Annotated in this window: 51 protein-coding genes, 1 other RNA gene and 1 pseudogene (2 of these 53 only partly in view); 34 read left to right on the top strand and 19 right to left on the bottom strand. The window is 62.7% G+C overall.

Going from position 1 to position 56,331, the window contains the following annotated elements; genetic code table 11:
- Positions 1–235, bottom strand: partial view of an ABC transporter transmembrane domain-containing protein gene (locus SJ05684_RS13365; protein ID WP_095694265.1) — the start only. It extends 1,577 nt beyond the left edge of the window; the window shows 235 of its 1,812 coding nt (coding positions 1–235); its start codon is at positions 233–235; the stop codon falls past the left edge of the window.
- 196 nt (positions 236–431) lie between these two features.
- On the opposite strand from SJ05684_RS13365, the gene rpmE reads away from it, so the two are divergent.
- On the top strand, positions 432–653 hold the full coding sequence (rpmE, locus tag SJ05684_RS13360; protein WP_034855060.1) for a 50S ribosomal protein L31: 222 nt from the start codon (positions 432–434) through the stop codon (positions 651–653).
- 152 nt (positions 654–805) lie between these two features.
- Here rpmE and rcdA read toward each other — a convergent pair whose 3' ends face one another.
- From rcdA to SJ05684_RS13345, 3 genes are all read right to left on the bottom strand, one after another.
- Complete coding sequence (rcdA, locus tag SJ05684_RS13355; RefSeq protein WP_034855062.1) at positions 806–1,324, bottom strand: protease adaptor protein RcdA; 519 nt, start codon at positions 1,322–1,324, stop codon at positions 806–808.
- A 438-nt stretch (positions 1,325–1,762) separates the two neighbouring features.
- On the bottom strand, positions 1,763–1,951 hold the full coding sequence (locus tag SJ05684_RS13350) for a DUF1192 domain-containing protein (protein ID WP_034855064.1): 189 nt from the start codon (positions 1,949–1,951) through the stop codon (positions 1,763–1,765).
- Positions 1,938–3,245: an MFS transporter gene (locus SJ05684_RS13345; RefSeq protein ID WP_034855066.1), complete on the bottom strand. Its 1,308-nt coding sequence runs from the start codon at positions 3,243–3,245 to the stop codon at positions 1,938–1,940. Before SJ05684_RS13345 ends, SJ05684_RS13350 begins: the two co-directional genes overlap by 14 nt.
- Before the next feature lie 180 nt (positions 3,246–3,425).
- On the opposite strand from SJ05684_RS13345, the gene SJ05684_RS13340 reads away from it, so the two are divergent.
- Both SJ05684_RS13340 and SJ05684_RS13330 read left to right on the top strand, forming a co-directional pair.
- Complete coding sequence (locus SJ05684_RS13340) at positions 3,426–3,581, top strand: hypothetical protein (protein WP_085939076.1); 156 nt, start codon at positions 3,426–3,428, stop codon at positions 3,579–3,581.
- 368 nt (positions 3,582–3,949) lie between these two features.
- Positions 3,950–5,818, top strand: a complete 1,869-nt coding sequence (locus SJ05684_RS13330; protein WP_034855070.1) for an adenylate/guanylate cyclase domain-containing protein — start codon at positions 3,950–3,952, stop codon at positions 5,816–5,818.
- A 92-nt stretch (positions 5,819–5,910) separates the two neighbouring features.
- Here SJ05684_RS13330 and SJ05684_RS13325 read toward each other — a convergent pair whose 3' ends face one another.
- From SJ05684_RS13325 to tkt, 6 genes are all read right to left on the bottom strand, one after another.
- Complete coding sequence (locus SJ05684_RS13325) at positions 5,911–6,828, bottom strand: PhzF family phenazine biosynthesis protein (protein ID WP_034855072.1); 918 nt, start codon at positions 6,826–6,828, stop codon at positions 5,911–5,913.
- A 172-nt stretch (positions 6,829–7,000) separates the two neighbouring features.
- Positions 7,001–8,026: a class I fructose-bisphosphate aldolase gene (locus SJ05684_RS13320; protein ID WP_034855073.1), complete on the bottom strand. Its 1,026-nt coding sequence runs from the start codon at positions 8,024–8,026 to the stop codon at positions 7,001–7,003.
- 221 nt (positions 8,027–8,247) lie between these two features.
- Positions 8,248–9,447 carry a phosphoglycerate kinase gene (locus SJ05684_RS13315; RefSeq protein ID WP_034855075.1) on the bottom strand — a complete coding sequence of 400 codons (1,200 nt, stop codon included), beginning with the start codon at positions 9,445–9,447 and terminating at the stop codon, positions 8,248–8,250.
- Positions 9,447–10,037 (bottom strand): putative glycolipid-binding domain-containing protein, encoded by a 591-nt coding sequence (locus SJ05684_RS13310; RefSeq protein ID WP_034855078.1) that lies wholly within the window; start codon positions 10,035–10,037, stop codon positions 9,447–9,449. Before SJ05684_RS13310 ends, SJ05684_RS13315 begins: the two co-directional genes overlap by 1 nt.
- 5 nt (positions 10,038–10,042) lie before the next feature.
- Positions 10,043–11,053 (bottom strand): type I glyceraldehyde-3-phosphate dehydrogenase, encoded by a 1,011-nt coding sequence (gene gap, locus SJ05684_RS13305; RefSeq protein ID WP_034855081.1) that lies wholly within the window; start codon positions 11,051–11,053, stop codon positions 10,043–10,045.
- A gap of 69 nt (positions 11,054–11,122) precedes the next feature.
- Positions 11,123–13,105 carry a transketolase gene (tkt, locus tag SJ05684_RS13300; RefSeq protein ID WP_034855084.1) on the bottom strand — a complete coding sequence of 661 codons (1,983 nt, stop codon included), beginning with the start codon at positions 13,103–13,105 and terminating at the stop codon, positions 11,123–11,125.
- 424 nt (positions 13,106–13,529) lie between these two features.
- Here tkt and SJ05684_RS13295 point away from each other — a divergent pair, with 424 nt between their 5' ends.
- The 3 genes from SJ05684_RS13295 (at position 13,530) to ssrS (ending at position 14,444) form a co-directional block, all read left to right on the top strand.
- On the top strand, positions 13,530–13,799 hold the full coding sequence (locus tag SJ05684_RS13295; RefSeq protein ID WP_034855087.1) for a DUF4164 domain-containing protein: 270 nt from the start codon (positions 13,530–13,532) through the stop codon (positions 13,797–13,799).
- A gap of 12 nt (positions 13,800–13,811) precedes the next feature.
- A complete protein-coding gene (locus SJ05684_RS13290; protein WP_034855089.1) occupies positions 13,812–14,186 on the top strand; it encodes a cell division protein ZapA in 375 nt (124 codons plus the stop codon).
- Between the two features lie 99 nt (positions 14,187–14,285).
- Positions 14,286–14,444: non-coding RNA, 6S RNA (gene ssrS, locus SJ05684_RS13285), on the top strand.
- Positions 14,445–14,534: 90 nt separating this feature from the next.
- Here ssrS and SJ05684_RS13280 read toward each other — a convergent pair.
- Positions 14,535–15,326 (bottom strand): annotated as a pseudogene (locus tag SJ05684_RS13280) (LysR family transcriptional regulator); the annotation flags it as partial.
- Positions 15,327–16,005: 679 nt separating this feature from the next.
- On the opposite strand from SJ05684_RS13280, the gene SJ05684_RS13275 reads away from it, so the two are divergent.
- From SJ05684_RS13275 to SJ05684_RS13260, 4 genes are all read left to right on the top strand, one after another.
- A complete protein-coding gene (locus SJ05684_RS13275) occupies positions 16,006–16,578 on the top strand; it encodes a 5-formyltetrahydrofolate cyclo-ligase (RefSeq protein WP_034855093.1) in 573 nt (190 codons plus the stop codon).
- Between the two features lie 15 nt (positions 16,579–16,593).
- A complete protein-coding gene (locus SJ05684_RS13270; protein WP_034855095.1) occupies positions 16,594–17,418 on the top strand; it encodes a TIGR00282 family metallophosphoesterase in 825 nt (274 codons plus the stop codon).
- 189 nt (positions 17,419–17,607) lie between these two features.
- The gene (locus SJ05684_RS13265; protein WP_034855097.1) at positions 17,608–18,444 is read left to right on the top strand and encodes an MBL fold metallo-hydrolase; all 837 of its coding nucleotides are present in this window, start codon (positions 17,608–17,610) and stop codon (positions 18,442–18,444) included.
- Between the two features lie 149 nt (positions 18,445–18,593).
- Complete coding sequence (locus tag SJ05684_RS13260; RefSeq protein ID WP_034855160.1) at positions 18,594–19,340, top strand: YebC/PmpR family DNA-binding transcriptional regulator; 747 nt, start codon at positions 18,594–18,596, stop codon at positions 19,338–19,340.
- A 59-nt stretch (positions 19,341–19,399) separates the two neighbouring features.
- Here SJ05684_RS13260 and SJ05684_RS13255 read toward each other — a convergent pair whose 3' ends face one another.
- Positions 19,400–20,107 (bottom strand): GntR family transcriptional regulator, encoded by a 708-nt coding sequence (locus SJ05684_RS13255; RefSeq protein ID WP_050980019.1) that lies wholly within the window; start codon positions 20,105–20,107, stop codon positions 19,400–19,402.
- Positions 20,108–20,307: 200 nt separating this feature from the next.
- Between SJ05684_RS13255 and dctP the strand changes: the two genes are divergently transcribed.
- From dctP to SJ05684_RS13235, 4 genes are all read left to right on the top strand, one after another.
- Positions 20,308–21,318 (top strand): TRAP transporter substrate-binding protein DctP, encoded by a 1,011-nt coding sequence (dctP, locus tag SJ05684_RS13250; RefSeq protein ID WP_034855098.1) that lies wholly within the window; start codon positions 20,308–20,310, stop codon positions 21,316–21,318.
- A gap of 226 nt (positions 21,319–21,544) precedes the next feature.
- A complete protein-coding gene (locus SJ05684_RS13245; RefSeq protein ID WP_034855100.1) occupies positions 21,545–22,051 on the top strand; it encodes a TRAP transporter small permease in 507 nt (168 codons plus the stop codon).
- A complete protein-coding gene (locus SJ05684_RS13240; RefSeq protein ID WP_034855102.1) occupies positions 22,048–23,343 on the top strand; it encodes a TRAP transporter large permease in 1,296 nt (431 codons plus the stop codon). The genes SJ05684_RS13245 and SJ05684_RS13240 overlap by 4 nt, the downstream gene beginning before the upstream one ends.
- A gap of 20 nt (positions 23,344–23,363) precedes the next feature.
- Complete coding sequence (locus SJ05684_RS13235; protein WP_034855104.1) at positions 23,364–24,311, top strand: dihydrodipicolinate synthase family protein; 948 nt, start codon at positions 23,364–23,366, stop codon at positions 24,309–24,311.
- 96 nt (positions 24,312–24,407) lie between these two features.
- Here SJ05684_RS13235 and SJ05684_RS13230 read toward each other — a convergent pair whose 3' ends face one another.
- A complete protein-coding gene (locus SJ05684_RS13230; protein WP_034855106.1) occupies positions 24,408–25,412 on the bottom strand; it encodes an LLM class flavin-dependent oxidoreductase in 1,005 nt (334 codons plus the stop codon).
- A 169-nt stretch (positions 25,413–25,581) separates the two neighbouring features.
- Between SJ05684_RS13230 and ruvC the strand changes: the two genes are divergently transcribed.
- The 4 genes from ruvC (at position 25,582) to SJ05684_RS13210 (ending at position 28,851) form a co-directional block, all read left to right on the top strand.
- A complete protein-coding gene (gene ruvC / locus SJ05684_RS13225) occupies positions 25,582–26,094 on the top strand; it encodes a crossover junction endodeoxyribonuclease RuvC (protein WP_034855108.1) in 513 nt (170 codons plus the stop codon).
- 52 nt (positions 26,095–26,146) lie between these two features.
- Positions 26,147–26,764, top strand: coding sequence for a Holliday junction branch migration protein RuvA (gene ruvA / locus SJ05684_RS13220; protein WP_034855110.1), 618 nt, complete (start codon positions 26,147–26,149; stop codon positions 26,762–26,764).
- A gap of 142 nt (positions 26,765–26,906) precedes the next feature.
- Positions 26,907–27,947 carry a Holliday junction branch migration DNA helicase RuvB gene (gene ruvB / locus SJ05684_RS13215; RefSeq protein WP_034855112.1) on the top strand — a complete coding sequence of 347 codons (1,041 nt, stop codon included), beginning with the start codon at positions 26,907–26,909 and terminating at the stop codon, positions 27,945–27,947.
- 1 nt (position 27,948) lies between these two features.
- Entirely contained in the window at positions 27,949–28,851 is a 903-nt protein-coding gene (locus SJ05684_RS13210) for a metallophosphoesterase (protein WP_034855114.1), read from the top strand.
- 42 nt (positions 28,852–28,893) lie between these two features.
- Here the strand turns inward: SJ05684_RS13210 and SJ05684_RS13205 are convergent, their stop codons facing one another.
- The 3 genes from SJ05684_RS13205 to SJ05684_RS13195 are packed head-to-tail and all read right to left on the bottom strand — an operon-like array spanning position 28,894 to position 31,879.
- On the bottom strand, positions 28,894–29,790 hold the full coding sequence (locus tag SJ05684_RS13205; RefSeq protein WP_034855115.1) for an NAD-dependent epimerase/dehydratase family protein: 897 nt from the start codon (positions 29,788–29,790) through the stop codon (positions 28,894–28,896).
- Positions 29,787–30,662: a glycosyltransferase gene (locus SJ05684_RS13200; RefSeq protein ID WP_034855116.1), complete on the bottom strand. Its 876-nt coding sequence runs from the start codon at positions 30,660–30,662 to the stop codon at positions 29,787–29,789. The genes SJ05684_RS13205 and SJ05684_RS13200 overlap by 4 nt, the downstream gene beginning before the upstream one ends.
- Complete coding sequence (locus SJ05684_RS13195; protein WP_034855117.1) at positions 30,659–31,879, bottom strand: NAD-dependent epimerase/dehydratase family protein; 1,221 nt, start codon at positions 31,877–31,879, stop codon at positions 30,659–30,661. The genes SJ05684_RS13200 and SJ05684_RS13195 overlap by 4 nt, the downstream gene beginning before the upstream one ends.
- 126 nt (positions 31,880–32,005) lie before the next feature.
- On the opposite strand from SJ05684_RS13195, the gene ybgC reads away from it, so the two are divergent.
- Positions 32,006–32,461: a tol-pal system-associated acyl-CoA thioesterase gene (gene ybgC, locus SJ05684_RS13190; protein ID WP_034855118.1), complete on the top strand. Its 456-nt coding sequence runs from the start codon at positions 32,006–32,008 to the stop codon at positions 32,459–32,461.
- 12 nt (positions 32,462–32,473) lie between these two features.
- Here the strand turns inward: ybgC and ligD are convergent, their stop codons facing one another.
- Entirely contained in the window at positions 32,474–35,068 is a 2,595-nt protein-coding gene (gene ligD / locus SJ05684_RS13185) for a DNA ligase D (protein WP_034855119.1), read from the bottom strand.
- Between the two features lie 9 nt (positions 35,069–35,077).
- Positions 35,078–35,398 carry a Ku family protein gene (locus SJ05684_RS30400; protein ID WP_050980020.1) on the bottom strand — a complete coding sequence of 107 codons (321 nt, stop codon included), beginning with the start codon at positions 35,396–35,398 and terminating at the stop codon, positions 35,078–35,080.
- A gap of 541 nt (positions 35,399–35,939) precedes the next feature.
- On the opposite strand from SJ05684_RS30400, the gene tolQ reads away from it, so the two are divergent.
- The 13 genes from tolQ to serA all read left to right on the top strand — a co-directional run bounded on the left by tolQ (position 35,940) and on the right by serA (position 52,232).
- Complete coding sequence (gene tolQ, locus SJ05684_RS13175) at positions 35,940–36,659, top strand: protein TolQ (RefSeq protein ID WP_034855163.1); 720 nt, start codon at positions 35,940–35,942, stop codon at positions 36,657–36,659.
- Positions 36,660–36,683: 24 nt separating this feature from the next.
- The gene (gene tolR, locus SJ05684_RS13170) at positions 36,684–37,136 is read left to right on the top strand and encodes a protein TolR (protein WP_034855120.1); all 453 of its coding nucleotides are present in this window, start codon (positions 36,684–36,686) and stop codon (positions 37,134–37,136) included.
- A gap of 9 nt (positions 37,137–37,145) precedes the next feature.
- Complete coding sequence (gene tolA / locus SJ05684_RS13165; RefSeq protein ID WP_034855121.1) at positions 37,146–38,216, top strand: cell envelope integrity protein TolA; 1,071 nt, start codon at positions 37,146–37,148, stop codon at positions 38,214–38,216.
- Positions 38,217–38,253: 37 nt separating this feature from the next.
- Complete coding sequence (tolB, locus tag SJ05684_RS13160) at positions 38,254–39,561, top strand: Tol-Pal system beta propeller repeat protein TolB (RefSeq protein WP_085939078.1); 1,308 nt, start codon at positions 38,254–38,256, stop codon at positions 39,559–39,561.
- Between the two features lie 356 nt (positions 39,562–39,917).
- Positions 39,918–40,451 (top strand): peptidoglycan-associated lipoprotein Pal, encoded by a 534-nt coding sequence (pal, locus tag SJ05684_RS13155; RefSeq protein WP_034855122.1) that lies wholly within the window; start codon positions 39,918–39,920, stop codon positions 40,449–40,451.
- Positions 40,452–40,639: 188 nt separating this feature from the next.
- Positions 40,640–41,644 carry a tol-pal system protein YbgF gene (gene ybgF / locus SJ05684_RS13150; protein ID WP_034855123.1) on the top strand — a complete coding sequence of 335 codons (1,005 nt, stop codon included), beginning with the start codon at positions 40,640–40,642 and terminating at the stop codon, positions 41,642–41,644.
- A 10-nt stretch (positions 41,645–41,654) separates the two neighbouring features.
- On the top strand, positions 41,655–42,998 hold the full coding sequence (gene tilS, locus SJ05684_RS13145; protein WP_034855124.1) for a tRNA lysidine(34) synthetase TilS: 1,344 nt from the start codon (positions 41,655–41,657) through the stop codon (positions 42,996–42,998).
- 99 nt (positions 42,999–43,097) lie between these two features.
- Positions 43,098–45,035 (top strand): ATP-dependent zinc metalloprotease FtsH, encoded by a 1,938-nt coding sequence (ftsH, locus tag SJ05684_RS13140; protein WP_034855125.1) that lies wholly within the window; start codon positions 43,098–43,100, stop codon positions 45,033–45,035.
- A 549-nt stretch (positions 45,036–45,584) separates the two neighbouring features.
- On the top strand, positions 45,585–46,937 hold the full coding sequence (gene glmM, locus SJ05684_RS13135) for a phosphoglucosamine mutase (RefSeq protein WP_034855167.1): 1,353 nt from the start codon (positions 45,585–45,587) through the stop codon (positions 46,935–46,937).
- 400 nt (positions 46,938–47,337) lie between these two features.
- Entirely contained in the window at positions 47,338–48,102 is a 765-nt protein-coding gene (locus SJ05684_RS13130) for an outer membrane protein (protein WP_034855126.1), read from the top strand.
- Between the two features lie 177 nt (positions 48,103–48,279).
- Entirely contained in the window at positions 48,280–49,107 is an 828-nt protein-coding gene (locus SJ05684_RS13125) for an outer membrane protein (protein WP_502587499.1), read from the top strand.
- Positions 49,108–49,382: 275 nt separating this feature from the next.
- Positions 49,383–50,561 (top strand): phosphoserine transaminase, encoded by a 1,179-nt coding sequence (locus SJ05684_RS13120; protein WP_034855127.1) that lies wholly within the window; start codon positions 49,383–49,385, stop codon positions 50,559–50,561.
- A gap of 75 nt (positions 50,562–50,636) precedes the next feature.
- Positions 50,637–52,232, top strand: coding sequence for a phosphoglycerate dehydrogenase (gene serA / locus SJ05684_RS13115; RefSeq protein ID WP_034855128.1), 1,596 nt, complete (start codon positions 50,637–50,639; stop codon positions 52,230–52,232).
- 82 nt (positions 52,233–52,314) lie between these two features.
- On the opposite strand, the gene SJ05684_RS13110 is transcribed toward serA, so the two are convergent.
- Positions 52,315–53,205, bottom strand: coding sequence for a DMT family transporter (locus SJ05684_RS13110; protein WP_034855171.1), 891 nt, complete (start codon positions 53,203–53,205; stop codon positions 52,315–52,317).
- A 207-nt stretch (positions 53,206–53,412) separates the two neighbouring features.
- On the opposite strand from SJ05684_RS13110, the gene SJ05684_RS13105 reads away from it, so the two are divergent.
- Both SJ05684_RS13105 and SJ05684_RS13100 read left to right on the top strand, forming a co-directional pair.
- Positions 53,413–54,711, top strand: a complete 1,299-nt coding sequence (locus SJ05684_RS13105) for an adenylosuccinate synthase (protein WP_034855129.1) — start codon at positions 53,413–53,415, stop codon at positions 54,709–54,711.
- A 63-nt stretch (positions 54,712–54,774) separates the two neighbouring features.
- Positions 54,775–56,331, top strand: partial view of a hypothetical protein gene (locus tag SJ05684_RS13100; protein ID WP_034855130.1) — the 5' portion only. 681 nt of this gene lie beyond the right edge of the window; only the first 1,557 of its 2,238 coding nucleotides appear in the window; the start codon lies at positions 54,775–54,777; its stop codon lies beyond the right edge, outside the window.

Genomic DNA, 56,331 nt, shown 5'->3' with positions numbered 1-56,331 from the left:
CCAGCACCATCAGCATCGAGAAATAGGTGTTGATGAAAGCGACATCGGAGCTTGAGAAGCCGTGGTCGATCATGCGGCGGACGGCCAATGGCAGCGTCAGCGTGGTGACTGCGGCAATCGTCAGCGAGATCGCGGCGCCGATCGCGAAGCGGCGGTACCGGCGCATGTAGGGCAGGACTGTCACCAGCGGACGGATGGACTTTTTTGCTGGCGGTTGGTTTGCTTGTCTTGCCATTTGACCCCCCTTCGCCTGTCACGGAGGGTCGATAAGTCTTCCGCGCGGCACTTGTTATCCCGCAGACCTTCATGTATAGGCACGGCATCGAATTGGGAAGCCGTGGCCAGAGCGGTCTGCGGCTTCATTTACGTGTTCGGTCCCAAAGTCGCAATGCCTTGCGACAATTGGACCCCGGAACTCTAGGAAGATTGTTATGAAGGCAGACATCCATCCCGACTACCACATCATCAAGGTGGTCATGACCGACGGCACCGAATACGAAACCCGCTCGACCTGGGGTACGGAAGGTGCGACGATGAACTTGGAAATCGACCCGAATTCCCATCCGGCCTGGACCGGCGGCAATCAGCAGCTCGTCGACCGCGGCGGCCGCGTCTCCAAGTTCAAGAAGCGCTTCGAAGGCCTCGGTCTCTAAGTCTTCACCGAGTGATTACAAAAAAGCCCGGCCTAGCGCCGGGCTTTTGTTTTGTGGGGCCGCAGCGAATGGGGAGCACGCGCTCGGCCGAGCATCGCCGCAAAGAAAAGCCCGGCAAGGCCGGGCTCAGCTCAAGCAAAAGAAAAGCGGCGTCAGTTCGTGCCGAAGGCGGTCTGCAGCAGCTTTATCTGCGCCTTGACGCCATTCTGGTTGTCCGGAACGAAGGCGGATGCTTCCTGCGGCCGGTAGATCTCGCGGTCGAGCAAGGCGACGCGGTTCTGCAGGCGCAGCGAACGTTCGATCAGATCGCGGAACGCGTCCGGAAGATCGTTCCAGCCGGGAGCGCTGCGATCGACGTTGAAGCTGTCGAGGCGAACCTTGCTCTTTTCCGACATTACCTGGTCGCGGCTCATCTCGCCATTGTTGACGGCGCGCTGCAGGAGCAGCCAGGAGGCCACCTGCATCAGCCGCGTGGTCAGCCGCATCGACTCGGCCGCATAGAGAACGGAGGCCATGCGCGGCAGAACCTTGGAGGCCGTCCGGCCCGGGCCGTCGAGATAGCCTGCGGTTTCCTCGACAAGGCCCATGCCTTCCGCGTAGAGGGCCTTGAACTGCGCCGAGGACGCAGCATGTCCCGCGAAACTGACGGTATTCAATCCTCTCTCGGACATGGCCTGTCTCTTCCCTGGTTCAAACGCATCACGACGGTCAGGTAACGACGAGGCCGTGGGAAAAGTTTCCTTGGCCCCTCTCTTGCTGGAAGAATGATCTGATACCGCATTCCGCGCAAGGGTATTCTTAAGAAAGGGTTAATCTCCACAATTCTTTGGAATTTCTCGTCGCGAAACAAAAAAAGAGCCGCGCGGAGCGGCTCTCAAGGTAAAACAGGGAGAAAAAATCAGACCCATTCGCCAGTCGGTGAAAAATGTCTGAGTCCGGCAAGGGCCGGATGCTCGGACAATCGCAGAAAATGCTTAATGTGCGGTTAAAACAGCCTCAATCCGGGGGCGCAGCCCTTGTGCTTCAATCGGCTCCGATTCGGGATAGAACCCAATCGTTCGGGGTTACCCTCATACGGCCGAAAGCCGCATGCCGGGCAGTTCACCCCGTCAACGGAAGAGGCCCTCGGCGGCCGAACGGCTTGCAGATTTGCGGGCGCGTTCCGCCTCGAGCCTGGCGATTTCCTCGCTCAGCAGCGCGATGCGCGCCGTCAGTTCATCGACCGAGAGCTGGGACAGGTCGCTGCCGATTTCGTGGACGATTTTCTTCTTCGGCTGATCATCGTCATACAGGCTCATCCTCTTTCTCCTCCTGCTCTTCCTCGACACCGTCTGCATCTTCGTGCGGCTCGTCCAGCGGTGCCGCCCGCGGCGAGAGCTGCAGGCTTTCCGGCGTCGTCGCCGTGCCGGCATTGACCGGCGAGAAGGTCTCGCGTTCGGCGACGGGCACCGGTGCGCGACGGCGGCTGCGGACGATCGCATAGACGGTGATCAGCATATGCGCTGCGGCCGTGATCATGAAGAGACCATAGGGACCCGCCGCGGTCATCACCGGTCCGCCAATCGTCGGGCCGATAATTGTACCGATACCATAGAGCAGCAAGAGGCCGCCCGAGACCTTGACGAAGTCCTCGGCCGTGGCGAAGTCGTTGGCGTGAGAAACGGCGATAGGATAGAGCGCGTTGGCGGCGGCGCCGTAGATGGCGATCATCGTCAGCACGATCCAGACCTGCCCCGGTTCGAAGAGGAAGAGCAGGAGCCCTGCCAAGGCTGCGACGCCGGCGAGGACGGCCAGCACATAACGGCGGTCGACCCGGTCGGAGATGCGGCCGGCCGGCAATTGCATGACCGCGCCCGAAAAGATCGCGACGCTCATCATCGTGGCGACTGTGCTGTCGGAGAGGCCGGCCTGGCGCCCGAACACGGCCCCGAGCGTGCCGAAGGCGCCATTGGCGGTGCCGACCAGCAGGATGCCGAGAAAGGAAACCGGTGAATTGCGATAAAGGCCGCGAAGATCGAGCCGGACCTGCTGGAGCGGCTGCGGCGTGGCGGCCTTCGACAGTAGGGTCGGCAGCATGGCGACGCAGTAGAGAATGCCGCAGATCATGAAGAAGAAGGTCGTCGACGTTTCGCCGAAGGGAATCATCATCTGACCGCCCACGACGCCGACGAGCGTGATCGCGATGTAGAGCGAAAAGATCACCCCGCGGCTTTCATTGGTGGCGCGTTCGTTCAGCCAGCTTTCGATGATCATCGACGTGCCGGCCGTGGAAAAGCCCGTAACCGCCCTCAGCACGACCCACGAAACCGGATCGATCATCACCCCGGTCATGAGCGCGATGATCGCAGTCAGCGCCGTGAAAACGCTGAAAGCGCGTACATGGCCAATGCGCTTGACCACATTCGGCGCGAAGAAGCAGCCGAGGACGAAGCCGGAGGCCCATGATGTGCCGAGTAGGCCGAGAACAATTGTGGGGTATCCTTCCGCCGTGCCGCGCACGGGTAGGAGCAGACTGTGAAGACCGTTTCCGAGGAAGAGGAACAGGGTGCCCAGCAGGAGCGCGGTGACGGGAAGAAGGAGGTTTTTTCTCATGATATATCCGAAAGTCGTTCTGCCTTCGGCAAGTCGCGGCAGGATACGACGCTTTGGCGGCCAAGTTCGATTCCGCCGGTCATTGCAAATTGGCGGCGAAAACAATAGCCCTCTATGCGACGAAAAGTGACAGCCGTATGACGCAGAGCCTGCGGCTGCAGAATTCTCCGGATCGATCGAATGTCGAAAATACTGGCGGTATTACTGCTCCTCGCCATGTGTACGCAACTCATCAGGCCGCTTGGATATCCGGGGCTCAGGCAGCGTCGGGATTTCTGGAAGATTGCCGTCTTCGCCATCGCGGTCATGATGATCACGGTGCTCGTGAGGCCCTAGCCGCCAACGGGTCGTTGACAGCCCGGCCCCGCTCCTCCTCCGCCTGCGCTACGCGTGCCGCCTCGGGCATGCGGGTCGGCGTTCCTTTTGAAAACAGCTCAGCTTTTGCGGCTACAGCGCCGCGCGTCTTTTCAGACGCGCAAAGGTGTAACGCTATTCATCTGCGCATCGAGCTTTCCGAAAATCGGGTCCGATTTTCGGCCCGATGCGCTGGGCTATCGTTGCGGCCACGCGGTGTTCGAAGCACTGCCGGTGCCTTTTGCCCTCGAAGCAGCAGCGCCGCACGGATGAAAGTCTCTGCAGGACAGGATGGCAAGAAAAGGTTAAATTACCGTGCTCCGCCAGAAGATGGACATCGAGGCTCTCTCTTGGAACGCCGCCTGACCGCAATCCTCGCAGCCGACGTCGTGGGCTACAGCCGCCTCATGGGAACCGATGAGGCGGGGACACTGGCTGCGCTGAAACGGCATCGCCGCGAATTCGTGGAACCGAAGATCGAGGAGCACAGGGGCCGCATCGTCAAGCTGACCGGCGACGGTATCCTGGTGGAGTTTTCGAGCGTCGTGAATGCGGTCGCCTGTGCCGCAGAGATCCAGCGGGGCATGCTCGACCGCAACCGCGGCCTGGCGAAAAACCGGCGCATCGAACTCAGGATCGGCGTCCATCTCGGGGACGTGATCGTCGAGGACGGAGACATATTCGGCGATGGCGTCAATGTGGCTGCGCGTCTCGAAGGACTTGCGGATCCCTCCGGTATCGCGGTTTCCGCATCGGTGCGAGACCAGATCGGCTCGCGGCTCGATTTAGACTTTATCGACAGGGGCGAGTTCAGCCTGAAGAACATCGCTCCGAATATCCGCGTCTATACTGTCGTCCTCGGCGACGGTGACGCGAGGCGACAAACGGAGTCGGCTTCGACCGTCGACCGCGGCTACGAGCTGTCGATCGCGGTCCTGCCCTTCACCAATATGAGCCATGATCCGGAGCAGGAATATTTCTCCGACGGGATTACGGAGGACATCATCACCGACCTGTCGAAGATTTCACGGCTCCATGTCGTCGCGCGCAACACCGTCTTCACCTACAAGGGCAAGGCGGTAAAAATCAAGCAGATCGCCCATGAACTCGGCGTGCGTTACATCCTGGAAGGCAGCGTGCGTAAGGCGGGCGAGCGGGTACGCATCACCGGCCAGCTCATCGACGCCCACACCGGCGGACATTTGTGGGCCGACCGCTACGATCGCGATCTGACGGATATCTTCGCCATTCAGGACGAGATCACCCACGCGATCGTCAACCAGCTCAGGATCAAGCTTCTGCCCGAAGAGAAGAAGGCGATCGAGAGTGACCCGACCACCTCGGTCGAGGCCTATACCTATTACCTGCGCGGCCGTCAGTTCTCGCATGCCTGGACGCGCGCCTATATGCTGCTGGCGCGCCGGATGTTCCTGAAGGCGGTCGAACTCGATCCGAACTATGCCCGGGCCTATGCCGGCATCGCCGATTGCGAATGCGCGATCAGGGACTGGCACGAAAAGGACTTTCCGCTCGAAAGCATTCTCGAGATGAGTGCTCGGGCGCTGGCGCTCGATCCGCATCTCGCCGAGGCGCATGCTTCTCGCGGAATGGCGCTGCACCAGGACGGGCGGACGGAGGAAGCCGGCCGCGAACTCCGTCAGGCGCTGGCGCTCGACCCGTCGCTTTACGAGGCCAATTTCCACTACGGCCGGTACCTTTACATGCAGGGCCGGTTTAGCGAGGCGGTCGAGTTCTTCACGCGCGCCGCGGAGATCCGGCCGGACGACTATCTTTCACCGATCCACCTGATGAGCTCCTATCGCGCGCTCGGCGCGGAGCCGGAGCGGCGGCATTGGGCCAGGATCGGCATCGAACGGGCGGAAAAGGCGCTGGAGGAGCACCCGGAAAATTCAGGTCCGGCCCATCGCGGCGCCCTGGCGCTCGCGCATCTCGGTGAGGTGGAGCGCGCGAAGGAATGGGCGGCACGCGCGCTCGCAATCGATCCGGACGACCTCGTCGCGCAATACAATCTCGCCTGCGTCTGTGCGATCGTCGGCGAATGCGAGCGCGCACTCGACCTGCTCGAGGCGGTCGTTCCGCAGAGCTCCGGCTATCATCTGCTCTGGTTCAAGCAGGACTCCGACCTCGATGCCATTCGCGACCATCCGCGCTTCCGCAGCCTCCTCGACTCCGTCGCCAATTGCTTGATGTCACCGTAGATCGACCTCATCAAAGACAAGGCGACCGTTGCGCATCCCGTCCGATAAGACACGCGGCGCTGCAGGGTCGGGAGCTTTGAGGGGGCGGGTCGTCAGATGTCGATCGATCCGCGCATGGCCATGACACAGTCGCCCGAGACGCTGACCTCGCCAAGAGCGCCGTTTCTCTTGCTGACGGCGACCGTGATCAGGCTGGGGCGGCGCATTTCGACGCCCTGCTCGATCGCGAGCTCAATCTCGGCATCCGCTTCCGTTAGACGCGAAACGAGGTAGGCGCCGAGCGCTGCTGAGGCGCTCCCCGTTGCCGGGTCCTCGATGACATTGTCGAGCGGCGCAAACATTCGGGCGCGAATGTGCCAGGGATTGTCGCGGGTGCGGGCGTAAAGAAACAGGCTGAACGAGTCCTCGGCCAGCGGATAGCGAGCGTTCGCCTCATGGAAGGCGCTGACATTCGGCCGCGCCTTGGAAAGCATCTCGATATCCCCGATCTCGGCGACGGTGAAAGCGAGGCCGACGGAGATGCGTACCGGTGCGTGATTGCGGTCGCTCAAGGCATCTGGATCGAGCGAAGCGCAGGCCGCAACGCTCTCCGGGTCGATCGCGGGACCGACGGCGAGCGGCTGCGGGGCAAGGATCCGCGCGCCGCTGACGATCCCGCCCTTGCGTCGCAGGGCGACTTCGACGAGCCCCGCCTTTTCCTCCAACCGCAGATGGCCGCCCGCGCTTTTGCCGAAGATTTCCTCCTGCAGTCCGAGCACGAAGCCGGTGCCGACATTCGGATGCCCGGCAAATGGGACTTCGCCCGTCGGCGTGAAGATGCGCACCCGTGCCGTATTCTCAGCGTTTTCGGGCGGCAAGACGAAGGTCGTCTCGGAATAACCGAACTCTGCCGCGATCTCCTGCATCTGGCGGTCGCTCAAGCCGCGAGCATCGGTAATCACGGCGAGCTGGTTTCCGGCGAAACGCTCGGAGGTGAAGACGTCGACGGTGACGAAGGAGATGCTTGTCATGGAGTCCCCGGATTCGGTCGGCGATGATCGAGATGTAGATTCCGGCCATGCCCGGCGAAACAGCGGAGTTGTCACCCGGACAATTTCTGTGAGCACATTTTGTTCACAGAAAAGCCCGGCGACATCGCTGTCGCCAGGCCTTTTCCTCTCTCCCCGCTAAGTAAGGTGCCGATCAAGCAGCCTTTTCGAGGTCTTTCTTCCAACTGCCCTTGGCGGCGAGGCTGCACATCTTGGCGCGATGGATAAAGGCGCGCTGGCCGGCGGCAACGTTTTCTGCCTTTCCGGTCCAGGCGTTGAGCGCCTCCTGCTGCAGGGCACGGCCGTAGGAGAAGGTCAGTTTCCAGGGCAGGTCGTGCGCCGTGTTCATGGCGGAGAGATGGGCGGTTGCCTCTTCCGTCGACTGGCCGCCGGAGAGGAAGGCGATGCCGGGGACGGCGGCGGGCACCGTGCGCTTCAGTACCTTGATCGTGCGTTCGGCGACTTCCTCGACCGAAGCCTTGCGCGCCTTCTTGCCGTCGATCACCATGCTCGGCTTCAGGATCATGCCCTCGAGCTGGACCCGTGCGTCGGCGAGTTCCTTAAAAACGGTGCGAAGTACCCATTCGGATACGTCTTCCGAGCGCTCGATCGAATGGTCGCCGGGGGCGCCGTCCATCAGCACTTCCGGCTCGACGATCGGCACGATCCTCGCTTCCTGGCAGAGTGCGGCATAACGGGCGAGCGCATGCGCGTTGGCCTTGACAGCACCCCAGGTCGGAAGCGCCTCGGAAATGGCGATGACGCCGCGCCACTTTGCGAAGCGGGCGCCGGCTTCGTAATATTTGGCAAGCCGGCCGGCGAGGCCATCCAGGCCCTCGGTGATCGTTTCGTTGGGGAAATAGGGCATCGGCTTGGCGCCGGTGTCGACCTTGATGCCCGGGATCGAGCCGGCGTTTTTGATGACCTCCACGAGCGGCGTGCCGTCGGCTGCTTTCTGGAACAGAGTTTCCTCGTAGAGGATGACGCCGGAGATATAGTTGCGCATTGCTTCGTCGGATCGCAGCAGCATTTCACGATAGTCGCGGCGCGAGGCCTCGGTGGATTCCAGTCCGATGCCGTCGAAGCGCTTCTTGATCGTCCCGGTCGACTCGTCGGCTGCAAGCAGGCCCCGGCCGTTGGCAACCATGGCAACCGCAATATCTTCCAGTCTTTCGCTCATCTTGTTCTCCTACACACAGCGCCGATCATCGGCGGAGCAGCAAATGGTCTCGGCGCGCGAAGACGGTTCCGCGCTGCCGAACGACGGCGCGTTAACAGAAGATACTGTGCGGGAAAATGGCAGTAAAACGGGATAAAACGATTTAAATAATTTTAATCGTTTGAAGTATTGGAATTTTTTGTTCCGACCCGAGCTTCGTACCCGGGTCGGAACGGTTGCTGTCACTTTTGTCGATGCAGTATATCAACGCCCGGCAGCGGCTTGCCTTCCATCCATTCAAGGAAGGCGCCGCCGGCGGTCGAGACATAGGTGAAGTCGTCGGCGACTTCGGCATGGTTGAGGGCTGCGACCGTGTCGCCGCCGCCGGCAACGGATACGAGCGAACCCTGTCGGGTGCGCGAGGCGGCATGCTTGGCTGCGGCGACCGTCGCCTTGTCGAAGGGGGGGATCTCGAAGGCGCCGAGCGGTCCGTTCCAGACGAGTGTCTCGGCGCGCGAAATCCAGTCATTGATAGCGGCGACGGATTTTGGTCCGACGTCGAGCATCATCTGATCGGCGGGGATAGCCGCGATGTCGACGATCTCGTGGTCGGCGCCCGCCTTGAACTCGCGGGCGACGACACCGTCTTCCGGCAGGACGATTGCGCAGCCGGCGGCGGATGCCGCAGCGACGATCGCCTTTGCCGTTTCGGCAAGATCGTGCTCGCAGAGCGACTTGCCGACGTTTATGCCCTGGGCTGCCAGAAAGGTATTCGCCATGCCGCCGCCGATGACCAGTGCATCGACCTTCTTCACAAGGTTCTGCAGGAGGTCGATCTTGGTGGAGACCTTGGCGCCGCCGACGATGGCTACGACCGGGCGCTTCGGATTGCCGAGCCCCTTTTCGAGCGCCTCGAGTTCGGCCTGCATGGTGCGGCCGGCATAGGCGGGAAGATGGTTTGCCAAGCCTTCGGTAGAGGCATGGGCGCGATGGGCGGCGGAGAAGGCGTCGTTGACATAGAGATCGCCATTGGCGGCGAGGGCGGCGACGAAGGTTGGATCGTTCTTTTCCTCGCCCTTGTGGAAGCGGGTGTTCTCGAGGAGCAGAACATCGCCGTCGTTCATTTCGGCGATCGCATTGGCTGCCTTGTCGCCGATGCAGTCGGCGGCGAAGGCGACGCGCTGGTCGAGGATTTCCTCGACGGCGGGCGCGATCGCCTTCAGCGACATCTCGGCAACGGGCTCGCCCTTCGGCCGGCCGAAATGGGCAAGCAGAATGACCTTCGCACCTTTTTCGGAGAGCTCGCGGATTGTCGGCGCGACGCGCTCAATGCGCGTAGTGTCGGTCACTTGACCGTCCTTGACCGGCACGTTGAGGTCAACGCGCACGAGCACGCGCTTGCCGGCGATGTCGGTGAGATCGTCGAGTGTCTTGAAAGTCATCAGGTGGTCTCCGGTGATAGTCTTCGGAAAAGAGTGGGATAGTCGATGACGAGGCCGTCCTCATCGACCGACAGATCGGCGGTGAAGCTGCCGTCATCTTCCTCGAAGCGATAGAGCTTGCCGTCCTCGAGGCAGGTATAGCGCTGAACGTCGACCGTCGGCTCGAAACTGTCGAACGGCACGTAAAGCATTTTGAGTTTCACCGCGCCCGGGTAACGGCCAAGCCCAAGCCGACGGATCGGCAGGGTGTTAGTGAAGGGCGTGCCGGCAAGGTCGACGTCGATGCAGCCGTCGAGGTGGGGGAGGGCGGCACCCTCGGCCGTTCGCCAGTGGCCGCTGCCCTCGGACAGCAGGTGAAGGCTGCGCCCGTCCGTCGTCTCGACTGCCAATGCCGTCACGCGCCAGCCGGCATCGCAATCAATCCGGTAGCGAAGCCCGTAAGCCGCGCCGTCGCGCTCGCCGATAATGACGCTTTCGGCGCGGATTGCCGCGCCGAAAGATGCATTTAAAGGTCTAAGCGTCAGATGTTCGAGCCCCGCCCCCTCGATCGGACGCCAGCGTACCGTCGTTGAGGAAAGGGGCCGGAACATCGAACTTAGAGGAGCTTGCCGAGAGCGACCGCCGTGTCGGACATGCGGTTCGAGAAGCCCCATTCGTTGTCGTACCACGTCAGGATCGACACGAAGTTGCCTTCCATGACCTTGGTCTGGTCCATGTGGAAGACCGAGGAATGAGGGTCGTGGTTGAAGTCGATCGAGACGTTCGGGGCGAGCGTATAACCGAGAACGCCCTTGAGCGGACCTTCGGCCGCGGCCTTGATCGCGGCATTGACCTCTTCCTTCGTCGTGTCGCGCTTGGCGACGAACTTCAGGTCGACGACCGAGACATTCGGGGTCGGTACGCGCATGGCGAAGCCGTCGAGCTTGCCTTTAAGTTCCGGCAGTACGAGGCCGACAGCCTTGGCGGCACCGGTAGAGGTCGGGATCATCGACAGTGCCGCGGCACGGGCACGGTAGAGATCCTTGTGCATCTGGTCGAGCGACGGCTGGTCGTTCGTATAGGAGTGAATCGTCGTCATCATGCCGTGATCGATGCCAATGGCGTCGTTCAGCACCTTGGCGACCGGTGCCAGGCAGTTGGTCGTGCAGGATGCGTTGGAGATAACGAGGTGGTCCTTCGTCAGCTTGTCATGGTTGACGCCGTAGACGACGGTGAGGTCGGCGCCGTCGGCCGGTGCCGAGACGATGACGCGCTTGGCGCCGGCTTCCAGATGGGCGGCGGCCTTATCGCGGGTGGTGAAGATGCCGGTGCATTCCATCGCGATGTCGACGCCGAGTTCCTTGTGCGGCAGTTCGGCCGGGTTGCGGACCGCCGTCACCTTGATCGGCTTGCCGTTGTTGATGATGATAGCGTCGCCTTCGACCTTTACATCGGCCGGGAACCGGCCGTGGATCGAGTCAAAGCGCAGGAGGTGGGCGTTGGTCTCGACCGGGCCGAGGTCGTTGATGGCGACGACTTCGATATCCGTGCGGCCGGATTCGACGATGGCGCGAAGCACGTTGCGGCCGATGCGGCCGAAACCATTGATGGCGACTTTCACTGTCATGTCGGGTCTCTCCCTGTCAGGGTGGCGTTGAAACATATAGAGGGCGCCGTAAGCGCGCCCACCGGTTGATCAGGACAACTTGGCTTCGGCGGCAGCCACCACCGCTTCCGGCGTGATGCCGAAATGCCTGTAGAGGTCCTTGTAGGGGCCGGAAGCGCCGAAGGTCGACATGCCGATGAAGGTGCCGTCGCTGCCGATCAGATGATCCCAGCCCTGGCGGACACCGGCTTCGACCGCGATCTTGACCGGGGAATTGCCGATGATCGCTTGCTGATAATCCTCGCTCTGCTCGGCAAAGAGCTCGACGCAGGGAACGGAAACGACGCGCGTCGCAATGCCCTTGGCCGTCAGGGTCTGACATGCCTTCACCGCGATCTCGACTTCCGAACCGGTGGCGAAGATCGTCACTTTGGCATCGCTGGCGGTGATGAGGTCATAGGCACCGCGGGCGCAGAGATTTTCCTCTTCGTATTCCGTGCGCACGGCCATCAGGTTCTGGCGCGTCAGCGCGATTGCAGACGGGCGCGCGCGGCTTTCGAGCGCGAGCTGCCAGCATTCGGCGGTCTCCGTTGCATCGGCCGGGCGGAACACCAGGAGGTTCGGGATCGCGCGCAGCGAGGCGAGGTGCTCGACAGGCTGATGCGTCGGACCGTCTTCGCCAAGGCCGATGGAATCATGCGTCAGCACATGGATGACGCGAATACCCATCAGCGCGGCAAGGCGGATCGACGGGCGGCAATAGTCGGAGAAGATCAGAAAGCCGCCGGAATAGGGGATGAGGCCGCCATGGAGCGCCATGCCGTTCATGGCGGCGGCCATGCCGTGCTCGCGCACGCCATAATGGATATAGCGGCCGGCGAAGCTGTCCGGGGTGATCGAATGGGTCTGGCTCGTCTTGGTGTTGTTGGAGCCGGTCAGGTCGGCAGAGCCGCCGACCGTCTCGGCTAGCACGCCGTTGATGACCTCGAGCGCATCCTCGGAGGCCTTGCGGGTGGCCGGCGACGGCTTGGTCTCCGCGAGCTTCTGCTTATAGGAGCCGATCGCCGAAGCGAGGCTGCCTTCCAGGTCGCCGGCGAAGCGGCGGATGAACTGCGCCTTCTTCTCGGTCTCGGCGGATTCCAGCCGCTCTTCCCACTCCTTGCGTGCCTTGGTCGAGCGCAAGCCGGCAAGCCGCCAGGCGTCGAGTACGTCGGAGGGAACGGTGAAGGCCTCGGCTTCCCAGCCGAGCGCCTTACGAGTCGCGGCGATTTCCTCGGCGCCGAGCGGCGAGCCGTGCACTTTGTGCGTGCCGGCCTTGTTCGGCGCACCGAAGCCGATGACGGTCTTGCAGGCGATCATCGTTGGCTTATCGGACTTCTGAGCCTCCTCGATCGCGGCGGCGATCGCGTCCGGATCATGACCGTCGACCGCGATCGTGTGCCAGTTGCAGGCGCGGAAGCGGGCGTGCTGGTCAGTCGAGTCGGCGATCGAGATCGGGCCGTCGATCGAAATGTTGTTGTCGTCCCAGAAGACGATCAGCTTGTTGAGCTTCAAATGACCGGCAAGCGCGATCGCCTCCTGGCTGATGCCTTCCATCAGGCAGCCGTCGCCGGCGATGACGTAGGTGTAGTGCTCCATCAGCTCGGCCCCGAACTCCTCCCGGAGCTTGCGCTCGGCGATCGCCATGCCGACGGAATTGGCAATGCCCTGGCCGAGCGGACCGGTCGTCGTCTCGATGCCTGCCGCGTGGCCATATTCCGGATGGCCGGCCGTGCGCGAGCCGAGCTGGCGGAAATTCCTGATCTCGTCGATGGTGATGTCTTCGTAGCCGGTCAAGTAGAGCAGCGAATAGAGAAGCATCGAACCGTGGCCGGCGGACAGAACGAAGCGATCGCGATTGGGCCAATGGGGCTGCTTCGGGTCGAAGCTCAGATAGCGGGTGAAGAGAACCGTTGCTATATCGGCGGCACCCATGGGAAGACCGGGGTGGCCGGAATTTGCCTTCTCGACGGCGTCCATGGAGAGGAAACGGATTGCATTCGCCATCCGGTCGTGTTTTTCGCGAGAGATCATGACTGTTCCGTTTGGGTTCGGTGGTCAGGGACGGTCTCCAATCCTCCAAAGACCGTATGAGAAGCGGCCCGACACATAGCAGGTGCGCCGCGCGAGTCAATAAATACAGGCCTTCCACGACCAAATGGCGGCGATCTTTCGCGCGCCATTCCGCAGCCCGTCGCGCCGTCGCCATCGGTGTCTTCACGAGCCGGATTCAGCCATCCACAGCTTGCCTCGAGCAATTGTTCCACCCGGCATTGTTGATAGTTGGGGAATGGGTTTAAAAAGGATGTTCCGATACGGCCGGTTGCGCCGGCGATTCGGAGTGCAGGGCCGGTCGCCGATCGTATTCCGACGGAGTTACGGAGCTCTGCCACCTAGTTAAGGGCAATGAGGAGGCCGACCGCAGTCTCCCTTCCCGCGCGCGTGAGGTTTCGGAAGGATGCCGGCAAAGACGGTCAAGGCAGCGATCGAGGAGTTGCAGAACGCGGTCCAATCCCTTGAGATCGCGCTGGACGGCCGTTTTGACAAGGAAAGGGACGTAAGCGAGTTCGAGGACGAAGTGCGGCGCGTCAATACGGACCGGTCGCGGCTGGCACAGGAGCTCGACCAGTCGCAATTCCGGGCGAACCGCCTGGAAGAGGTCAATCGCGAGGTTTCCCGCCGGCTGGTGACGGCAATGGAGACCATTCGGGCAGTCCTGGATCGCTGAGGTTCTTGAAGCATGGCACAGGTGACGGTAACGATCGACGGCAAGGCTTATCGAATGGCCTGCGAAGAGGGGCAGGAAGACCATTTGAGCGAACTCGCCACCAGGTTCGACCGTTATGTCGGTCATCTTCGGGGGCAGTTCGGCGAGATCGGCGATCTCAGGCTGACCGTCATGGCCGGCATCATGGTGATGGACGAACTGAGCGAGGTCGATCGCCGGCTGAAGATCCTCGAGGCCGAGGTCGAGAGCCTCAAGACGAGCCGCGAGACGGAGGTTTCCGACCAGATGCGCAGCGAGGAAGCGGTCGCAGCGGCTCTCGGCGAGGTGACGGCGCAGATCCACGCTGTCGTGGCCAGGCTCAACGGCCGCCCGTCGCCCGCGAACTGAGGCGCCGGCGCCATCCGCTAGCTTGATTTCTGAATCAAATTCGGTGGCATTCGCACATCCCGCTCTGGCGAAAGCAGCGAAGACGTTCTATATCTGCCGGGCGGTCTGCGCTTCCCGACAGGAACCACAATCCCCGGGGCCATACACGATCTCAAGGGAACTGTCCCTGGCCGGACTCGTGGGTCCGGACACACGGTGCCCACCTACCTAGTAGGTACCCGGGATCGTAAACTATCCATCGGTCGTCGTGGATCGCACTCCTTCTCTTTCGGTTTCGTTCGGCCCCCGAAAGGCGCGGCGGAGGGCGTCTGCCATCGCGTCGACCGCCTGCGACCGCTTGTCCGCCTTTGTCCGAAGCACGACCTTGGACAGGTCGATGATGCCGAAACCGTCAGTTTCCGTGAGTTCTCGGCAACCGGGCGGAATGACGCTGCGCGACAGCGGTGCTATGGCCAGTCCCGAAAGGACGGCCGCGATCAGGCCGCTGGTCGTGCGGCTCACGAAGGCGATGCGGCTTTCGACCTCGTGCTGTTTCAGGTTCCGCATGGCAAGATCGTCGCACCACCCGCCTTCGACGTAGGTATAGGTGGCGATCGGCAGCGGTCGGCGTTCATGGATTGCATGCTGGCTGGAGGTCACCCAGACTGTCGGATCGATCATGAGCACTTCGTTCCGGCTTTTCCCGCCCGGCTCGAACACGACGGCAATGTCGATTTCGCCGGCTTCGAGCGCCGCAAGATTGGACATCGAGGTTCCCTGGTGCACGGTTATCTCGACGTCGGGGTGGATGGCTGCAAAGGCGCCGAGCGCCCGCGGCAGCGTGGAGTTGATATATTCCTCCGATACCCCGATCCGGACCGAGCCGCCGAGGGCCGGTTGCCGCATCGCCGCCGCCGTGTCGTCGAGGAGAGCGACGATACGCCGCGCGTTGTCGACGAGGCGCCGGCCGTGTGCCGACAGCGCGACGCCGCGGGAATGGCGCTCGAACAGCGGCAGGCCGATCAGTTCCTCCAGCTTCTTGACCTGCATGCTGACGGCCGATTGCGTGCGCCGCACCGTGTTGGCAGCCCGCGTGAGATTGCCGGCGTCGGCGACCGCCAGAAAGGTCCTGAGCAGGTCGCTGTCGAGAGGGATGGACATCCGAACTACCATTAGAAAAATTGATGGCAGCCATGCTCGCAATTCGTTTGTCGCATGTCAACGCGGAGCGGAGAATGAGGGCGTCGCAATCATCGAGAGGCGATCGCCATGGGTGTCCTGGTTGCCCCGTCATTTCGCAGTGTCCGCCGTTCGTCACGCCTCACGGGCGCGCTTTCCCATTGGCGCCTCCGGCTCGCGGTTCGGGCCGAATGGACTCTCCTTCTCCAACGGCGAGACTCTCGCCTCATCGCGGACGCCGGTGTCGCCGACGCATTTCATGCGGCCGGCTGCGACCGCCGGCCGCTTCCTCAGGTCTACTGGATGCTATGACCGAGCCGGACGGCCCGGCACACGGCTTCCGCCAGATTGCGCGACTTGAGCTTCGCATCACATCCTGAAGCGCCCGGTCGACCGTTCGAGCGAAAAGCGAAATATCGGTCTCGCTCCGTCATGCCGTTGTCACCAACGGCGTGAAGCCGCCAGTCATTCGCAACTCTGGCGCATCCCGCAAAGTCCCATGGCCGCAGATTCCCAACGCGACGGCAAGGCTGTGTCGAGACGGGAAGGGGTGGAGCTTTGTCGCGAAATGTTGCAAAAGCGACGGCGACATGGTTCCAGCCCCGGGGCGGCTTTCGCTACTCGGTTGCAGGACCGGACATTGCCATGAAGGGGGCGCTTGATGTCGCCAAAGGACTTGAAGGCCGCGTTGAGGAAGGAGTGTCTCGCCCTGCGTGACGCCATGCCGGCGGAGGTTCGCATCGAAGCGAGCCTCGCGATGGCCGATCACGCCGCCGATGTCATCGCGCTCGACCCCGGCCATATCGTTTCGGGTTTCTGGCCGATCCGTTCGGAGGCGGACATCCGGCCGTTGATGGTGCGACTCAGGGACCGCGGTGCCCGTCTCTGCCTGCCGGTCATTCTAGACAAGAACACGATTGTCTTCCGTGAGCTCGTCGACGGTATCGCGGTGGTCGAAACCGGGTTTGGTACGGCCGGGCCTGGGCCGGATGCGCCGGAAATCGATCCGGACATCATGCTGGTGCCGCTTTCTGCCTTTGACGCGACCGGCCATCGTATCGGCTACGGCGCCGGGTATTACGACCGGGCGATCGATCGTTTGCGCAGCAAAGGTCACATGCCGCGGCTGATCGGCATTGCATTCGACTGCCAGGAAGTGGCATCAGTGCCGTCTGAACCGCACGACGTGGCGCTGGACGCTGTGCTCACGGAAAGCGGCTTCCGGCATTTTTGAGCGGGATTGAACGGCATGCGACTTCTGTTTCTGGGGGATATGGTGGGAAAGACGGGCCGCACGGCGGTCTGGGAGCGCCTCCCGGGGCTGGTCGGCGACTTGAAGCTCGATTTCGTCGTCGTCAATGGCGAGAACGCCGCTGGGGGCTTTGGCATCACCGAGGAGATCTTCCTGGAGACGATCAATGCGGGCGCCGATGTGGTGACGACCGGCAACCACGTCTGGGACCAGAAGGAGGCGGTGGTCTTCTGCGAGCGGCACGACCAGTTCCTGCGCCCGGCGAACTACCCGGCCGGCACGCCGGGACGCGGCTCCAATCTCTATTTCGCCCGCAACGGAGCGCGCGTCCTCGTCGCCAACGTGATGGGCCGCGTGTTCATGCATCCCGAGCTCGACGATCCGTTCAAGTCGGCCGAGGCGATCCTCGAGGCTTGCCCGCTCGGCGAGCAGGCCGATGCCGTCGTCTTCGACTTCCACGCCGAGGCGACGAGCGAGAAGCAATGTTTTGGCCATTTCGTTGACGGGCGCGCCAGCCTCGTCGTGGGCACGCACACCCATGTACCGACCGCGGACCATCAGATCCTCAATGGCGGCACCGGCTATATCAGCGATGCCGGCATGTGCGGCGATTACGATTCCTCGCTCGGCATGGAGAAGGAGGAGCCGCTCAACCGCTTCATCTCGAAGATGCCCAAGGGCCGCTTCGAGGCGGCCTCCGGCCCCGCCACCATCTGTGGCGTCGGCATCGAGATTTCCGACCGCACCGGTCTCGCCGAGAAGATCGCGCCCCTGCGGCTGGGGCCAAGGCTCGGCGAGACGATTCCCGAATTCTGGTCGTAGAACACGAGTCTGCACGCCGGGGCTGTTTGAAATTTCACCACGTTCCACGTGGCCTCGCCCTCGCGGGCAGGCGTCTGCAACGCTGCGGCCGCAATGACGCAATTGTGAGCGGCCGGGGGCCTCCAGACGCTGGACGGCGCAAGGACCATGAACGATCCTGCCTACCGCTGAAGACGTGAGAGGTGCAGGATGCTGCTGCGATACCTTGCCTATACTCTCGCCGCCATCTGGCTCGTCCACGCATTTTGGCCCGAGCGGGCTCATGCGCAACAGTCGCGAGCGCCCGTCAGCCAGTGCCAGGCGATTGCGCAGGCGACACCCGCGGCGACCTTCGTCGGCTTCACGGCGCCGCCGGCCCTGCCTGCCGCAGCGATGGAGGGGGAGGTGAGCATCACCTTTCTCGGCCACTCGACCTTTCTCATAGAGACGCCCGGCGGCATCTCGATCGCCACCGACTATAATGGCTGGTTCCGTACGGCATTGCCGCCGACCGTCGTGACGATGAACAGGGCCCATTCGAGCCACTACACGCTGACGCCGGATCCGGCGATCCGCCACGTGCTGCACGGGTGGGGCGAAAACGGCGAGCCGGCCGATCACGACCTCGTCGTCGGCGACGCCTATATCCGCAACGTGCCGACCGACATTCGCTCGGGCTTCGGCGGCATGGAGCCGAACGGAAATTCAATCTTCATCTTCGAGGTGGCGGGGCTCTGCATCGGCCATCTCGGCCACCTGCATTACGAACTCGACGACAGCCATTATCGTGCGATCGGCAGGCTCGACGTGCTGATGGTGCCGGTCGATGGCGGTCTGACGATGGGTGCCGAAAGCATGAGCCGTGTCGTGAGCCGGCTGCGGTCGGCACTGATCCTGCCGATGCACCGGCGCGGACCGATCGTCAACGATTTCCTGGCGATGTTCGGCGACGATTACGACAAGAGCTATGCCACTGGAGACAGCGTGAAGGTCTCCCTGCGCTCGCTTCCCAAGAAGCCGCTGATCTATGTCCTGCAGGGGGTATAACCTTTCCCCTCCTCGCGAAACGCAGCGAAGACATCGCGAAGGTCGCGCCATTTCGCTTCCCGAAAAGACGGCGTCCCCTGCTGGACGGGACGCGGCAATGAAACTATAAGGCGCCCCATTCCGACATATTCATGCATGCAGAGGGCGCCATGGCTGGCCATTCACAGTTCAAGAACATTATGCACCGCAAGGGCCGTCAGGATGCGGTGCGCTCGAAAATGTTTTCCAAGCTCGCGCGCGAAATCACAGTCGCAGCCAAGACCGGCCTGCCCGACCCGACCATGAATCCGCGCCTAAGGCTGGCGATCCAGAACGCCAAGGCACAGTCGATGCCCAAGGACAATATCGAGCGCGCGATCAAGAAGGCTGCCGGCGGCGATGCGGAGAACTACGAGGAAGTCCGCTATGAAGGCTACGGCCCGGGAGGCGTCGCCGTCATCGTCGAGGCGCTCACCGACAACCGCAACCGCACCGCGTCCAACGTCCGCTCGATTTTCACGAAGGCGGGCGGCGCCCTCGGCGAAACCGGCTCGGTTTCCTTCTCCTTCGATCGCGTCGGCGAAATCACCTATAAGCTGACCGCCGGCGATGCCGACAAAATGATGGAAGCCGCGATCGAGGCGGGCGCCGACGACGTCGCGACGGACGAGGAAAGCCACACGATCATCTGCGGTTTCGAGGATATCGGCGAGGTCTCCAAGGCGCTCGAAGGCACGCTTGGCGAAGCCGAAACCGTCAAGGCGATCTGGAAGCCTCAGAACACGGTGCCGGTCGACGAGGAAAAGGCGCAGTCGCTGATGAAGCTGATCGACAACCTCGAAGACGATGACGACGTCCAGAACGTCTATTCCAACTTCGAAGTCAGCGACGAGGTTCTCGCGAAGCTCTCGGCCTGATGCTCCGATCTGGCGTCGAACCGACCCGCATTGCCGCCGCAATGCGGGTCTTTTGCCTCTCAGAGGCTGCCTCCTAGGGCAAGCGTCAGCGAATTGTCGATGTGCTGCTTCAGCGCCGCAACCGCGTCGGCCTCCCTGCCGTCGCGCAGGGCTTCGAGAAACGCCAGATGCTCCCCGATCACGCGCACGGCATTGGAGGGCGTCACCCGGATGCGCGACTGCACCGCCATGCGTATCTTGATCGCTGTCACGCGATAGACATTGTCGATCAGGGCATTCCCCATGGTGGCGACCAGCCGGGCATGCATGTTCCAGTCCAGCCGCTGGAACCGGTTCGACAGATCGGGATCCGCTGCGCGGTCGAGGCTCGCACGCGCCTCCTGATGCGCCGCAATCCAGGCGTCCATCTCTTCGGGCGGCAGGAATTTGAGCGCGTGCGGAACCGCGCTCGTCTCGATCATCGCACGCAGTTGATAGGCATCGCGCACGAAGGCGACGTCTAGGCTCGGCACCATCAGGCCGCGCTTGGGAAGCGTCTGGAGCAGGCCTTCGGCCTCGAGGCGCGGGACCGCCTCACGCACGGCACCAAGGGTCGCCCCCGTCTTCTCGACGAGCTCGCGCTGCGAGACCATCTGGCCGGGCTTGAGCACACCTTCGTTCAGAAGATCCTCGATGCGGTCATAGGCTGCCTGGCGCAAGGGTGCGTGGCCGGACCGTTGTCCGCCCTGCCGATTGAAATCGTCGGCGTGAAGCCCTGCGTCGCTCATCGTTCCACCCGTTCCGAGCTTGACATACTACTAACATGTTAGTCACTTGTCATCCGCGAAATTATGGTTATCCTAAGGGTTCGTTCCGGCCGCGGGAGGAGATGCGGCTCGAGACGATCCACAGATGAATACCGGAATTTCGGCCCTCGGGTGCCGCCGGTCGAGGTGAAGACACCCGACGTTTCGAATGGGAGGAAACTATGAAGACGAAATTCACGCGCCGCTCCGTGCTTGCCATGTCGGCGGCGGCGGCCGCCTTGCCGTTGATGTCGCGGGTGGCTTTTGCCGCGGATAAACCGGTGCTCAGGCTTTCGACGCCTGCATCCGATACCGACCAGCGCTCCGTGGCGCTGATGGAGAAATTCGCGCCGAGCATTGCCGATTTCGCCACCTTCGAGCCGCACTGGAACGCGACCCTGTTCAAGCAGGGCACCGAACTCGAGGCGATTGCCCGCGGCAATCTGGAGATGGCGATCACCTCGGCGCAGGAACTCGCCGTTTTCCTGCCGGAGTTCTCGATCTTTTCGGCCGGCTACGTTCATAAGGACGCGGCGCATCAGGTGAAGGTCTTCAATGACCCGCTGATGGATCCGTTGAAGCAGAAGGTCGAGGACGAGCTCGGCGTCAAACTGCTGACGGTGATGTATCTCGGCCGTCGCCAGCTCAATCTGCGTGAGTCCAAGGACGAGCTCACCGTGATGACGCCCGCGGATCTCAAGGGCGTGACGCTGCGTATGCCCGGCACCGATGCCTGGCAGTTCCTCGGCAGGGCGCTCGGCGCCAATCCGGTGCCGATGGCCTTCACCGAAATCTATACCGGCCTGCAGACCGGCGCCATCGACGGGCAGGACAATCCGCTGCCGACAGTGGTGGACGCGAAGTTCTACGAAGTCACCAAGCAGATCTGCATGACCTCGCATCTGGTCGACCTCAATTACCTGGCGATCTCCAAGAAGACGTTCGACGGCTTCTCCGCGGAACAACAGGCCGCGCTGCAAAAGGCCGCCGACGATGCCGCGGAATTCGGCCGCCAGAACCAGCTGAAGAAGGAAGACGAACTCGTTGCCTTCCTGAAGGAGAAGGGGCTCGAGATATACGAGCCGGACATCGCAGCCTTCCGGGACCACGTGCAGAAGATGTTCCTGGAGAGCGAATTCGCCGCCGCCTGGCCTGCCGGCATGCTGGACAAGATCAACGCGCTCGCAGCCTGACGAGATCGGCGCCGCATTTGGCTTTGTGTTCACGATGCGGCGACCGCGCTATCCGTTGAATTCGCCGCATTCGTGCAGCGTCAGGTAACCCGTTTGACTATAGCGCCGCGCGTCCTATCAGGCGCGCAAAGGTCGCTGTAGCACTTTGAATTGCTGCATGTCTTTGTCCTTAAATCGAGGTCGATTTAGGAGATATGCAGTGGCAATATGGTTTGGGAGACCCCAAATGACCGGCCTTTTCAAGGGGTTGCTAAAGGGGGCGGAAGCCGTCGGCGCGCTGATGATGCTGGCCCTTTTTGCCACCTTCCTGCTGCAGATATTCTCCCGCTACGTTATGGACCAGCCTTTCGGCTGGACGCTGGAGCTTTGCCTTATCCTGTGGGTGTGGATCGTGTTCTTCGGCTGCGCATTCTTCGTGCGCAACGAGGACCACATAACCTTCGATCTCCTCTACCGTTCGACTTCGGCCGGTCCGCGCCGTGTCATGGCCGCAGTGTCGGCCCTGGCGATCGTCGCGGGCCTCTCGTGGTCGCTGTTGCCCACGTGGGACTGGATCGACTTCCTCCGCATCAAGAGAAGCCCGACGCTGCGCGTGCCCATGCGTGACGTCTATGTCATCTATGCCGTATTTCTCGTGGCCGTGATCGGCGCCTACGCCTGGAGGCTTGTCCGAATATTGAAGGACGGGGTCGCTGACGAGGATGCGCCCGAACATGATGAGGCCCGGCCGTGAGCGTCGCCCTTTCCCTTTGCCTCCTGGCGATCTTTGTGCTTGCCGCCATCGGCACGCCGGTCGCCTATTCCATTCTGGTCGGTTCCATCGTCTACCTTGCGGTGAAAGGACAGGACGTCGCCATTGCTGGCGAGCAGATGGCCTCCGGTCTCTACGACAGTTTCGTCCTGCTCGCGGTACCGCTCTTCATCGTTGCCGCCAACATCATGAATGCAGGGACGATCTCCGAGCGGCTCCTGAAATTCTGCGTGGCGACCGTCGGGCGGTTCCGCGGCGGGCTCGGTCATGTGAACGTCGTCTCGTCGATCATTTTCTCCGGCATGTCGGGCTCCGCGGTTGCCGATGCGGCGGGCGTTGGGCGCATCGTCACCGAGATGATGAGGAAAAGCGGCCACTATTCGCGCGGCTATGCGGCGGCGCTGACGGCGGCGTCCGCCACGATCGGCCCGATCATTCCCCCCTCGATCCCGATGGTTCTTTATGCGCTCGTCTCCAACACGTCCGTCGGCTACCTGTTCCTCGGCGGCGTTACGCCCGGGCTAACGATGGGCGCCGTGCTGATGGGCATGAACATCCTCTACGCACACCGGCGCGGTATCGCTGCCGACGCGGCGGTGCCCTTGCGCGAAGTTCCGCGCCTCACCCTCCAGGCCTTTCCGGTCCTGCTGATGCCGGCGATCCTGCTTTACGGCATCTATGGCGGTATCGCCACGCCCACGGAAGCTGCGGCAATAGCTGCAGCCTATGCGCTGTTCCTGGCGACCGTGTTTTACCGATCGCTGACGCTGAAGGCCTTCTACGAGGTCCTCGTGGACAGCGCCCGCCCATCTGCCGCCGTGGGCCTCGTGATCGGCGGCGCCCTGGTGCTGAACTACATCGTGGCCTCGGAGAATATCGGCACGACGATCGCTCAGACGCTCGCCGGCATCGACGTGTCGCCGCTTGCCTTCATGCTCGGCATCAACCTGCTTCTGCTTGCTCTCGGCTGCGTGCTCGACGCCTCGACGATCATTCTCGTCATCATTCCGCTGTTCATTCCGGCCTGCCGGGAACTCGGCATCGACCTCGTCTATTTCGGCGTCGTCGCCGTGGTGAATACGATGATCGGCCTCGTCACGCCGCCCTATGGAATCCTGCTCTTCGTCATCAATGCAACGACAAGAATTCCGCTTGCCGAAATCATCCGCGAAATCTGGGCCTTCGTTGCGGCGCTCATCCTCGCGCTCATCATGATGATCCTGTTCCCCGAGATCATTCTCTGGCTGCCTCGGCTTTTTGGCTATGCCGGCTGATCCCACCCACGGAGCCTCAAGTGACCAAACGCGTCGCCGGAATCATTCCCGTCATGATCACGCCCTTCGGCCCTGACGGAAAAATCGACTGGGACGGCTATGAAGCCCTGATCGAATGGTACATCGCCAATGGCTCGGAGGCGCTTTTCGCCGCCTGCCAGTCCTCCGAAATGCGGTTTCTGTCGCTCGAGGAGCGCGTGGATCTCTCGCGCTTCGCCGTCGAAAAGGTTGCTGGCCGCATACCGGTGGTTTCCTCCGGACATATTTCCGACGGTCTCGACGATCAGATCACGGAACTCACGGCCATTGCCGACAGCGGGGCGGATGCGGTCATCCTCGTCTCGAACCGGCTGGCGCCGGAGACCGGCGGCGCGGCGGAGATGCGCGCATCGTTCGATGCCCTGCTCCAAGCCCTGCCGAAGGACGTGCCGCTTGGCCTCTATGAATGCCCGGCGCCCTATCGCCGGCTTCTCAGCGATGACGAGATCGATTTCTGCGCGCAGTCGGGCCGCTTCATCCTCTTGAAGGATGTTTCCTGCGATCTCGACATCGTCAGGCGCAGGGCGAAGATCACCGAAGATACGCCATTCCTCATCTGCAACGCCAATGCGGCGATCGCCTATCCGGCCATGCAGGCGACCGGTGCCGGCTTCTGCGGTGTGATGAACAATTTCCACCCGGATCTTTACCGCTGGCTGCAGGATCATGGGTCGAAATATCCCGAATTCGCCGAGGAACTAGCGGTCTTCCTAGTGCTTTCGGCACAGACGGAACCGATGGGCTATCCGAAACTTGCCAAGCTCTACCACAAGAGGCTCGGCACCTTTGCGGATACGTCCAGCCGCGCCGTGCCCTATGACATCCACGAGAAATATTGGGCGCTCGAGGCCGTCATCGACCGGATCGTCCAGGGAACGGACATGTTCCGCGCCAGGATCAAGGCGTTACAGCACCGCGCGTCTTTTTAGACGCGCAAAGGTTCGCTGTAACTCCTGGAAGCTGCGCACCGAGCTTTCCGAAAATCGTTGCGATCTCTGGGCCGATGCTCTTGGCGGCGCCGCGGTTTAACTGGTCATTGCGGCAAGGCTCCGCTGCGCCTCGCCGAAGAGCCCGACCGAATGGAGCCGTGCCTCCATGTCGAAGATCGGCATGGAGATGATCAGTTCGTCGGCCTTGGTGAGGTCGAGGAAGGACGCGATCTTCCGGCGGACCGTGTCGGGACTGCCGACCACCGCATGGGCGATTGCGTGGTCGACGAAGATCTTCTCATCAGCGCTCCATAGGCCGTCCATCGACTTAACCGGCGGCGGAAAGCGGCCCCGGGCATTGCGGCGGAGCGCTGCGAAGGACTGCTGCATCGAGGTGAAGAGATAGTTGGCCTCCTCATCCGTTTCGGCGGCAACGCCCATGACGCCGACCATCACATGCGGCCTGTCGAGCTCAGGCGAGGGCGTGAAGCGCTCGCGGTAGATCTCGAGCGCGGAGAGCAGCATGTCCGGGGCGAAATGCGAGGCGAAGGCGAAGGGAAGCCCCAGCATGCCGGCGAGGTGGGCGCTGAAATGGCTGGAGCCGAGCAGCCAAATCGGCACGTTGGAATCGGCACCGGGTACGGCGATGATTTTCTGGTCCTCGGTGACCGGACCGAGCAATGCCCGAAGCTCGACGACATCGTTCGGGAAATTGTTGGCGCTCGCCTCCATGTTGCGCCGCAGCGCCTGCGCGGTGCGCGTGTCCGTGCCGGGCGCGCGGCCAAGGCCGAGATCGATGCGGCCGGGATAAAGCGCTGCCAGGGTGCCGAATTGTTCGGCGATCACCAGCGGCGAGTGGTTGGGCAGCATGATGCCGCCCGATCCGACGCGGACCGTCCGCGTCGCCGAAGCGACATGCGAAATGACGAGCGACGTTGCCGCACTGGCAATACCTTTCATGCCGTGATGCTCGGCCAACCAGAAGCGTTTGTACCCGTTCTCTTCGGCCGCGATTGCCAGCTGGCGGGAGTTCTCGAGCGATTGCGCGACGCTGCCGCCTTCGGTGATCGGCGACAGGTCGAGAATGGAGAAGGGGACCATGGCAATGCCTTTTTCTCTAAGGGAAATTGATCGATGGCAATGTAGGTTCAAGTTTCCTCAATCCAAGGTTTGTCCGGCCGTTTCCGCCGGTGCCAGATCTTTCTGTGCAATGTTTTTGTTTTGTTCACTTTTTACTGGCAGCGTCTCATCGACCGACATAGGGTGAGATATGCAGACTACGATTCGCATCATCGGCATCGATCCGGGCCTGAGGCGCACCGGTTGGGGGATTATCGAAACGCTCGGCAATTCGTTGCGCTTCGTCGCTTCCGGGACGGTGACCTCGGACGGCGAGATGGACCTCGCTTCCCGCCTCTGCCAGCTGCATGACGGGCTTGCCGACGTAGTGCACAGCTTCCAGCCGCACGAGGCGGCCGTCGAGCAGACCTTCGTCAACAAGGACGCGACCGCAACCTTGAAGCTCGGTCAAGCGCGCGGCATTGCCATGCTGGTTCCCGCGCGAGCGGGCTTGCGGGTTGCAGAATACGCGCCAAACGCTGTCAAGAAGGCGGTGATCGGCGTCGGGCACGGCGAGAAGCAGCAGATCCATATGATGCTGAAGGTGCTGATGCCGAAGGCCGAGTTCAAGGGCAACGACGCTGCCGACGCGCTTGCCATCGCCATTTGCCACGCCCATAACCGCCAGGCGATCACCAGCCGCCTGGCGGCGCTTGCAGGGTAGGGCAATGGGGCCTCAGATTGGAATGATGGCGCAATAGGATAACGAGAGCCAGATGATCGGTAAACTGAAGGGCACCATCGACGAAATCGGCGAGGATTTCGTCGTGCTCGACGTGCATGGCGTCGGCTATGTCGCCCATTGTTCGGCGCGCACCCTTGGCAAGCTTGGATCGGCAGGGGAGGCGGCGGTGCTCTTCATCGAGACCTATGTGCGCGAGGACCAGCTGAAGCTTTTCGGTTTCCTGACGGCGCTTGAGCGCGAATGGTTCCGCCTGTTGCAAACAGTCCAGGGGGTGGGATCGAAGGTGGCGCTGGCGCTGCTTTCGACGCTGACGCCGAGCGAGCTTGCCAATGCCGTCGCGCTACAGGACAAAACGTCGGTTGCACGCGCCCCCGGCGTGGGCCCGAAGGTGGCGGTGCGCATCGTGACCGAGCTCAAGAACAAGGCGCCGGCCTTTGTCGGCGAGATGTCGGCCCCGATCGGCTTCAAGCAGGAACTCAGCGAGGGGGCCGCCTCCGCACCGGTTGCGGATGCGGTCTCCGCCCTGACCAATCTCGGCTATTCGCGCGACCAGGCGGCAAATGCCGTTGCCGCGGCTCTGAAGAATGGTGGGGAAGGCGGCGACAGCGCCAAGCTGATCCGGCTCGGCTTGAAGGAGCTGGCTCGATGAGCCTTTCTGCGGCCGCAATCGCATCGGAATGAGCCTCGCGGGAGCGATCGGACTGGATCGGCGGCGGCGCTCGCATTATGGTTGAGAGCTGCACCGTGCCTGCGGATGGCCGTGCGACCCAGCCCGCAAATGGAAGATTGAAATGAATGAAGCCCCACGCCTGATAGCGCCGGAAAAGCGTGGTGAAGACATCGATGCGACCTTGCGTCCGCAGTCCCTCGATGAATTCACCGGCCAGGCTGAGGCCCGCGCCAATCTCAAGATATTCATCGAGGCGGCGCGCAATCGCGGCGAGGCGCTCGACCACGTGCTCTTCGTCGGTCCCCCCGGTCTCGGCAAGACGACGCTGGCGCAGATTATGGCGAAGGAACTGGGCGTCAATTTCCGCTCGACCTCCGGTCCGGTGATCGCCAAGGCCGGCGACCTCGCAGCACTCCTCACCAATCTCGAGGAGCGCGACGTGCTCTTCATCGACGAGATCCATCGCCTGAACCCGGCGGTCGAGGAAATTCTCTATCCGGCGATGGAGGATTTTCAGCTCGATCTCATCATAGGCGAAGGGCCGGCGGCGCGTTCCGTGAAGATCGACCTCTCCAAGTTCACCCTGGTCGCCGCGACGACCCGCCTCGGGCTCCTGACGACGCCCTTGCGCGACCGCTTCGGCATTCCCGTTCGGCTCAATTTTTACACCGTCGACGAGCTGGAACTGATCGTGCGGCGCGGTGCGCGGCTGATGGGCCTCGGCATGACGGATGCGGGCGCGCGCGAAATCGCCCGTCGGGCGCGTGGCACGCCGCGAATAGCCGGGCGCCTTCTGCGGCGCGTGCGCGATTTCGCGGAGGTTGCCCGCGTCGAAGCCGTGACGCGGGAGCTTGCCGACGAGGCCCTTACACGGCTGCTCGTCGACAATATGGGCCTCGACCAGCTCGACCGCCGCTACCTGACAATGATCGCTCAGAATTTCGGTGGCGGGCCCGTCGGCATCGATACGATTGCAGCAGGGCTTTCTGAGCCGCGCGACGCGATCGAGGACATCATCGAGCCCTACCTAATCCAGCAGGGCTTCATCCAGCGCACCCCGCGCGGCCGCGTGCTGACGGCCAATGCATGGAAGCATCTCGGCCTCAGTCCGCCCAAGGAGATCGAGGCGGCGCAATTCCGGCTGACGCTCAAGGACGACTGAGATGATCACCCGTCGCGGCTTCATGACGTTGGTCGGCGGCGGGTTCGCAAGCTTCGCTGCGCTTGGCGGCTATGCCTTTGCCGTCGAGCCGCTCGCGCGGCTCTCAATTGCGCGCTATCGTGTGATCCCGCCCGGCTGGACGCCGGGCCTAAAGCTCCGTCTCGTCGCACTCGCCGATCTGCATGCCTGCGAGCCCTGGATGCCGGCCGACCGTATCATTTCGATCTGCAAGCGCGCCAACAGCCTCGGCGGCGATGCAATCCTGCTCCTCGGCGACTATGCCTCCGGCATGAATTTCGTCACGCGTCACGTCCATTCGAGCGAATGGTCGAAGGCGCTCTCGACACTGCAAGCGCCACTGGGCGTACACGCGGTGATGGGCAATCACGACTGGTGGGAAGACAGGACCGCCCAGAAGAGCGGCGGTGGCGAGACTTTTGCGCACCGGGCGCTGATGGGCGTCGGGATCGAGGTCCACAGCAATCGCGCCATCCGCCTCGAGAAGGACGGCTTCGGCTTCTGGATTGCGGGGCTCGAGGACCAGCTCGCGCTTCGCCCGGGCAAGATCTGGAACCGGCGGCGCATGGCCGGCCTCGACGATCTCGACGGCACGCTCGCGCAGGTGACGGATGAGGCACCAGTCATCCTGCTGGCGCACGAACCCGACATCTTTCCAAAAGTGCCGCCGCGCGTCTCGCTGACGCTTTCCGGGCACACCCATGGCGGACAGGTGCGGCTTGCCGGCTATTCGCCCGTCGTCCCGTCCCGTTTCGGCGATCGCTATGCCTATGGACATATCGTCGAGGAGGATCGCAATCTGATCGTCTCGGGCGGTCTCGGCTGCTCCATCGCCCCGGTCCGCCTCGGGGTGCCGCCGGAGATCGTGGTGGTCGATCTAGGGTAAGGGGAAAATCGCCGGCGGCTGCGACGTTGCCAGCCTCCCTTTTTACCGGACATTCCGCGCTAATTCCCGAACCGTGGCCGCCAGGCGTTCCTGCCCGCCCGAAGTCCACCCAAGCGCGCGCAGTCTGTCCGTGGCCATGATCTTGAAACCGCTTGGCTCCGCCGCCGGCGGCAAGGTATGGGGACAGCCGGTTGCAGATTGAAGCACAGCGAGAATCTCACGGTTTCCGGTCAGCACGTCGGAGACATTGAAGACCTTGCCGGAGACTTTTGCCGCATCCGTTTCGAGCATCAGGCGCACGGCCTGCGCGACCTCGTCGCCGTGGACTTCGGTGCCGATGCGCGACGGCACGGGTTTTCCCGCGAGGTAGTCGGCAAAGAGTCCGCTCCATTTGTGTTTACGGCCCGGCCCGGCTGGCCCGTAGACGCCGGTCACGCGCAGGTTCGCGGTGACGAATCCGGGGCCGGCGAGCGATTTCAACGCCTCTTCCGCCGCAAGCTTGACCGCGCCGTAGAGGGTGTCCGGTTCAGTGGGCGTGTCTTCATCGAGGACAGGCGACGAGGTTTCGCCATAGACGGCGCGGCTGGAAAGAAAGACTGTGCGGCGCACGCCGGCGGCGCGTGCCTCCTCGAAGAGGCGCACCGAGCCGTCGAGATTGGCGCGGCGGAACCCCTTCGGGTCTCCGCCTTCGCCGCCCCGGTACTTGCCCTCGACATGCTCGAAGGCCGCGTGGACGAAATAATAGACGTCGTCGAAAGCGGCGGTCTGGTCGCGGTCCGGATCGAGGTGAAGAGACACGTATGCCACGGCTCGCGAGAAGAAGCCTTCCGGCGGCCGCGAACGGCCACCAACGGTCACCTTATAACCGCATGCAAGCAACTGCTCGACGACGAAGCGGCCCACGAACCCGGTGCCGCCGGAGACGAGGACGCGGGTCATGACGACGCGCCGGCGCGTGCCGGATTCTCGAGCGCGGCAGGATCGGGAATGTTCTTGCCGGTCAGGTAGGCATGCCAAAGCTCGATCAGCGGGCGCAGGCTGTCCGCGCGCGGATGATCCTTTTCCCACGGCTTTTCGTACTGGTAGTGAAGGATGGCGATCGAGCGCCAATCCCAGAGGCCGGGCAGGTTGAACCAGACATATTGCAACATGTTCATCGTTACCGGCAGGCCGTGCCAATCGGGGAAGAAATCTTGCAGGAAGGTCTGGTCTGTGCGCGGCCAGAAGGCGCCCGGCGCATCGAGGGCCGTCAGCATCCTTTCGAATGTCGCAGGCGAGGGCTCTGCGACGAATACGCCGGAGTTCAGCCGATGGAAATCGGCAAGGCTCTCATAGACGTTCGGTGCCGCCGAAAATTGCGGATAGAGGAACAGCTTGTCGATATTGCGCAGAACGAGCGCGTCGGCGTCTATGAAGACGCAGCGCTCGTAATCGGTGAGCTGCCAGAGCCGCAGCTTGCAGAAATTGTCGAGCGGCGAGTGGAAGGCGGGCTTGCGGCCTTTCGTGAAGGGTGCCTGGTCGTGCACGTTCCGGCGCGCATGGCGGGCGTTGAATTCGTCGGAAAGCGGCAGGAGTTCCGTTTCGATCAGCCGGCAGTCGAATTCCGCGAGCGGCTTGAGCGCGGAGATATCCACTCCGCCCGTGTGCAGCACCACGATATCTGCCGTCGTCTCCGTGCGGCGGATCGAGCGGGCGAGCGCGCGCGCGCCCAGTGCATAGTCGGCATTGGTGACGAGCGTCACGAAGGCCTGGCTGGCCGCGGGCGGCGAGGACGGGTGGAGCCCTTCCGAAGCGGTCGTCTGTGCGATCATGAAACGGATTTCAGCCGCTTGCCCTCCGGATCGTGATTGATCAGCGGAGCGATGTCCCTGGTCCAGGCAGACACGGCCGGCACGCGCGAGCGGTCGACGCGATAGGCGAATTTCTTCGCGACGTCGACGATCTCCGAGAGCAGCCCGTCCGCAAGGCGAATGGGCTCGAGCCCGAGCGCGAGGAACTTCTCGTTGTGCACGACGAGATCGTTCTCCGCCGCCTCCTTGCGCGGATTGGGCAGCCAGGCGATCTCGGAGCCGGTCGTTTTGGCGACCATCTCGGCAAGGTCGCGGACGCGATGCGTCTCGGTCATCTGATTGAAGATCTCGACGCGGCTGCCGCGTGCCGGCGGTTTCCGCAGCGCGAGTTCGATGCAGCGCACCGAATCCTGGATATGGATGAAGGCGCGGGTCTGGCCGCCAGTGCCGTGCACCGTCAGCGGATAGCCGATCGCCGCCTGGATCAGGAAGCGGTTCAGGACCGTACCATAGTCGCCGTCATAGTCGAAGCGGTTGATGAGCTGCGGATGGCGCCGGGTCTGTGCCGTATGCGTGCCCCAGACGATGCCCTGGTGCAGGTCGGTAATCCTGAGCCCGTCGTTCTTGGCATAGAACTGGAAGAGCAACTGATCGAGGCACTTGGTCATGTGATAGATCGAGCCGGGATTTGACGGGTAGAGGATCTCCTGGCTTACTGTCTCGCCACCCAGGGTCTCGATCCCGACGGGCAGGTAGCCTTCGGGAATGGCCGCGCCGATCGTCGAATAGCCGTAGACGCCCATGGTGCCGAGATGCACGAGATGGGCATCGAGATCGATTTCCACCAGCGCGTTCAGCAGGTTATGGGTGGCATTGACGTTGTTGTTGACCGTGTAATTCTTGTGCCGGTCACTCTTCATCGAATAGGGAGCGGCCCGCTGCTCGGCAAAGTGCACGATCGCGTCGGGGCGATGTTCCTGCAGCCATTTCTTCAGGAGTTCGTAGTCGCGGGCGAGGTCGATCAGGTTGAAGTGGATGCGCCGACCGGTCTCCGCGTGCCAGATGCGGGTGCGTTCCTGGATGGAATCCATCGGGGTCAAGGATTGCACGCCAAGCTCGGTGTCTATCCAGCGGCGGGAGAGATTGTCGAGAATGTGGATGTCGTGGCCCGCATCGGACAGATGGAGCGCGGTGGGCCAGCCGACGAAACCGTCACCGCCGAGGACTGCAATTTTCATGCACGATTCTCCTGATCGGGAGGAAGGGACGGATCATCAGATAGGACAGGATTGTGACAAAGCTACAAATACTTGCAATTGCCTTTTCGATCCTGCACAGGAAAGCAAATCCTCCCGGAGAACGCCATGTCACTGATTTCGCTTGCCGGCGAGTTGACCGAAACCGGCCATCGACTGATCCAGCGGGTTTATTACGCGGACACCGATTTTTCCGGCCTCGTCTATCACGCCCGCTATCTTCACTTCATGGAAAGGGCCCGGACCGATTATCTCAGGCTGCTCGGGGTCGAACAGGCATCGCTCGCGATCGAGGGCGATTCGGAGGGGCTCGTCTTCGTCGTTCATCGGATGGAAATCGACTTCAAGACACCCGCGCGGATGGATGACGTGCTGACGATCGAAACCGTGACCGATAAGGCCGGCGGCGCCAAGATGGTGCTGCACCAACAAATCCGGCGCGGCGATGCGCTGCTGATTGCGGCAAAGGTCATTATTGCGGTGATAAACGGTCAGGGCCGGCCTCGCCGGCTGCCGGAGGCGCTGGCCGCGAAGTTTCTGGCTGCCCAGACTGCGGCGGCCTGAGCCGGAACGCCCTCAGCCCCCGACCGCCTCCAGCACCTTCTTCGTCAACGATTGCCTGGCCTTGCCGAACTCCCGCCAGGGATCCGTGTCGCTTTCGATCCGCTTGAGGATGTCGGCCATCTGGAAAGTATTGGCCGCATCCAGGGCTTCGAGTTCGCCCCATCCGACCGGCGTGGCGATCGGCCCGCCCTCCCGCGCACGGGTGGAATAGGGGGCGATCGCCGTGGCGCCGCGTTCGTTTCTCAGCCAATCGATGAAGATCCGGCCCTTTCGTTTGGCCTTCGACATGGTGGCCACGAATTGGTCGGGATCGCGATCGGCGAAACGCTGCGCGATCGCCTTGGCAAAGCGCTTCACCTCGTCCCAGGCGGCGCGGCGAACAAGCGGCACGACCACATGCAGGCCCTTGCCGCCGGTCACCAGGGCGAAGGAGGTCAGGCCGATCCCGCCGAGCTCGTCTCGCAGCGCCGCGGCCGCGTGCTTCACAATGGCGAAGGCGACGCTAGGGTCGGGATCGAGGTCGAAGACCAGGCGGTCCGGCTGATCCAGCTTGTCGATGGTTGAACCCCAGATGTGAAACTCGAGGGTCCCCATCTGAACGGCGGCGACCAGCCCCTCGGCACCGTGCAGATACATGTAGTTCTTGGTCTCGCCGGATGCTTCCTCGATCGGAACCTCCCGTATGTCGTTCGGAAAGCCGTCGCTCGCATGCTTCTGGTAGAAGCACTTCCGCTGCCGCCCTTGCGGGCAGCGCACCAGGGAGAGGGGATGATCGGCCGCGAGCGGCAGCATCCGCTCGGCGACGACGGCATAGTAGCGGGCAAGATCGATCTTGCTGATGCCTTGGCCCTGGAAGAGGATCCGGTCGGGGTTGGAGATGCGGATGCCGAGCACCTCGTCCTCGCCCTTCGGCGTGCGCCTGGCGCTCTTCGTTGCCGGGAATTTGTTCGTGCCGGTCTTGGCCTTGGCGGTTGTGGGATTCGGCGTTTCCAGTTTCACGGCCCTGGCCTCCTTGTCCTCTCGCAGTCCCTGGAACGAGCCGTGGCGGATATGGCCGTCATCGGTGAACTCGGCGAAATCAACTTCCGCCACCAGGTCCGGCTTCAGCCACACGCCATCGCGGCTTCGTTCCCGCGGCACCGCATCGAAGGGCGGCGTCGCGCGTCTGCGCCCGGCGAAAAGCGCAGCGAGTTCCTCGAGCGCCTTGCCGGTGAAACCGGTACCGACACCGCCGCGATAGACGAGCTTGCCGCTCTCGAAGGTCCCGACCAAGAGGGACGCGAAGGGTCGGCCCTTTTTCGACGAGGGTGTATAGCCGCCGATCACGAATTCCTGGCGTTTCGTGCATTTGACCTTCAGCCAGCTCCGCGTTCGACCGCTGCGATAGGCAGCGTTCGCCTCCTTGGCGAGGATGCCTTCCTGCCCGGCCCTGCACATGGCGGCAAGCACATGCGCGCTGTTGCCGCGCACATGCTCGCTGTACTGGACCGTTGCCGTCACGCCGAGTGTGTCGAGCAGCGCCTTCAGCTTCGCCTTTCTTTCGACGAGCGGTTTACGACTCAGGTCCTTGCCGTCGAGTTCGATCAGGTCGAAGGCGTATAGACGGGTGCTGGCACCGGTCTTGAGTGCCTTCTGGAGCGCCGAAAAATTGGAGCCTTCCTGCGACAGCGCCACCACTTCGCCGTCGATCAGCGCCGACTTGCAGTCGAGTTCGGCAAGCGCGGAGGCGATCGCGGGGAATTTCCCGGTCCAGTCGAGGCCGTTGCGCGTGTAGCAGCGCGCTCCATCGCCGCCGACAGCGCAAATCAGCCGGTAGCCGTCGAACTTCACCTCGCTCAGCCAATCGTCTCCGGCGGGTGCCTTTGTCACCAGCGTCGCAAGCTGAGGCGGCCGGAAGCTCGGTGCCTTCGCGGAGGTTCGCGACCGGCGCCTCTGCCGATCGACGCTCTCGGCAATCGCACCGGCCTTGAGATTGGCCGCCGTGCTCCTGTTCGAATGCCAGACGCGCGCTTGTCCTTCGCCCTTGCCGGCGGCAATCTCTTCCATCGTGCGGCCGGTGCGGATGCTCGTCACCTGGTCTTCGACGAGCGTATCGCCGTCCTCGCGGGCGTGGCCGTCGCTCTGCTTGACGAGCAGCCAGTTTTCGCGTTTCTCGCCTCTCTGCGGCCGCATGCGGACAAGCGCCCAACCGCCCTGCATACGACTGCCGTAGAGGCGGAAGGAGAGCTTGCCCTTCTTCAGCCCCTCGGTCGGGTCTCCTTCCGGCTCCCACCAGCCGGTGTCCCAGAGCATCACCGTGCCGCCGCCATACTCACCCTCGGGGATCGTGCCCTCGAAATCGCCATAGGCGAGCGGGTGATCCTCCGTGCGCACGGCAAGGCGCTTGTCTTCAGGGTCGAGGCTCGGCCCCCGCGTGACGGCCCAGCTCTTCAGCACGCCCTCCCATTCGAGGCGGAAGTCGAAATGTAGCCGGGTCGCGTCGTGCTTCTGGACGAGAAAGCGCTTTCTGCCCTGATGCCCTCGCGCGACGGTTCCCCTCGGTTCACGCGTCCGGGTGAAATCGCGACGTCGATTATATTCGGAAAGCGGTTCGCTGCGCGCGGCCATGGACGCTCCTCACGCCGACTTCCGCCGGCTGCGACCGGACGACGAGGATTGCGCCTTGGTCTTCTTGCCTTCGCTGCCCTCCAGGCTCTTCTTCAACGCGGTCACCAGGTCGACGACATTCTCGCCGCGCCGCTGCACGCGCTCCTCCTTCTCGATCTCGACGCGCCCCGATTTGCCCTTCACCTTCCGCTTCACCAGATCCTGGAGTGCGGCCGCGTAGTTGTCCTTGAAGGCCCCCACATCGAAGGGTGCGGACTTGCGGTCGATGAGCGCGGTCGCGACCTCCAGGAGTTCCTTCTCCGCCTTCTTCCCGGAGATCTCCGAGAACATCGGATCGGCTTTGCGCGACTCGACGTCGACCGGCCCTATGCCTCCGCCAACTTCTGATAGCGGATCGGCTTGCCGGACGGCTTGTGGATCTGGCGAAACGAGATTCGAGCCCCCGTCCGCATCGCGCTGAAGAGCTCGACGGGGACCAGGGAGAGGCGAAGCTGACCTTTCCACAATGCGCGCGCTACCATCGCCACACCTCATTCTTCGCGGCGGCCGGATTGCGGCGCTGGCGGTTCCCGAGTCTGTCTCGGCGGCCTAAAAACATGGAACCGAAACGTTCAAATCGCGGTGAAGTTCCGCCTGTGGCGACGTTCGGTAATACTCCTTTAACTATAACGGTGTCTTAATCTGTGTATCAGGATTTGTGCAGTGCACGTCATCCTTTGACCAAAATTGACGGCAAGAAGGCAGGCTAAAGCAAAAGATCGCAATGCCGCGATGGTTGGCAATGCCGGGGCATACTTGCAAAAGACGTTTGGGCAACCCGGTCATGAGCATGAGCCGCTCTGCCGGGTATTTGGATTCGGGGACTGAATCGATGGAACAGGTAGGATTGGCCGCGACGAGCGATGTGACCCTCTGGTCGCTGTTCATGCAGGCGGGCCTTGTCGTGAAGCTGGTCATGCTGGGTCTGATCGGAGCCTCGGTCTGGACCTGGGCGATCGTCGTCGACAAGTCGCTGAATTACGGGCGCGTCCGGCGCCAGCTCGACAGTTTCGAGCAGGTCTTCTGGTCTGGACAGTCGCTGGAGGAGCTCTATCGCACGCTTTCGGATCGGAACACGACGGGCATGGGCGCGATCTTCGTCTCGGCGATGCGCGAGTGGAAGAAGAGCTTCGAGCGCGGCGCTCGTTCGCCGATCGGCCTGCAGATGCGCATCGACCGCGCGATGGACGTGACGCTCGCCCGCGAATCCGAAAGCCTCGAAGCGCGGCTCGGCTCGCTGGCGACCATCGGCTCGGCGGCTCCCTTTATCGGCCTCTTCGGTACCGTCGTCGGCATCATGACCTCGTTCCAGGCGATCGCCGGTTCGAAGTCGACCAACCTCGCCGTCGTTGCGCCCGGGATCGCCGAGGCGCTGCTGGCGACCGCGATCGGCCTGCTTGCCGCTATCCCGGCCGTCATCGCCTACAACAAGTTCACCGCGGACGCAGGCAAGCTGGCGGCGCGCATGGAAGCTTTTGCCGACGAGTTCTCCGCCATCCTGTCGCGGCAGATCGACGAGAAGCTGCAGCCTTCGCGCCAGGCTGCGCAGTAATCGCCGGGAACGGAGACCACGCTTATGGGTATGGCAGTTGGCGGAGCCAAGGGGTCGGGCGGCGGGCGCCGCCGGCGCAGCGGCCGGAGAGCCACGATCAGCGAAATCAACGTGACGCCGCTCGTCGACGTCATGCTGGTGCTCTTGATCATCTTCATGGTGGCGGCGCCAATGATGACGGTCGGCGTGCCGATCGACCTGCCGGAAACGCAGGCGAAGGCGATGAACGCGGACACCCAGCCGATCACCGTTTCGGTCAATCCGGCCGGCGAGATCTTCCTGCAGGAAACGCCGATCGGCATCGACGAGGTCGTGCCGAAGCTCGAGGCGATCGCCACCACCGGCTATAACGAGCGCATTTATGTGCGCGGCGACACCAATGCCGATTACGGCACGGTGATGAAGGTCATGGCGCGCATCTCGGCCGCCGGCTTCAAGAATCTCGGACTCGTAACGCTCCAAGAACAGGAAAAGTGATCCCAGGCCATGAAGGGCAGTCTTGCTACATCTGCTGTCCTCCACGTCCTGGTCCTGACCTGGGCGCTGGTGTCGCTCGGCAGCCCGGCCGAATTCGAGGTCGCCGATGTCGAGGCGCTGCCGGTCGACATCGTGCCGGTCGAATCGATCACCCAGATCCAGCAGGGCGACAAACAAGCGCCGGCCAAGGAAAAGGCCTCGCCCGTTCCGACCAAGAAGCCGACGCCCGTCGAGAACGCCGAGAATGTCGGCGACAACGATGTGGACATCAAGTCGCCGCCGAAGCCCGACGCCAAGCCGGTGCCGAACGAAGCGGCCGCCGCCCCGGAAAAGACCGAGAAGGCTCCCCCGACCCCCGATCCGGTCCGGGAGGAGATCGAGCAAGTCGAAGAGACGAAGCCGGCTTCCGAGCCTGCGACGGAAGTTGCTGCGCTGCCTGAGCCGAAGCAGGAGGTGATGTCGGACGTGAAGCCGGAAGCGGCGCCGGTCGAGGAGAAGCCGGCGGAAAGCCCCGAGGCCGAGGCTCTGCCCGACAAGGTGCCGACGCCAATGGCGAAGCCCAAGGTCGAAAAACCGGCACAGACCGCCAAGACGCCCGAGCGCAAGAAGGAAGAGGCGAAGAAGGAGCAGAAGAAAGCGAGCTCGCAGAAGGAGAGCGACTTCAACGCCGACGAAATCGCCGCGCTGCTCAACAAGCAAGAATCCTCCGGCGGCGGCGCGAAGCGCTCGACCGAGGAGGCTGCGCTCGGCGGCAAGAAGACGACTTCGGGTGAAAAGCTTTCTCAGAGCGAGATCGACGCACTGCGTGGGCAGATCCAGAACAATTGGTCCATTATCCCCGGCATGGCCGACGCAGCGGATGTGCGCATCACGGTGCGGATGAGACTTGATCCCAACGGCGAATTGATTGGGGAGCCGGAAGTCGAGGCGACCGGCGGCTCCGATGCGGCGCGCCGCGCCCTGATGGGCGGTGCTCGCCGCGCCATTCTCAAATCCGCACCCTTCCAGGGTTTGCCGGCCGACAAATACGACACGTGGAGCGAGGTCGTGGTCAACTTCGATCCGAGCTCGATGCTCTAACTCGATGCTCTAAAAGGATGCAACGCTGAAAGGCTTCATGGAAATGCTGAGACGCAATCTTTTCCGTCTTCTCATGTTGATGTTTGCCGGGGCGCTTTTTGCCGCACCGGCCAATGCGATTGTGGAGATCGACATCAACAAGGGCAATGTCGAGCCGCTGCCGATCGCGGTCACCGACTTCCTGCAGGGCGAACTCGGTCAGAAGATCTCCGATGTGATTGCCGCCGACCTCAAACGCTCCGGACTCTTCGCGCCGGTCGACAAGGGCGCCTTCATCGAGAAGATCTCCAATCCGGATGCCGCCCCACGCTTCGAAGACTGGAAGGTGATCAACGCCCAGGCGCTCGTCATCGGCCGCGTCACCCAGGAGGGCGACGGAAGGCTGAAGGCGGAGTTCCGCCTGTGGGACACTTTCGCCGGACAGCAGATGCTGGGCCAGCAGTTCTATACGCAGCCGGAAAACTGGCGCCGCGTCGCCCATATCATCGCTGACGCGATCTATGAGCGGATTACCGGCGAAAAGGGCTATTTCGACACCCGTATCGTCTATGTCGCCGAAAGCGGCCCGAAGAATGCGCGCAAGCGCCAGCTCGCCATCATGGACCAGGACGGCGCCAATGCTCGCGCGCTGACCAATACGAACGACATCGTGCTGACGCCGCGCTTCTCGCCGAACCGGCAGGAAATCACCTATATGTCGTTCGAGGATCAGCAGCCGCGCGTCTACCTGCTGCAGCTCGAAACCGGACAGCGCGAAGTCGTCGGCAACTTCCCCGGCATGACTTTCGCTCCGCGCTTCTCGCCGGATGGGCAGCGGGTGATCATGAGCCTGCAGCAGGACGGCAACGCCAATATCTACACGATGGACCTGCGCTCGCGCACGACGACGCGGCTGACCAACACCGCCGCGATCGACACGTCGCCGTCCTATTCACCCGACGGAAGCCGGATCGTCTTCGAAAGCGACCGCGGCGGCAAGCAGCAGCTCTACGTCATGGCTGCCGACGGCTCCGGGCAGACGCGTATCTCCTTCGGCGACGGCTCCTATTCCACCCCCGTCTGGTCCCCGCGCGGCGATCTCATCGCCTTCACCAAGCAGTCGGGCGGCAAGTTCTCGATCGGCGTGATGAAGCCGGACGGTTCGGGTGAGCGCATCCTTACCACCGGTTTCCACAACGAGGGGCCGACCTGGGCGCCGAACGGCCGCGTGCTGATGTTCTTCCGCCAGAATGCCGGCGCCGGTGGCCCGCAGCTCTATTCCATCGACCTCACGGGCTATAACGAGCAGCTTGTCCAGACCCAGGGCTTTGCCTCCGACCCGGCCTGGTCGCCGCTGATGGAGTAAAGCGCGTTCAGCTATGCCGGTTTGAATTCCGCCGGCCCCGGAACTTGACGCATCGGCCCGAGATCGGACCCGATTTTCGGAAACCACGATGCGCAAATTCAAAGACGTGCAGTGTCCTTGGCGTGTCCTGAAGAGCGCAAGGCGCAGTAAAGGGGCGGGATATCCACAGCTGCGGCGTGGAATGCGGTCGATGTGCCGCTTTCTCGCCGCAAAGTGCTGGTGTAGCGGGCTTCCCACACATATTTCCGTTTCGTTAACCATATCCGTTGAAGAGCAATTAACCGCTTCCGGTTACAGTCTGGCAACCGTGAATTCAGACACCTCTCTTATGACACTTCTCAAGGAGACCCGGCCCCATGAGCCGAATTGACACCCCGGCCGCAAGCCGCCTGCAGACCGTTGCCCGCAATCCGGTCATGATCGCCCTCGTGATGACGCTTGCCCTTGCCGGCTGCGCCTCGAAGAAGAACCTGCCGAACGACGCTGCCGGCCTCGGCCTCGGCGGTGCCGGAGCGTCAACGCCGGGTTCGCAGCAGGACTTCACCGTCAATGTGGGCGACCGTATCTTCTTCGACACGGATTCGAGCTCGATCCGCGCCGATGCCCAGGCAACGCTCGACCGTCAGGCGCAATGGCTGGCGAAATATCCGAACTACGCGATCACCGTCGAGGGCCATGCCGACGAGCGCGGCACCCGCGAATACAACCTTGCGCTTGGCGCCCGCCGCGCCGCCGCAACCCGCGACTATCTCGTCAGCCGCGGCGTTCCCGCCAACCGCATGCGTACGATCTCCTACGGCAAGGAAAAGCCTGTGGCCGTGTGCGACGACATTTCCTGCTGGTCGCAAAACCGCCGCGCCGTCACTGTTCTCGGCGGAGCCGGAAGCTGATCTTCAGTCCTTATGGAAGCAGAGGGCGGCCCTGGGGCCGCCCTTTTGCTTTTTTACCACACTTTGGCCGAACTCCGTTGCTTTTTCACGGCAATTGGAAAACTGTGCGGCGCTCACCCCAAGGAATCGGCGAATGTACTGCGGCGCGATCGGGGTGGGAGTAATCGGATTCGAACAGGACAAATGATATGAAGAAATTTGTCGTGGCAGGACTGATTGGTCTGACGGCCCTTTCGAGCCTCGGCCCAATGGCGAATGCCATGCCGCTCTCCGGGTTCTTTGCCCGCGTGACCGGAGCCGGCAAAGGCGACGTGCCGGTGGTGCAAGTGCAATCGGCCGACGTCGGTCGGATCGGCCAGCTCGAGGAACAGATCCGCTCTCTCAACGGGCGTATCGAGGAAATGAGCTTCCAACTCCTGCAGATGCAGGAACAGATCCGGAAGTTCCAGGAGGATAACGAGTTCCGCTTCCAGGATCTCGAAAACGGCAGGTCCTCCGGCCAGAAAAGTGGCGCGCTTGAGGCGCCGAAGACGAACGACCAGGCATCCGTCACCCCCGAGGTGACGGAAAGTCCTGCACCGGCCGCTCCGGCCAATGGCGATCTGGCCGCTAGAGATCCAGGCGCCGCGCCGCCGCCGACGTCGCTCGGCCAGATCATTTTCGACGAGAACGGCAATCCGGTCTCGGCCACCACGGATATCGAGCCCGGTGCAAACGCCACGCTGCCGGGCGTTGATACCGGCCCGGCCGCCCAGGTTACGCCCGGTATCGGCGGCAATGCGGCAGGGGGCCAGCAGACGGCTGCGCTCGGCAATGCGGGCGATCTCTATCAGGCTGCCTATGGCCATGTGCTTTCTGGCGATTACGGTTTGGCCGAACAGGAGTTTCGACAATACCTCGAGGCTTTTCCCGAGGGTGAAAACGCGGCTGATGCCAGCTTCTGGATGGGTGAAGCACAATATTCGCAGGGCAAGTTCAGCGATGCGGCGAAGACCTTCCTGAACGCTCACCAGACCTACGGCAAATCGCCCAAGGCACCCGAAATGCTTCTGAAGCTCGGCATGTCACTCGGGGCTCTCGACAACAAGGAAACGGCTTGCGCGACATTGCGCGAGGTGAACAAGCGCTATCCCCAGGCATCGGCCGCCGTGAAGGCGAAGGTGACCAGTGAGCAAAGCCGCTTCGGCTGCTGAGGCCCATTTGATGCCCGACGCCGTCCTCGATGCGGCCCGACGTTTTCTCACATCCTTCGTAAAACCCGGCCGGATACTCGTCGCCGTTTCCGGCGGCAGCGATTCCATGGGCCTGCTCTTCGCCCTGCATTCGGCAATCGCGGAAGTGAAGAACGGCTTCTCCCTTGCCGCCTGCACCGTTGACCACGCGTTACGCCCAGGGTCTGCGGCTGAGGCCGAAGCGGTCGGCAGGTTCTGCGCCGAGCTCGGCATTCCTCATCACATTCTTCGCTGGGAGGGCAACAAGCCCCGGACCGGCATCCAGGCGGCGGCGCGCAACAAGCGCTACGAACTGCTTTCCGTGGCGGCCAGCGCGCTTGACGCCGATTGCATCGCCACCGGCCATACGGCCGACGATCAGCGCGAGACCATCGCCATGCGCGGCGCACGCCACCCGGTCGAAGGCGAAATGGGCGAGGGACAGGGCGCCGCAGGCATGGCGCCAACCATGCTGTATGCCCGGAAGATTTGGGTTCTAAGGCCGTTCCTCCGCATCCACCGCGCAGAGATCCGCGCCTTCCTCAACGCGCGGGGCATCGGGTGGTCCGACGATCCGAGCAATGTCAATCCTCAATTCGAGCGCGCTCGCCTGCGGGCGGATCTGGATGCGTCGGATAGCGCGTCGGCGACCGTTTGGAGCGGGGCGCAACGGGCGACCTCCTCGGCAAGAGCGGCGGCGCTGATCGAGGAACGTGTCAAGGTATACGGGGCGCTGGTGGCGGAGATTGCGACAGCCGAGGCGGGGAAGATGGACGACCCGGATTGGCGCCGCGCGCTGATGTCGGTTGCTGCGGTCCTCGGGGGGCGCGACCACCTGCCGGCGCGCGGAACGATCCAGAGGCTCTCAGGTTTTCTGCAATCGGGCGCGCCGGGCCGCATGACGGCCGGACGGGTGGTCTTCGACCGGCGTCGCCGCGGTCTCTATCTCTTCCGGGAGCCCCGCAATCTTCCCGTCCTTAGCATCGAACCGGGCGGCGAGGGCCTCTGGGACGGGCGCTTCAGCATCACGAGCCGGGGACCCGCCCTGACGGTCAGCGCGGGCGCGGACGGCGCCGCGCTGCGGCAGAGGCTTATTGACGCAGGACTGCCGAAGGGGGCTGCAAAAAAGGTCTCGGAAGTGGCACCTCGCATCGTGCCTGCGGAGGCCGGAACCTCAGGGGGCGAGGCAGCGGTGATCGAGTGCCGTATCGGGCTTTATGACACCTTTTTGCCCGGTTTCGACAGGATCATGGCTGATGCCATTGCCGTACTGTTCGGGCGCGATCGATACCCGGCTCCGCCGGTTCATGATGTTTTGACGGAAAAGGAAGGGTAGCCAGCGGTTTGCCTTGGCAAGGCACTGCGGGAACCCTATGTTAGGGAACACGAGTATGGTCCGGCGAAAGCCGGGCTGCGGCAGGTTCCGGGGAGTTCGATGAACCCTAATTTTCGAAATTTTGCCCTCTGGGCAATCATAGCGCTTCTCCTGATAGCGCTATTCAGCATGTTCCAGCAGCCGACCGAGCGCGCGGGGTCGCGTGAAATTCCCTTCTCGCAGTTCCTGAAGGACGTCGATGCCAATCGCGTCAAAGAAGTGGTGATCACCGGTTCCAAGGTGATCGGCAGCTACTCCGAGAGCGGCTCGACCTTCCAGACCTATGCGCCTGCCGTAGACACTGCGTTTACCGAGCGGCTGGAGGCGAAGGACGTGACGGTGACGGTGCGTCCGGAAGCCGACGGCTCCTCCGGTTTCCTGAGCTATATCGGCACTCTCCTGCCGATGCTTTTGATCCTCGGCGTCTGGCTGTTCTTCATGCGTCAGATGCAGGGCGGCTCGCGTGGCGCCATGGGATTCGGCAAGTCGAAGGCGAAGCTTCTGACCGAGGCGCATGGCCGCGTGACCTTTGACGATGTCGCGGGCGTTGACGAAGCCAAGCAGGACCTCGAGGAAATCGTCGAATTCTTGCGCGATCCGCAGAAGTTCCAGCGTCTTGGTGGACGCATCCCGCGCGGCGTGTTGCTCGTCGGCCCCCCCGGAACCGGCAAGACGCTGCTTGCCCGCTCCGTTGCGGGTGAGGCGAATGTTCCCTTCTTCACCATCTCCGGTTCGGATTTCGTCGAGATGTTCGTCGGCGTCGGTGCCTCGCGCGTCCGCGACATGTTCGAGCAGGCGAAGAAGAACGCCCCTTGCATCATCTTCATCGACGAGATCGACGCTGTCGGTCGTCACCGCGGTGCGGGCCTCGGCGGCGGCAATGACGAGCGCGAGCAGACGCTGAACCAGCTGCTGGTCGAAATGGATGGCTTCGAGGCGAATGAGGGAATCATCCTGATCGCCGCGACCAACCGTCCCGACGTGCTCGACCCCGCGCTCCTGCGCCCCGGTCGGTTCGACCGGCAGGTCGTGGTGCCGAACCCGGACATCAACGGTCGCGAGCGTATCCTCAAGGTGCACGTCCGCAACGTGCCGCTCGCACCCAATGTCGATCTCAAGGTGCTTGCCCGCGGCACGCCCGGCTTCTCCGGCGCGGACCTCATGAACCTCGTCAACGAGGCGGCGCTGATGGCGGCGCGGCGCAACAAGCGTCTCGTCACCATGCAGGAGTTCGAGGACGCCAAGGACAAGATCATGATGGGCGCGGAGCGTCGCTCCTCCGCCATGACCGAGGCCGAGAAGAAGCTGACGGCCTATCACGAGGCCGGCCACGCGATCGTCGCGCTCAATGTCCCCTCGGCGGATCCGCTGCACAAAGCGACGATCATCCCGCGCGGGCGCGCACTCGGCATGGTTATGCAATTGCCCGAGGGCGACCGCTACTCCATGAGTTACAAGTGGATGATCTCGCGGCTTGCCATCATGATGGGTGGACGCGTCGCCGAGGAATTGACCTTCGGCAAGGAGAACATCACCTCCGGCGCCTCCTCCGACATCGAGCAGGCGACGAAGCTCGCACGCGCGATGGTGACGCAATGGGGCTTCTCCGACCAGCTCGGCCAGGTCGCCTATGGCGAGAACCAGCAGGAGGTCTTCCTCGGTCATTCCGTCGCGCAGCAGAAGAATGTCTCCGAAGCGACCGCGCAGAAGATCGACAACGAGATCCGTCGCCTGATCGACGACGCCTACGAGGCGGCGCGCAGCATTCTGACCAACAACCACAGTGAGTTCGTTGCGCTCGCGGAAGGACTGCTCGAATACGAAACATTGACCGGCGACGAGATCAAGGCGCTGATCCGCGGCGAGAAGCCGGCCCGCGATCTCGGCGACGACACGCCGCCGCATCGCGGATCGGCCGTGCCTTCGGCCGGCACGAAGAAGGAAGTCGGCACCAAGGGCGAAGAGCCCGAAGGCGGCTTCGAGCCTCAGCCGCAATAAAAGGCCCGCCAGAACCACCATCAAGGCCGCCGCTCCGGAAGGGGCGGCGGCCTTTTCTCGCATGATCTTTGGTTCTATACATCGGCGCCCAAAGGTTCGCGCGCCTATCATAAGCGCACGCTGTTGCACTTTGAGTCTACTGCATGTCTCCGTAAATCGAGATCAGTTTTACGGAGACATGCAGTAGGTAACGCGCTGTAATGATTTCTGATGATAGGTTTGCTGCCGTTGGTCGCGCTTTTGTGCCAAAGATGGCACAAGGCGACCCGTTGTCCGAATGTTCCGGGCAGCGCGTTATTTGAGAATTGGGGCGGCGGCGCATTTGCTTGCCGGTCCTTGGATGGAAGGTCCGCTACAGTGCCGCGCGTCCTATTCGGAGCGCAGAGGTCACCGTAGCATTTTGAACTGCTGCATGTCTTTGCCCTTGGCTCGAGGTCGATTAAGGAACATGCAGTGGCGAGGTCCCGGAAGATGAAAACCGGTCGTGGAACAGCAAAGAAGACGCGGCCGGCAAAAGGGATCCTGGCGATGCGGGACGATGGAGTACAGATGAAGCGCAAATATTTCGGCACCGATGGCATTCGCGGCCAATCCAATATTTTTCCGATGACGGCGGATCTCGCGATGCGTGTCGGTGTCGCCGTCGGGACCATTTTCCGCAACGGCGCACACCGCCATCGCGTGGTGATCGGAAAGGACACCCGCCTTTCCGGTTACATGCTCGAAAACGCGATGGTCGCTGGTTTCACGGCGGCCGGCCTCGATGTCTTCCTGCTCGGGCCGATCCCCACGCCCGGGGTGGCGATGCTGACGCGGTCCCTGCGCGCCGACGTCGGCGTGATGATCTCCGCCTCGCACAATCCTTTCCGCGACAACGGGATCAAGCTCTTTGGGCCCGACGGCTACAAGCTTTCCGATGAGATCGAGGAAAAAATCGAGGAGCTTCTCGATCAGGACATGACCGCTCAGCTGGCGAAGCCCGAGGATATCGGCCGCGCCAAGCGCGTCGACGGAGACATCTATCGCTACATCGAACAGGCGAAGCGGACGCTGCCGCGCGATGTCACGCTGCAAGGCCTGCGAATCGCCATAGATTGCGCCAACGGCGCCGCCTACAAGGTTGCGCCATCCGCGCTTTGGGAACTCGGCGCCGAGGTGGTGACGATCGGCACGGAGCCGAACGGCGTCAATATCAACCTCGAGTGCGGCTCGACCCATCCGGCAGCCCTGCAGAAGAAGGTGCACGAAGTCCGTGCGGATATCGGCATTGCGCTGGACGGCGATGCCGACCGGGTGGTGATCGTCGACGAGACCGGATCGGTCATCGACGGCGACCAGTTGATGGCGGTGATTGCCGACAGCTGGGCCTCCGACGGCATGCTGCAGGGTGGCGGCATTGCTGCGACGGTGATGTCGAACTTGGGGCTCGAGCGTTACTTGAAGTCGCGTGGACTGAAGCTCCATCGCACCAAGGTTGGCGACCGCTATGTGGTCGAGCAGATGCGTCAGGACGGGCTGAATGTCGGCGGCGAACAGTCCGGACATATCGTGCTCTCCGATTTCGGCACGACCGGCGACGGGCTGGTGGCCGCGCTGCAGGTGCTTGCTGTTGTCAAGCGGCAGGGCAAGTCCGTGAGTGAGGTTTGCCAGCGTTTCGAACCGGTGCCGCAGGTGTTGAAGAATGTACGCATCTCGGCGGGCAAGCCGCTGGAGGACGAGACGGTGCGCCAGGCGATTGCCGACGCTGAAGCGGAGCTTGCGAAGAGCGGACGTCTCTTGATCCGCCCCTCCGGCACCGAGCCGCTGATCCGCGTGATGGCCGAAGGCGACGACCGCGGAAAGGTCGAGCGGATCGTCGACGAGCTGGTCAATGTGATCGGCAGTGTTCGCAGCGCCGCCTGACCTGCGGCTCTTTCGCGGCCTCCGCGTCTCTACTTCTAATGGTTTGATCCCGAGCGGGCTGGATCACGGCCCGCTCGGACGCCTCCTATAAAGAGGTGATTTTTGCGGGACGGGCGCGCTGCAGCTCATTCTGTCCCGGTGTAAGTTATTTAATTCGAATGGGTTTTATCCCAAGGCGACAGTTCGCCTTGAAAGGTGCGGTCGAAGGGGTCGCCCTCGATTGCCGGTCCTTTCATCTATCGTCGGAGGCATGGTGCACAACATCAGCGTTGGTTAAAAAACAAAGTGAATTTCTATGCTTAATCCGAAATTAACCGTCGCATGCGAATTCTGATGCAACCGAAGTTGCATGACCGCTCCGGCGAGACGCCGTGGGCCCCAGAATATCGCGGAGCATGTTATGAACAAGTTCTTGATTGCGACCATTGCTGCATTGTTGGGCGGCACACCCGCAGCGGCCGCTGATCTCTATATCGCGGATCCCGGCGACCCGCCGGTCGTCCTGTCCGGCGGATGGTATCTGCGCGGCCATCTTGGTATGAGCAATCAGCGGCTCGGTCATCTCGAGAACGGGGCGTTCGACGACGTCGCCGTGCACCAGTTCCTCGATAGCGGTAGCTTCGACAGCGCGCCGCTGGGGGGAGTGGGCATCGGTTATCAGTTCAATGATTGGCTGCGCCTCGACGGCATTGTCGAATACCGTGGAAAAGCGGATTTCGCTGCCCTCGACCGGTATGATGAGGATGGCGACGGAGTGTGGGACGGCACCAACGACTATGACGGCGCCAAATCGGAATGGCTGCTGATGGCGAACGTCTATGTGGACATTGGCGACTGGAACGGCATCAAGCCCTATGTCGGCGCCGGCATCGGTGCGTCGCGCAACAGGATTTCGAATTTCCGCGACATCAACGTACCGAATCTGGGCGTCGCCTCGGCGAGCAGTGATCCGACCTGGAACCTTGCCTGGGCGCTGCATGCCGGCGTCGCCTATCAGGCGACCGATCGATTGGCCGTCGATTTCGGCTACAGCTATGTCGATCTCGGCAATGCGCGGACCGGCACCATCCGCAGCTATGACGGGAACTTCTCGTCACCGCCGATGCACTTCGAGGACATTACCTCGCACGATTTCAAGCTCGGCATGCGCTACTCGCTACAATAGCGTGCCGACGGCTCAACATTGCCGCACTTCGTAAGGGTCGCAGAGGCGGCCCTTTTTGCCAAATGCCGCAGTTAATAAACATAGTTAACCCGCGGTTAACTTGTCCCGGCCAATAGTTAACGCCAACGGTCATGCCGGCATCTCCGCCGGCGTTCGCAATGGTGAAGAGGCGGGACTATGGATTGGCGGAACGGGATTTGCGGCATGGCTCTGGGTGCCGGCCTGCTGCTTTCCGGCACGGCAGAGGCCGCCGACGAGGATCTGCTCAACGCGCCGGAGATCACCATTTCGCCCGAAGGAACGGCTGGTGGCCGGCTCTATCTGCGCGGCGACATGAGCTATGCGCCGTGGCGTGAGGAGGGCGACCCTTACTACCGAAACTTCGATGGCGCCGGCTATGAGATCGTTCCCTTCGACAGCGCCCGCTTCGATCGGCCGGTCGCGGTTGCGATCGGTCTTGGTTATCAGTTCACGGATATCTTCCGTGGGGATGTCACGGCTGAATATTTCGAGGGCCGTTTCGATGGGTCATCGCTTACGGCCACGCCTTGCGCGGGCGAGGGGGCCGGAACCTCCTGCTCCTTTTCCCACAGCGCCAATTTTTCCGCACTCGGATTGATGGCGAATGGCTATGTGGATCTCGCAACGCTCGCGGGTTTCACGCCCTATCTCGGTGTCGGCCTTGGCGCAGTCCATATCGACTGGAAAACGGTTCATGAAAGCTCGGCCTGTATCGCGGCCGGAGGTGCATGTGCCGGTTCGGCGGGCGCAGCCTCCTTCAAGGGGCGCGACAGCTGGCGTTTCACCTATGCGCTTATGGCTGGCGTCTCCTATGATTTTACCGATCGACTGAAATTGGATCTGGGCTATCGCTTCTCGCGCATTGCCGGCGGCGACATGTTCGACTTCGGGGCGGAGGCGCTTGCCGGTGCAACCGGCGCCAAGGGCCATGATGACGGACTCACCCGGCACGAAATCCGCGTCGGCCTACGTTTCGCATTCTGATTGCCGCGGCTCGGCTTGCCTCAAGACCTGAAGCGCGTCGCGAGCGCCGCGCGTCTTTTCAGATGCGCAAGGTCGCTGGAACTCTTTGAAGCAGCGCATCGAACTTTCCGAAAATCGAGTACGGTTCTCGGGCCGATGCGCTAGTGATTTGCTCGAAGCGCCATAAATTTCCTCAAACGCGACGCAAGCCGCTTGACTTCCTCTCTGTCACGAAATATTTGCGACGGCGGGACACCCCTCCCCAACGAGGGGCTTTCTATCTGAGAGGATAGCATATGACGAAGCCTGCCAAGCCGGCCCTGCGCCCGGCCAATACCCGTTTTTCTTCTGGTCCTTGCGCGAAGCGTCCCGGCTGGACGCTCGAAGCCCTTTCCGATGCCGCGCTCGGTCGTTCGCACCGCGCCAAGGTCGGCAAGGCGAAGCTCAAGCAAGCCATTGATCTTACCCGTGAAATTCTCGAAGTTCCGACTGATTACCGCATCGGCATCGTGCCTGCTTCCGACACTGGCGCCGTCGAAATGGCGCTCTGGTCGCTGCTCGGCGCCCGCGGCGCCGACGTGCTCGCCTGGGAGAGCTTTGGTGCAGGCTGGGTCACCGACGTGGTCAAGCAGCTGAAGCTTGCCGACGTCCGGCGCTTCGAAGCCGACTATGGCGAACTGCCGGATCTCTCGAAGGTCGATTTCGACCGGGACGTCGTCTTCACCTGGAACGGCACGACTTCGGGCGTTCGCGTCCCGGATGCGGATTTCATCCCGGCTAACCGCAAGGGGCTGACAATCTGCGACGCAACCTCGGCCGCTTTCGCCCAGGCGCTCGATTTCTCCAAGCTCGACGTCGTCACTTTCTCCTGGCAGAAGGTACTGGGCGGTGAGGGTGCCCATGGCATGCTGATCCTGAGCCCGCGTGCGGTGGAGCGGCTGGAAAGCTACGTCCCCGCCTGGCCGCTGCCGAAGATATTCCGCATGACCAAGGGCGGCAAGCTGATCGAAGGCATCTTCACCGGCGAGACGATCAATACGCCGTCGATGCTCTGCGTCGAGGATTATATCGACGCGCTTCTGTGGGCGAAGTCGCTCGGCGGCCTCAAGGCGCTGATCGCGCGTGCGGATGCCAATGCCGAGGTCATTCACCGCTTCGTCGCGGCAAACGACTGGATCGCCAACCTTGCGGCCAAGCCGGAAACGCGCTCCAACACCTCCGTCTGCCTGAAGATCGTCGACAAGGATGTGGCGGGGCTCGACGCGGATGCGCAGGCAGCTTTCGCCAAGGGCGTGGTCGCGCTCCTCGACAAGGAGGGCGTCGCCTTCGACATCGGCCATTATCGCGATGCGCCCTCCGGCCTTCGCATCTGGGCCGGCGCGACGATCGAGACCGCCGATCTGGAGGCCCTGATGCCCTGGTTGACCTGGGCCTTCGAGACCCAGAAGGCGGCACTTGCGCAGGCGGCCGCCTGATCCGATGCGCATCCTTCGCTCTCAAGGAGGGCGAAGCACTCTTTTCATCAGACCAGATTCTTGAAGGAGGCCTCCATGGCACCTCGCGTTCTCGTATCCGACGAACTGTCGGAAACCGCCGTCCAGATCTTCCGCGACCGCGGCGTCGAAGTGGATTTCGAGCCGAAGCTCGGCAAGGACAAGGAGCGGCTTGCCGAAGTGATCGGTAAATATGACGGCCTGGCGATCCGCTCCGCCACCAAGGTGACCGAAAAGCTGATTGCGGCCGCCACCAACCTGAAGGTCGTCGGTCGCGCCGGCATCGGCGTCGACAATGTCGACATTCCCGCCGCTTCGCGCCGCGGCATCATCGTCATGAATACGCCGTTCGGCAATTCGATCACCACGGCCGAACACGCGATCGCGCTGATGTTCGCAGTCGCCCGCCAGCTCCCCGCCGCCGATACCTCGACGCAGTCCGGCAAATGGGAAAAATCGAAGTTCATGGGTGTCGAGATCACCGGCAAGGTGCTAGGCGTAATCGGCGCCGGCAATATCGGCTCGATCGTCTGCGCCCGCGCCATCGGCTTGAAGATGCACGTCGTTGCCTATGATCCGTTCCTGTCGAAGGAGCGGGCCGAGGAAATGGGCGTCGTGAAGGTCGAGCTCGACGAGCTGATCGCCCAGGCGGACTTCATCACCTTGCATGTTCCGCTCACCGACAAGACGCGCAACATTCTGAGTGAGGAAGCGATCGCCAAGACCAAGCCCGGCGTACGCATCATCAATTGCGCCCGCGGCGGGCTCGTCGACGAGAAGGCGCTTGCCGAGGCGCTGAAGTCGGGCCATGTCGCCGGCGCCGGTTTCGACGTCTTCGAAGTGGAGCCCGCCACCGAAAGCCCGCTCTTCGGGCTGCCGAATGTCGTCTGCACCCCGCATCTTGGCGCCTCCACGTCGGAGGCGCAGGAGAACGTGGCGCTGCAGGTCGCCGAGCAGATGTCCGACTATCTCGTCAAGGGCGCCGTCTCCAATGCCATCAACATGCCGTCGATCACGGCGGAGGAAGCGCCGATCCTCAAGCCCTTCATCCGCCTCGCGGATGTGCTTGGCGCCTTTGTCGGACAGGTGACGGAAAGCGCCATCAAGGAGATCGAAATCCTCTATGACGGCTCGACGGCGGCAATGAACACCAAGGCGCTGACAAGTGCCGTGCTCGCCGGGCTGATCCGGCCCCAGGTGGCCGACGTCAACATGGTTTCGGCGCCGATCATGGTCAAGGAAAAGGGCATTATCCTTTCCGAGGTCAAGCGCGACAAGACGGGCGTCTTCGACGGCTATATCAAGCTGACGGTGACGACGGCGAACCAGACGCGCTCGGTCGCGGGAACGGTCTTCTCCGATGGCAAGCCGCGCTTCATCCAGATCAAGGGCATCAACCTCGATGCGGACGTCGGCAACCATATGGTCTACATCACCAATACCGACGTTCCCGGCATGATCGGCTTTATCGGTACGATGCTCGGCGACGCCGGCGTCAACATCGCCAACTTCCAGCTCGGCCGTGAGAAGCAGGCCGGCGATGCGATCGCGCTTCTCTATGTCGATGGGCCGGTTTCCGAGGCCGTGCTCGACAGGCTGCGCGCCAACCCGGCAATCCGGCAGGCCAAGCCGCTGGTCTTCGACGTCGACTGAGCGGCGCTCTTCGGACGAAACAAAATTTCCCCTCCCCCTTGTGGGGAGGGGTTTGGGGAGGGGCCCACCCTTCCCAATACCATCATTTTGGCGGTTTCGGCCGCCCTCGCTCGGCAATGGCGATGCCGCCAAGCACGAGCAGCATTGCCACCAGATGGAACAGGTGGAAGGTCTCCCCAACGAGCAGTACGGAAAGCAGAGTGCCGAAGACCGGTATGGCGTTGATGAACAGGCCGGCGCGGTTGGGACCGATCATCTCGACGCCGCGGACATAGAGGACCTGTGACATCAGCGACGGGAAGATCGCGGCATAGAGCACGATCGTCCAGCCGGTCGCATCCGGAAGAATCAGGCCGCCGCTTCCGGCTTCCCAGAGGAGGAGCGGAATGGAGCTGATGAGCGCTCCGAAGGCCGGAACGGCGATGAAGCTCTGCCAGTGAATGGCTGGTTTCCAGCGCAGCGTGACCGTGTACACCGCATAGACGATGCAGGCGAGTATCATCAGCGCGTCGCCGAAATTAAGCTGCAGCCTCAAAAGACTTGCGAAGTCTCCATGCGACGCGGTGGTGAGCACGCCGATCAGCGTCACGGTGAAGCCGATAGCCTGGGCGACCGATGCGCGCGTGCGGAAGAGCGCGAAATTGAAGAGGAAGATCAGCATCGGGATGCCGGCCTGCAGGATGACGGCATTGATCGCGGTCGTGTATTTCACCGCCGAATAGAGGAAGGCGTTGAACAGCGTGAAGCCGACGGCGCCATAGGCAAGCAACTGCAGCCAATGCTGGCGTATCTTTTCCCAGTCCCGTCGGATCTGCGGCGTCATCAGCGCCAGGATAACGGCGAGCGCGACGGACCAACGCAGCGTCGTCAGCATCATTGGGCTGATATGGCCGACGGCCAGCTTGCCCGCAACCGAATTACCGCCCCAGAAAAGCGAGGTGATGCCGAGATAAAAATAGGCTCTGGAGTTCACGAGACTGGATCCGTATGGGAGGGGACGCAATGAATTGCCGGCCGGCGGAGAGCGTCTGCAGGTATAGGCGGTAAGGCCGCCGCTTGTCATTCAAAAAGGCTTCGCGCAGGGCATAACGGGGTCGCTTTCCGCAAGACAACACAGTATAGATGCGCGGGTTTGAGAACAGCGCAACGTCTTGATGCGCGCGTGAACAGGAAGAAGATTATGACGAATGTCGTGGTGGTCGGATCCCAATGGGGCGACGAAGGCAAGGGCAAGATCGTGGACTGGCTCTCGGAGCGCGCCGATATCGTCGTGCGCTTTCAGGGCGGCCACAATGCCGGCCACACGCTTGTCATCGACGGCGTCAGCTACAAGTTGTCATTGCTGCCGTCGGGCGTCGTCAGGCCCGGCAAGCTTGCCGTCATCGGCAACGGGGTGGTCATCGACCCGCATGCCCTGATCGCGGAAATCGACAAGCTTGCGGCCCAGGGCGTCAAGATCACGCCCGAGAACCTGCGCATCGCCGACAATGCGACCCTCATTCTGTCGCTTCACCGCGAACTCGACGGCATCCGCGAGGATGCGGCCTCGAACAGCGGCACCAAGATCGGCACGACGCGCCGCGGCATCGGCCCGGCTTATGAGGACAAGGTCGGCCGCCGCGCCATTCGCGTCATGGATCTCGCGGACCTCGGCACGCTGCCAGCCAAGGTCGACCGACTGCTGACGCACCACAATGCCCTGCGCCGGGGGCTCGGCGAGACGGAGGTCAGCCACCAGGCGATCATGGACGAATTATCTGCCGTCGCCGAGCGGGTACTCCCGTTCATGGACACGGTCTGGCTGCTGCTCGACCGGCAGCGCCGCAAGGGCGCTCGCATTCTCTTCGAGGGTGCACAAGGCACTCTGCTCGATATCGATCACGGCACCTATCCCTTCGTCACCTCGTCGAACACCGTTGCCGGCCAGGCGGCCGCCGGCTCCGGCATGGGCCCGGGCTCGCTCGGCTATATCCTCGGCATCACAAAGGCCTATACGACCCGCGTCGGCGAAGGGCCGTTCCCGACAGAGCTTGATGACGAGATCGGCCAGTTCCTAGGGGAACGCGGCCATGAATTCGGGACCGTCACCGGGCGCAAGCGCCGCTGCGGCTGGTTCGATGCAGCCCTGGTGCGCCAATCGGTAGCCGCCAACGGCATCACCGGTATCGCGCTCACCAAGCTCGACGTGCTCGACGGTCTCGACGAGTTGAAAATCTGCGTCGGCTATATGCTGGATGGACAAGAGATCGACCATCTTCCCGCAAGCCAGGCGCAACAAGCCTCGGTCAAGCCCGTCTATATTACGCTCGAGGGCTGGAAGGAATCGACGGTCGGCGCCCGCAAATGGGCCGATCTGCCTGCCCAGGCGATCAAATATGTTCGCCAGGTCGAGGAACTGATCGGCGCGCCGGTCGCCCTTCTTTCCACGAGCCCGGAGCGCGACGACACAATACTTGTGACGGACCCTTTTGAGGACTAGTGTCGCGCAAATGCGGCGGCATGGTAATTGCCGCCGCGTGACTGAGAATTGAGAAAGTTACTGATGGCGGATTTTGTTGCAGTTATTCGCAGGACCGTTGACGGCCTGTCGGAAAACACACCGGAAATGCGAGCTCGGGTTTATGAGAAGGCGCGCGGTGCCGTGCGCCGCCAGCTCGAGAACATGAGCCCACGCCCATCGGACGACATGATCAACCGCCAGCTCAACAAGCTGGAAACGGCGATTACCGAGGTCGAAAGCGAGCACGCCGAGGCCTTGCCGGCGATCGAGGAGCCCGAGGCGATCGAGCCGGCTGAGCAGCCGCCTGTCGCGGCGCCGGAGGCGGTGCCGCCCGCAGAGCCGGAACAGACACTGCCCGAGCCGCAAGAGGAGATCGCTCCGCCAGCAACTGCAGTCGTTGAAGCGGCGCCGGCCGCTCCTGAAGAAGTGCCCCACGCCACGGCTGGAGTAGCGCCCGAACTCGAGCCGGAGGCACCGGAGCAGCAGGCGGAAGCAGCGCCTGAAGCCGCCACTGCGCCCGTCGAACGCTACGAGGAGCCGCCGGCCGCAGAAGAAGAGCCGGAATTGACGCCTGCGGCGCCCCAATGGAATGCGCCGGCCGAGGAGCTGGCGACTGAGGGGTCCGCTGTCGAACACGCGCCGGCCGGCGACGAGTTTGCCGAATCGCAGGCGGAGGATCGCCCGCACGCCGCATTCCTCCACGAGGACCGGGGTGAAGCGGAGCCGGCTCCGGTTGAGCCGACCGTTGCGGACGAGCAGCCGGTCGCGGCCGAGCCGGAAGGCGCCGCGCCGACCGAATGGGCCCTGCCGGAATGGGACGATGTCCCCGCCCCGTCGAGCGAGCCGCAGCCGGTGCTCGAGCCCTCCGAGGGCCGGGATCTTGGCGAGCCGGAACGGCTGGGGCTGCACCCAGTCGAACCCGAGGCGGGCGAGGCCGGTCATGCGCCCGAGTCTGAAGCCGAGGCGACCTGGTCCTTCGACGACAAGAATCCTTTTGCGACGCCGTCGGAGAAGAAGGAAGGGACGGCCGAGCCGGAAATTCCCGAGTGGTCCTGGCCGGTAGAAAAGGCGGCCACGGCCACCGGCGAAGAAGAGCGCGCCGGCAGTGCCTGGGACCATATCGACGATCTGCTCGGCTTCCAGGACGGCGATCGGGCGCAGAACGGCGCGAACTCGGCCGCCAAGGAGGACGACAAGGGTGTCGGCGCCGCGTCTGCGGCTGAGCCGGCACGGCCGCCCGTGTCCTATCGTGCCACGCCCAAGACCTCACGCTTCCGCATCAAAGGTCTTCTTTTCGGCGCCGTCATTCTGCTTCTCCTCGGCGGTGGCGGCTATGCGTATTGGGTGAACCGGGAAACGGGCAATGCCTGGCTTTCGGACATGGTCGCCAAAATTATGCCTTCCGAGACCGAAACGTCGGCCCCCACCGCCGATGGGGGTTCTCCGGCCAGCCAGCCGGATGAAGAGGCCGGCGCGGTTTCGCCCGAGCTCGGTTTGACCAAATACACGCAGCGACTGCTCGCGGACGGGACCGAGAGGGACGAGGGTCCGGCCGGCGCAAGCGGCACGGATATTTCTCAGGAAGGCAAGTCGGTGGCG

Origin of the sequence: Sinorhizobium sojae CCBAU 05684, assembly GCF_002288525.1 — a bacterium.
GTDB classification, from domain to species: Bacteria; Pseudomonadota; Alphaproteobacteria; order Rhizobiales; family Rhizobiaceae; genus Sinorhizobium; species Sinorhizobium sojae.
Note: the sequence above shows the minus strand (reverse complement) of the source record. Positions and strands in the feature narration are given on the sequence as shown.

What these genes read in the sequence shown, in the direction of transcription:
- SJ05684_RS13310 (WP_034855078.1), bottom strand. Translation starts at nt 10,037, where the DNA reads ATGTTCCGGCCCCTTTCCTCAACGACGGTACGCTGGCGTCCGATCGAG.
- SJ05684_RS13125 (WP_502587499.1), top strand. Translation starts at nt 48,280, where the DNA reads ATGGATTGGCGGAACGGGATTTGCGGCATGGCTCTGGGTGCCGGCCTG.
- tolR (WP_034855120.1), top strand. Translation starts at nt 36,684, where the DNA reads ATGGGTATGGCAGTTGGCGGAGCCAAGGGGTCGGGCGGCGGGCGCCGC.
- tolQ (WP_034855163.1), top strand. Translation starts at nt 35,940, where the DNA reads ATGGAACAGGTAGGATTGGCCGCGACGAGCGATGTGACCCTCTGGTCG.
- glmM (WP_034855167.1), top strand. Translation starts at nt 45,585, where the DNA reads ATGAAGCGCAAATATTTCGGCACCGATGGCATTCGCGGCCAATCCAAT.
- gap (WP_034855081.1), bottom strand. Translation starts at nt 11,053, where the DNA reads ATGACAGTGAAAGTCGCCATCAATGGTTTCGGCCGCATCGGCCGCAAC.
- serA (WP_034855128.1), top strand. Translation starts at nt 50,637, where the DNA reads ATGGCACCTCGCGTTCTCGTATCCGACGAACTGTCGGAAACCGCCGTC.
- SJ05684_RS13345 (WP_034855066.1), bottom strand. Translation starts at nt 3,245, where the DNA reads ATGAGAAAAAACCTCCTTCTTCCCGTCACCGCGCTCCTGCTGGGCACC.
- SJ05684_RS13295 (WP_034855087.1), top strand. Translation starts at nt 13,530, where the DNA reads ATGCCGGCAAAGACGGTCAAGGCAGCGATCGAGGAGTTGCAGAACGCG.
- SJ05684_RS13130 (WP_034855126.1), top strand. Translation starts at nt 47,338, where the DNA reads ATGAACAAGTTCTTGATTGCGACCATTGCTGCATTGTTGGGCGGCACA.
- dctP (WP_034855098.1), top strand. Translation starts at nt 20,308, where the DNA reads ATGAAGACGAAATTCACGCGCCGCTCCGTGCTTGCCATGTCGGCGGCG.
- SJ05684_RS30400 (WP_050980020.1), bottom strand. Translation starts at nt 35,398, where the DNA reads ATGTTCTCGGAGATCTCCGGGAAGAAGGCGGAGAAGGAACTCCTGGAG.
- SJ05684_RS13270 (WP_034855095.1), top strand. Translation starts at nt 16,594, where the DNA reads ATGCGACTTCTGTTTCTGGGGGATATGGTGGGAAAGACGGGCCGCACG.
- SJ05684_RS13105 (WP_034855129.1), top strand. Translation starts at nt 53,413, where the DNA reads ATGACGAATGTCGTGGTGGTCGGATCCCAATGGGGCGACGAAGGCAAG.
- tkt (WP_034855084.1), bottom strand. Translation starts at nt 13,105, where the DNA reads ATGATCTCTCGCGAAAAACACGACCGGATGGCGAATGCAATCCGTTTC.
- ftsH (WP_034855125.1), top strand. Translation starts at nt 43,098, where the DNA reads ATGAACCCTAATTTTCGAAATTTTGCCCTCTGGGCAATCATAGCGCTT.
- ruvB (WP_034855112.1), top strand. Translation starts at nt 26,907, where the DNA reads ATGAATGAAGCCCCACGCCTGATAGCGCCGGAAAAGCGTGGTGAAGAC.
- SJ05684_RS13230 (WP_034855106.1), bottom strand. Translation starts at nt 25,412, where the DNA reads ATGGTCCCCTTCTCCATTCTCGACCTGTCGCCGATCACCGAAGGCGGC.
- SJ05684_RS13245 (WP_034855100.1), top strand. Translation starts at nt 21,545, where the DNA reads ATGACCGGCCTTTTCAAGGGGTTGCTAAAGGGGGCGGAAGCCGTCGGC.
- tolB (WP_085939078.1), top strand. Translation starts at nt 38,254, where the DNA reads ATGGAAATGCTGAGACGCAATCTTTTCCGTCTTCTCATGTTGATGTTT.
- pal (WP_034855122.1), top strand. Translation starts at nt 39,918, where the DNA reads ATGAGCCGAATTGACACCCCGGCCGCAAGCCGCCTGCAGACCGTTGCC.
- SJ05684_RS13325 (WP_034855072.1), bottom strand. Translation starts at nt 6,828, where the DNA reads ATGACAAGCATCTCCTTCGTCACCGTCGACGTCTTCACCTCCGAGCGT.
- ligD (WP_034855119.1), bottom strand. Translation starts at nt 35,068, where the DNA reads ATGGCCGCGCGCAGCGAACCGCTTTCCGAATATAATCGACGTCGCGAT.
- SJ05684_RS13205 (WP_034855115.1), bottom strand. Translation starts at nt 29,790, where the DNA reads ATGACCCGCGTCCTCGTCTCCGGCGGCACCGGGTTCGTGGGCCGCTTC.
- tolA (WP_034855121.1), top strand. Translation starts at nt 37,146, where the DNA reads ATGAAGGGCAGTCTTGCTACATCTGCTGTCCTCCACGTCCTGGTCCTG.
- ruvC (WP_034855108.1), top strand. Translation starts at nt 25,582, where the DNA reads ATGCAGACTACGATTCGCATCATCGGCATCGATCCGGGCCTGAGGCGC.
- ybgF (WP_034855123.1), top strand. Translation starts at nt 40,640, where the DNA reads ATGAAGAAATTTGTCGTGGCAGGACTGATTGGTCTGACGGCCCTTTCG.
- SJ05684_RS13275 (WP_034855093.1), top strand. Translation starts at nt 16,006, where the DNA reads ATGTCGCCAAAGGACTTGAAGGCCGCGTTGAGGAAGGAGTGTCTCGCC.
- rpmE (WP_034855060.1), top strand. Translation starts at nt 432, where the DNA reads ATGAAGGCAGACATCCATCCCGACTACCACATCATCAAGGTGGTCATG.
- SJ05684_RS13195 (WP_034855117.1), bottom strand. Translation starts at nt 31,879, where the DNA reads ATGAAAATTGCAGTCCTCGGCGGTGACGGTTTCGTCGGCTGGCCCACC.
- tilS (WP_034855124.1), top strand. Translation starts at nt 41,655, where the DNA reads ATGCCCGACGCCGTCCTCGATGCGGCCCGACGTTTTCTCACATCCTTC.
- SJ05684_RS13210 (WP_034855114.1), top strand. Translation starts at nt 27,949, where the DNA reads ATGATCACCCGTCGCGGCTTCATGACGTTGGTCGGCGGCGGGTTCGCA.
- SJ05684_RS13200 (WP_034855116.1), bottom strand. Translation starts at nt 30,662, where the DNA reads ATGATCGCACAGACGACCGCTTCGGAAGGGCTCCACCCGTCCTCGCCG.
- SJ05684_RS13120 (WP_034855127.1), top strand. Translation starts at nt 49,383, where the DNA reads ATGACGAAGCCTGCCAAGCCGGCCCTGCGCCCGGCCAATACCCGTTTT.
- ruvA (WP_034855110.1), top strand. Translation starts at nt 26,147, where the DNA reads ATGATCGGTAAACTGAAGGGCACCATCGACGAAATCGGCGAGGATTTC.
- SJ05684_RS13255 (WP_050980019.1), bottom strand. Translation starts at nt 20,107, where the DNA reads ATGAGCGACGCAGGGCTTCACGCCGACGATTTCAATCGGCAGGGCGGA.
- SJ05684_RS13290 (WP_034855089.1), top strand. Translation starts at nt 13,812, where the DNA reads ATGGCACAGGTGACGGTAACGATCGACGGCAAGGCTTATCGAATGGCC.
- SJ05684_RS13315 (WP_034855075.1), bottom strand. Translation starts at nt 9,447, where the DNA reads ATGACTTTCAAGACACTCGACGATCTCACCGACATCGCCGGCAAGCGC.
- SJ05684_RS13350 (WP_034855064.1), bottom strand. Translation starts at nt 1,951, where the DNA reads ATGAGCCTGTATGACGATGATCAGCCGAAGAAGAAAATCGTCCACGAA.
- SJ05684_RS13340 (WP_085939076.1), top strand. Translation starts at nt 3,426, where the DNA reads ATGTCGAAAATACTGGCGGTATTACTGCTCCTCGCCATGTGTACGCAA.
- rcdA (WP_034855062.1), bottom strand. Translation starts at nt 1,324, where the DNA reads ATGTCCGAGAGAGGATTGAATACCGTCAGTTTCGCGGGACATGCTGCG.
- SJ05684_RS13260 (WP_034855160.1), top strand. Translation starts at nt 18,594, where the DNA reads ATGGCTGGCCATTCACAGTTCAAGAACATTATGCACCGCAAGGGCCGT.
- SJ05684_RS13320 (WP_034855073.1), bottom strand. Translation starts at nt 8,026, where the DNA reads ATGAGCGAAAGACTGGAAGATATTGCGGTTGCCATGGTTGCCAACGGC.
- SJ05684_RS13265 (WP_034855097.1), top strand. Translation starts at nt 17,608, where the DNA reads ATGCTGCTGCGATACCTTGCCTATACTCTCGCCGCCATCTGGCTCGTC.
- ybgC (WP_034855118.1), top strand. Translation starts at nt 32,006, where the DNA reads ATGTCACTGATTTCGCTTGCCGGCGAGTTGACCGAAACCGGCCATCGA.